The sequence below is a fragment of the Thalassotalea castellviae genome (assembly GCF_031846185.1).
GTDB classification, from domain to species: Bacteria; Pseudomonadota; Gammaproteobacteria; order Enterobacterales; family Alteromonadaceae; genus Thalassotalea_H; species Thalassotalea_H castellviae.
In genome coordinates, this window is sequence record NZ_JAVRIF010000009.1 from 1 (window position 1) to 57,671 (window position 57,671).

Genomic DNA, 57,671 nt, shown 5'->3' on the forward strand with positions numbered 1-57,671 from the left:
AGACGATAGGGACACAAATTAGTTAATCAACGTTTTTCAACAGAGACAACTAATAAAACTATCTAAGAAATGTTAAAAACACCTCTTTAAAAGATGGTGGAGCTATGCGGGATCGAACCGCAGACCTCTTCGCTGCCAGCGAAGCGCTCTCCCAGCTGAGCTATAGCCCCGCTTGTCTGAAATATCGATGGCCTAGTACCTATATTTCAGAATTCGAAAAGTGTACTGCTACTCATCGAAAGCGAGGCGCATTCTAAGCAGCAGCCCTTTCACTGTCAACCCTTATTTTAGATAAAAGGCTATTTTTTTACTGACAGTTAATTAACTGATTATATAAACGACAACTTGACTATTTTTTGTATATTCAAGTGCTTAATCTCAATAATCTCTTTAAAAAAATAATGATGTCTTGTTCATTCAAGCAAAATTACACTTTTCTTCTGAGATAATGATAGTTTAAAAATAAATTTTATAAAACAAAACTCCCGTTCAACCTTAGCTAAATAAGCCTTTTACTTTATTTTTTTAATAAAAAGCGGTAAAGTTAATGTTATCTCTCTGTTATAAAAATAATATATGCAATTAAAAAATATCAAAGTTGTTGCCATAGGCGGAGGTCACGGTTTAGGACGTGTGTTATCTACCCTTTCCTTTTTGGAAAAACAACTGACTGGTATTGTTACGACAACAGACAACGGCGGCTCCACGGGTCGATTAAGAAAACGTAGTAGTACTATTGCATGGGGAGATTTACGAAACTGTTTAACTCAGTTAGTTGATAAAGACTCTATCGGCAGCCAACTATTTGATTTTCGTTTTGACGGTGAAGATGAACTTGGCGGTCATAACTTAGGTAACTTAATCCTTTTTGCTTTAGGGCAAATTCAATCTCGCCCTCTTGACTCTATTAAATTGGTACGTCGTCTACTTAGAGTCAAAACTCCGGTATTACCTATGTCAGAAACGCCAACTGATTTAATGGCTTTTTATCCTGAAGGCCGCTGTCGAGTTGGTGAATTATCCGTCGATGAAATGCCAGTCATGCCAAAAAATTTAATGTTAGCTCCCTTGGTGAAAACCTTGTCCCATTGTAACGAAGCGTTAGCTAATGCCGACCTCATTATTTTAGGCCCTGGCAGTTTTCTCACCAGTGTGGTTCCTCCTCTTTTAGTGAGAGATATTGTCAATGGCATTAAAAACAGTAAAGCACACTGCGTGTTTATTGAAAATATTGTTCCTGAGAAAAGCCCTTCCTCGCAACTTACCTTAGATGAAAAGCTACTGTGGATTAAAGAAAATATTGGATGTTTACCAATTGATAGCGTCATTGCTCATGGAAACGAGGTTAAGTCTGATATTTTACCGGTATTAAATTGCGATCTCGCGAATCATAATATCGAACACTATCACGATAGAGCAAAATTAATAAAAGCGTTAGAGCAATGTGTTGCAAATATTGAAGAACAACCCATAACACTTGATCATAAATCGGTTAACGACTTTTCAAACATCGTTAATTCGTAAAATACTTAATATAAACAGTTATTGAAAGCGCTTATAAAAAACGCCTGTGATTTTGACGTTTTGATAATAATACAACCGAGAATTCATAGTAAAACTTTATTTATTTTGAGCGTTCATCTTCGCTGATCCTGCTGGCAACGGCCCCCATCTGCCCTTTATATTTGGCATCTAATCTTTTGTTATAAGGTCGTTGTGCACTGCCAGACATCGTTTCAAAATTTAACGCTGCAATTTTCATTTTTGGTCTAAGTGCGAGTGGAAGTTTACCACTATTATAAAATTCCAAGACGATCTGCCCTGACCAACCTGGATCAATTCGATGTGCCGTTACGTGTACCATCAAGCCAAGGCGCGCTAATGAAGAACGGCCATCTAACCATCCTACGATATCGTCCGGTAAAGTAACAGACTCATACGTTACCGCTAATGCTAACTCTCCTGGGTGTAAGAAAAAAGCTTCACCATCGGGGATCACTATTTCATCACTCATTACCGAGTTCATTGCTTTTTGCATTTCTTCTTTTGGCCCACTTAAATCGATATAAGGCGCGGTATGATCTTGAAAAACCCGAAACTCGTGGCCAAGTCGAATATCAACACTTACACCTGAAATCATGGTTTCATCAGGTTTTGGCGAGATGACAATACGCTCTTGTTCAATTAATTTTTCTATGTCGCTATCACAAAGTCTCATGGGTATATTTTCACTTATTATTCAATAAAATGACGAATCGATTAACGTTAATCAATTTGTGTAAAAAGTATTTCGCTCGTTTGAGGGCTACGCACATCATACTGATAAAATAAATCAGCGGCTATTTTGGCGGCTATTCTACGGTATTGTATAGCAATATCACCAGAGCTATTTTCAAGCAATGCCGATTTACCGCTATCAGCATGCTGACAAATTGTAATATCTAACGGCAATTGACCTAATAACTTAGTCTTAAATTCTTCACTTAATCGTTCACCGCCACCACTGCCGAATAAATGCGATTTTTCACCACAATGATCACACAGGTGATAACTCATATTTTCGATCACTCCTAAAACAGGAACATCAACCTTATTAAACATTGCAATGCCTTTAGCAGCATCGTCTAAAGCAATATCTTGTGGCGTTGTAATAATCACGGCTGCAGAAACGGGTACTTGCTGTGCCAAAGTTAACTGAATATCCCCTGTACCAGGTGGCATATCAATCAGTAAATAATCGATATCTTGCCACGCACATTCATTTAAAAGCTGACCAAAGGCTCTACTGGCCATTGGTCCTCGCCAAATCGTGGCGTCTTCTTTGTCAACCAAAAAGCCAATGGATATAGCCGATAAGTCATTTACTTCAATGGGGGTCATTAATTTGCCATCATTGGAGGTGACTTTTTCATTTTCTATCCCAAGCATTTTGGGTATTGAGGGTCCGTAAATATCTGCATCTAAAATACCAACACGAGCTCCTTGCGCTTGAAGAGCATAAGCCAGGTTTACCGTAGTCGTTGATTTACCAACTCCCCCTTTCCCTGATGAAATGGCAATGATATTTTTAATACCAGGGATTTGATGCTTTTTAATTTTGATGACATCAAGTTGACCATCAACAATAATTGATATTTGATGGGTTTCAAGTAAAGATTCTGCAAAATGTTTTAATTCATCTTCACAGGCAAATGGTACTTTTAAAGTTAATGTAATATGGCCATCAATCATCACGATTTGCTCTAATTGGCAAATTGTGGCGATACCATTTGGAAAAAAGTCGCTTGTATATTCTTGATAAAATTTTTCAATCACAATTTGCTGTTCTTTAGGTACTGATTTTGATGAAAATAATTTAGAAAACATACGATAAATACTTATTTTAGAAAAATATAAGAATATATATCGATATTTACGATTAAATGCCGATATTTCTTAATGAAAAATGTTGATAAATTCTGTACCATTCCCCCCATAATTACCACCTTAAATCGTAAACATTTTTTGTTTGGCAAAAGAACTGAAGACACCTATGCAATCAAACTCGCAATCTAGTACAACAACAACGGCTAACAAACGTAAAATACTTGTTACTTGTGCCCTCCCATACGCGAATGGCTCCATTCATTTAGGTCATTTACTTGAACACATTCAAACGGATATTTGGGTTCGGTTTCAACGAATGCGTGGTAATGAAACTTATTTTGTTTGTGCTGACGACGCACATGGCACGCCTATTATGCTTAAAGCGCAAGAGTTAGGTGTAACACCTGAAGCTATGATTGCTGGCATTCGTGATGAACATATGCGCGATTTTAATGATTTTCATATCAGTTTCGATAATTATCATTCAACGCACAGTGATGAAAACAAAGCGTTTGCCGAAGAGATATATAACAAGCTACATGCTAACGGTCATATTAAAACACGTACGATTTCACAATTATATGATCCAGAAAAAGGCATGTTTTTACCTGATCGTTTTGTTAAAGGCACATGTCCTAAATGTAAAAGTGAAGATGAAAATGGTGATAGTTGTGATAACTGCGGTGCCACCTATTCGCCAACAGAGGTGATTAACCCTCGTTCTGTTGTATCAGGTGCAACACCAGTTCTAAAAGATTCTGAACACTATTTCTTCGACTTACCGGCTTTTGAACAAATGTTGAAAGACTGGACAACGGGTGGTTCATTACAAGAAGAAATGGCTAATAAACTTAGCGAATGGTTTGAATCAGGTTTAAAACAATGGGATATCAGTCGTGATGCACCTTACTTTGGTTTTGAAATTCCTAATGCACCGGGTAAATTTTTCTATGTGTGGTTAGACGCGCCAATTGGTTATATGGGCAGTTTTAAAAACCTGTGTGCTAAGGAAAACATTGATTTTGACAGTTTCTGGCTAGAAAACTCCGACGCTGAGCTTTACCATTTCATCGGTAAAGATATTATTTATTTCCACAGTTTATTTTGGCCTGCCATGCTAGAAGGTGCAGGTTACCGCAAACCAACTTCAGTGTATGCCCATGGTTTTGTGACCGTGAATGGCGCAAAAATGTCTAAATCTAAAGGGACTTTTATTAAAGGTCGAACTTACTTAGAGCATTTAAATCCAGAATATTTACGATATTACTATGCGGCAAAATTAACGAACCGCATTGATGATTTAGATTTAAACCTTGAAGACTTTGCACAACGTGTAAACTCTGATTTAGTCGGTAAAGTCGTTAATATTGCCTCTCGTTGTGCAAGCTTCATTACCAAACGTTTCGACGGCATGTTATCAACTCATATCGATGATCAAGCGCTTGCCGATGAAGTAACTTCCGCCGGAGATCGTTTAGCTGAACTTTATGAAAATCGTGAATTTGGTAAAGCGATGCGCGAAATTATGGCGCTTGCCGATAAAGTTAATGAATATATTGCCGTAAAAGAACCTTGGCAATTAATCAAAGATGAAACTAAACAACAAGAAGTACAAGATATTTGTTCGCTTGGTATTAATTTATTTAGAACCTTAATGATTTATTTAAAGCCAGTGTTGCCGGTGTTAGCAGAAAGCACAGAAAGCTTTTTAAATGATGAATTACTTTGGGAAGGTCATAAAACTATTTTGACCGATCATAAAATTAATAAATTTAAAGCACTTTTACAGCGCGTAGACATGGATAAAATTAATGCCATGACAGATGCCTCTAAAGAAAGTTTAGGCGGAGAGTCTGTTAAAGAAGAAAAACCAAAGAAGAAAAAGGCTAAAAAGGAAAAAGTTATCGATAATTCAGCCGCCCTTGCCGACCCTTTGGGTGCCGATCCTATCGCCCCTGAGATTCAGTTCGACGATTTTGCCAAAATTGATTTACGTATTGCGAAAATAATCAAAGCAGAGCATGTTGAAGGTGCTGATAAATTACTTCGTTTAGAGCTTGCATTAGACTCCAATGACAACGGTGAAACACGTCAAGTATTTGCAGGGATTAAGTCGGCTTATCAACCAGAAGACTTACAAGGCAAGTTAACGGTTATGGTAGCGAACCTTGCACCTCGTAAAATGCGTTTTGGCATGTCTGAAGGTATGGTATTAGCGGCAGGTCCAGGTGGTAAAGACTTATGGATAATGAATCCTGAAGGTGGTGCTAAACCAGGCATGAAAGTAAAATAATGTGTAGTTGATTTCTCAACTACATGAGATTGAATTACTCAAATGATTCAACCAATGAAGACCGAAAAACCTAGGCTTTTCGGTCTTGTTATTTATCAATCTCTTTCCTTTCAACTTTTTCCTAGTTCGCTAACATCCACGTTAACTATTTATTAAATAAAAGGCATTTTCAAATAAAATTAATAAAGTCATTGTCTCGCCTGTGCATGCATTTTGTGTATAACTCGATGAATTATCGGTGCTAATAAAGTTGCGGTTGCTAACAAGAAAATAGTCTCAATGAAAAGGCCATATACTGCTGTAAAGACTTTACCAACGTGGGAGTTCAGTGGATATGGTGAATCTAAACCACCTAATAAAGATAATGCATTGATACACGCTTCAATTAATCGTAAATCTTCAATGAAAAGAAAACCAATAACCCCAGGAATTAAACCTAATAAGAGAAATACACTAGCGAATATAAAAAAACGAAACAATCGAAAAATAAATTGCTTTAAAGAGATAACATCTTGTTTTAATGATTCAAACATAATTTTAGTTTCGCCTTTATAGAGAAATAGCGCTAAAAGCTGACATTGATCTTTATTGCTACCGACAAAAGATCAGAGCGACGAGCGAACACTTACAAAATAGTGTATTTAAAGTTGAGCTAGATAGAAGACTATCAACATATCGCTACTCACAATAATATTTTTCATTTACTTTCAAGTAAGTATAACAAAGATAATATCTTATATTTTACTAGAAATTTAAACTTACACTAATCCTAATATTGTGGTTAAAACGACTATAAAGTTGTAAAACCAACTCCTTACGACTTGTTAATTTAGAGTAATTCCCATTCAATATCAAAGAGTTAAGCATTGGCTTATACTTTGCTTCAGTGGCCAAGGAAACTTACTCTATTAGAACTCATGAGGGAAATTATGAAAGTAGAAGTATCAAAATTACGAATAAATATACTAAGAACGGTTTACCTTCTTATTGTGGTTGTATTTGGTTATAGGATATGGCCGACAATCATCAACCCGAATGAAGTATGGGATCCTTTGCAAGGGGTGGCATTTAGCTTTTGGGGAGCATTTACTTTATTGTCTATTTTAGGAGTTTGGCAGCCTCTGAAAATGCTACCTTTGCTTTTTATGCAATTGACTTATAAAGTAATTTGGATGTTGGCAGTTGGTTTGCAACTTTGGTCTGCAGGACAAATTGATCCGGTGGCGGCTGGGCTAATAAGATCTAACTCAATCGGGATTATTATCGATCTGCTAGTTATCCCGTGGCCATACGTTTGGTCAACTTATATATTAAAAACAAATCCCAATAACCATCACTCTTATAGTGACAAATAAAATGACAGGTTAACAAAGTCAGTCAGTAGGACCGCTTATATGCAACTTCGCATTGTTTTAGCGGTTCCTGTTTGCGTTACCATTGTCTGCTGCTGGCACCAAGAAGTTATAAAACTAATGAGTGAAATGTCCGTTTTCGAATTTTTGCTGAGCTAATCAACTGAAGGGTTAAGTCAAAGTCAAAACCAAAATTAAATCAGATATGAACTACTACAGTTCACCCCTTACTTTCCTTCATAACTTACTTTATATTTCGGACTAACTTTGACTAGTTGATATAAATAAATAGTAAGCGCTCTAAGATTATTCACTAATTTTTACACAATTGCGGCCATTATTCTTCGCTTCGTAAAGGGCTTTATCTGCTTTAATTATTTCATCTGTTAAATTAGTTGTTTTGTCGGCAGTAGCTACACTCACCCCAATGCTTACAGTAACAGACAACTCAGTGTTATCTTCGAGCGTTATCATCGACTGGGCCATTTTATCTTTTAATCGTTCACAGATATCTAACGCTTTATTTTGGTCTGAAATTAAAATACAAAAGGCAAACTCTTCACCGCCATACCGGCCATAAACATCTTCTTGACGAAAAAAGGACGATAACGATGTTGCGACACTGACTAGCACTTGATCACCAATGGCATGACCATAGGTATCATTAAATCGTTTAAATAAATCAATATCTATTAACCCTGATAATATGACTGAATTTTCGCGTTTAGCCCGACTAAATTGCTTAACAGCTTGTTCGGTAAAACTTCGTCGATTAGGTATATCGGTTAAATCATCATAATAAGCATGTCGATATAATTTTTTATTGGCATCATGCAGTTTTTGAGTCTTTTCACGGATGATGCTTTCAAGGTTCGCCTTGATCTCTTTTAATCCTTTATTCTTACTTTCTAATTGTTCAGCATAATATTTGTCACTAGTAACATCTCTTTCTAAGGCGGCAAAATGGGTTACATCTCCGTATTTATTCGTTAAAGGAAATATATCCATATTAAGCCAATATGGGTGGCCTGATTTAGAGTAATTAAGAATGGTGCTCTTGATAGACTTTTTTTCTGTTAGAGCATGTCTAATTTTTGCTAACTCGGCTTTATCGGTATCTTTTCCTTGTAAAATCCGTGGTGTTTCACCAATCACTTCATCTTTTGTATAACCGGTAAGCGCTTCAAACGCTTTATTCACATATACAATTCGTGGGCTTAACGGAGCTTCAATACTCTCTGCTTCGGTAACTATGATGACATCTTTAGCATTATCGACGATTGCACTATAAGAAAATAAATTTTTCTGTTCTGAAATATCATTAAACGTCACCACAAGAAAGCTTTCTGTTATCGTGTTTGAAAGCTCTGGATACGCATTAACCATAAACCAAGAAGGTTGCTCATTTTTACTATCAACCACACCTAAAACTTCATTATTTAATGGTGTTTTGAATCTTTTAACAAGAGAAACGGGGTAATTTTCAGGCTGAATTGGACGATAACCTTCATCAATAAATCGCCATTGAGGATCTTTTGCATCTTTGCCGATCATTTGCTCATGAGTTAACCTCAAAAGCTTTAGAGCAACAGGGTTTGCATATACTACCTTAGTGTCCCAGTTATGAATGACAACACCAATATTGGCTTTTTCAAGCAAGCTTTGTAGTGTGACGCCCGTTAAACTCTTCATGAACTACCTTCAAAATATAAAGCCTAAATACTCATTAACTTCTTCAATGAAGGAATTATCCAATCCCTGTTTATTATTTAAGCGTAGCACAAGTAATGTTAACTAAAAGTAAACAAATGTTTTTTATTTAAATATTTAACACGATGTTGATAAAAAAACAATAGGTATCACTTTTAGCTATTTATATAAATTTCAGATAGTTAAACACAAAAATGATTCTATAGCCGATAATAAAATCATTTTAGTAATTTAATTGTTCTTTACAATCACCAGCTAACATTTAAATCCACTTTAATACATAATTCACAAACCATGCCCAAGAACCGTTTATAGACTAAGCATTCTATGCCTAAAGACTAGTAGTTCAAGACACTGATTTCGCGCTATAAAGACGATATGCACAAGCAATTGATATACAAATTAATGTCGGTAGAAACAATGATTGAAAATTAAATTGATAATAAAAATATGCACCAGAGCTGCCACCAAGAATAAAGCCTGAAATTATCAATAAAAATAATAAAAACTTTCTTTTATCAAAGGCTTCTCCGCGAAATTTTGCTCCAATTAATATGCCTAAGTCTGTGAATATTCCTGTTAAGTGGGTTGTTCTGATGATCGCTCCACTATATGAAGTAGCTAACGCGTTTTGCAAACCACATGCCGTTGATATGACATAATGACCTATCAGATAGCCCCTTGATAAAAGCGGAATTGAAATAAGTATTAAAATTGCTTCTAAAAATAACGCCGTATCGTAATGGCGACCTAATTTGAGAGCACTACTGCGGATTAAAAAACCTGATAAAGTAGCGCCCACTAAAAAACTGACTAATATCAGTAAAATATGAAAAAATGACCCTGTGGTTGCATTGATAATATTAATACCAAGTAAGGTAGCTGTGCCTGATAAATGTGACACAGCTTTATGTTCAAAACCTAATAACCCAATCGAATTTATATAACCCGCGACAAATGATAGTATAAAAGCACCATACTCTACCCATTTGGGCAATTTAGAAATCACAGTTACTCCTTTTCAGACAAATATATTGTTAACAGTTAATGATAATTGAAACGAAAATAAGTCTTTCAATACGGTATTTTGCGCTATAAATAAATCGTTTAAAAGAAGAAGTTCTATACGTTTATTGTGCCCGTTAAGTACTTTACTGCTTTGCCTAATATAGCAACCTTCTTGTCAATCACATGACAGATAACTTCACCACCACGCTTTGATGCTTGGTATGCAACGAGCTTAGATTTAGCTAGTTTTTCAGACCAATAAGGCGCTAAACCAGTATGAATTGAACCTGTCACTGGATCTTCTTCACCGCCATTAGCAGGCCAAAAATATCGGGAAACAAAATCATATTCGGTTGATTGAGCGGTAACCACAACATCATAAGGAGCAAGCTGTTTCAGTAAGTCATTATCAGTAACGACGGCATTTACCTCATTTTCATTTTCATATACAACAAAATAAGCTTGCTCGTTTAACAACACTTCTTCAGGTTGAATCGACACCCCTGTTAATAACGCAGAAGGAATATCATGCAACACTTTCGGTGCCCTACTCGGAAAAATCATTTCAATATAGCCATTTTCCGCTTTATTAATCGATAAATGACCAACAGCTTTCGCATAAAAACGTAGAGTTTGAATACTCAAATCTTTTTCGAATATAACAAATGAAGCTGCCAGAGTTGCATGTCCGCAGAAATCTATTTCAGTGATCGGTGAAAACCATCTTATTTCATATTCTTGTCGTGATAGCTGTTTAACAAAAGCCGTTTCCGATAAATTGTTTTCCGTTGCAATTGACTGCATAAGACTGTCAGGCAACCACTCTTCTGTGATAATGACTGCGGCTGAATTGCCTTTAAATGCAACATCGGTAAAGGCATCAATGATATTGATTTCTAATTCCATGGGTCAGTTTAATTCCAAGACGCGGCTTTCTCGTTCAAATAATACATGGTTCATTGTTGCTATAAAACTATTTCCAGAGCGATTACTGCTAAACTGTTGAATATTCACTTAAACACCATTGTCGCATAGCGACTTTTTAACTGGTTAAGCTTAATGCTTAAAATAAACTTATACCTTGATAAAGCACAAAAGCACTAATTCATTAGTCTCAAAAAAGGAAATGTAGACTTGCCTAATAATGGCTATGAATGTTTATTAGTTTTGCTCGACGTAAATTAAGTTACGGATATCAAAACCAAGATCTTTTGAAGTTTTTTCGAACTTTGTCTTGATTTCTTGACTTACTGAAGGACTTCTCGCTAATAACCAAAGGTAATCATGATTTGGTCCAGAAACAAACGCATAATCATAGTTATCTCTCTCTAACTCAAAAACCACGTATGACCCATAAAAGGGACCGAAAAAAGAGACCTTTAAATAGCCTTGTGTTTCATCGTTGACAAAATAAGCTTTACCTTCTGCTTCTTGCCACGTTTGTGTTTCAGTAGAGAAGCCACGATTAATCACCGACACCCCACCGTCTTCGAGTAAAGAGTATTCTGCCGAAACCTTACTAAGACCTTGTTCAAATGAGTGTTCTAAACGGGCAATTTCATACCATTTCCCCAAATATTTATTGAGCTCAAAATGATTAACGGGTTGCACTAATTGTGGCATACCTAAGCAGCCCGTCATTAACATAAGAATTAAGCTTAACAGTAGTTTTTTCATAAATTCCTTGCTGCAAAAGTTTCTTAATGCACAGTGTTTAGTGAGTTATTTTTCGTTAAGTGTTAACCAACTTAGTGCATCGTTAACATCGTCAAAATATTTCACTTCACCCGACATAAACCATGCACCTATTTTCGCAGTAATTTCCTGCCAATGCTTATTACCGTAAATCGCTATTTTACGAAACTCGTTGTTATGTTTCAGACCAAGTTTTAAATCATCCCAGGCAGCCCTTAATTCCCAACCTTGTAATTCAGTACCATCAATTAACACATCTACTTTCGGGTCTTTTACTTGCGAGAGTGCTGAGTCAATCATGGGGGTAATTATTTCATAGTCTTCATGTGTTAATTTACCAACGGCTTTTAATGACAGGAAAAAATCCTTATCAAACCTTTCTATGCCAATGGATAATCCATGTTTGTGAAATTCCATGACAAATCCTCCAATTTATATCAAGTTTAATACAATGCTTATAATGATAAATTCATGTTTATTTAAAACCTACTTGAAGCTTCAAATAAATGTCAAAAGTCATTCTTTAGACGAAACAAAGATTGCGATCAGAGTTATCATACCTGCATATCGAAAAGCAGACTGAAGTACGGGCCCTAACATCGTTTGAGAGCGCCATAATTCAAACCAACTTTCAGCAATGACAATAAAACCACCAAACAACATGAAAATTGCAATCGCACATCCAGTTAAAGCCAGCTCTTTTGCTTGCTTATAAGCTTTTATATCGCTTTGTTGTGCTTGCCACATCTTAAACCCGCCAATCGCGCATAAACTTGCGCTTACCAGCTTAGATGCAACAATAAAGAAAGCACCAGCTAAAATGACAATTGTGCTATCAGTGGCTTGCCAACTTTCTTTGCCTCCTTGAATGGTAGACATTGATGTCACCGCGCCTACGGCACCAATAGTACCGTTCCAATCGATAACATTCTGAACCGCACCAATGAGCCCCCACAGCGAAACTGTAATAATTAATATGGCTTTGGCTTTATGTATCATAAATCCTCCCAGTTCGCTTTTACTTAATAAACACATGATAGTTAGTTAACTACACTGTCAGAGTCCGTTAATTTTTTTTAACGTTTACCCATAAAAACAACTATCAAAATAATAACGTTACCTGACAAATGAGTTTTTATTTTTGACGAGTACATCTGACAAATTCAATTTTCATTAAAATAACACCGAGAAAAACAGCAAGTGATGCTATCGCTAATATAGGGTCTATAATTTCAAATGGCACAAACTGGCCATAGAGTAAAAACAAGCCTATTAAGGTTATACACGAGCCTATTTGATGAACATAAAATTGAACATTTGCTAACCGCGAGGTTGAGTTATTTAGCCATAGTTTGTGGCATAAACCATAGACAAAAGATAATAAAAAACCAATTAACATAAAGTGAGCATGTGTTACGTGCTGAATATTATTTTTTGAAGCAGCCATATAAATGCCTAAACCCAAGCCGAGAATTGCATAACCAAATGCAGTGAGAATAAACTTTCGATCCATAAACACCTCCCATTACGATAATTTGACAGATAAAACCAAACTACTCGCAAAAACCTGTCACCCTGATTAAAACTAACGCATATCGTATAAAAAACCAACAATCATTTGTTTTAAATTGATAAAGTCAAGAAGAGTATTAAAGGTTAACGCACCGAAAGATTTTAAAGATAACCATTTGGGTGACAAACTATCTTAACAGTTAATTATGATGAAAGTGATGTCACTGATCCGTTTGATCTCAATGTTTTAAGAGGAAACATGACTAAGTCAGCTCAGTCGCAACAAAAGCGACGTCGTAAAAATCATCACCTACTATGACCGTTTAGACCAAAAAAGCAGTACATGATGGGGAGAAATGTCCTTTGAACTTTTAACAATTTAACCGTGGCTTAATGCTTGTCCATTGTTTTTAAAGCTAATGCATGACAAACACCGAAGGTGATACAAATAAAAGAACTCCAAAACCAAAATTCTGAACTGCGCCCTATCGGCATAAAGATAAAGATAAAGCCAATAAATCCTCGTATAAAATAAATGGATGTAATAAGCACGAGAACGAACTTAGTGAATGGGAGTTTTTTGATTAATCCAGCCGCAGAGAAACAATACAGAGCCCAAATAAACAATACAGAAAAAATAGCGAAGGTAATGATCGTAGGATAATTGCTACCTTGTTCGGCCATTAATGCCATTTCTTCACCTGCCCCGAATAGTCGATACCAGGAGGCACCAAAATAAATACAACCTAAATGCAAAATGGCTGCAATTGTATTTAATAGTCCAGATAAAACTAAATATCGATTAACTTGTCTAGAAACATCCATATTTACAAATACTCCTCGTATGAAAATGTCTGAATTTACTCAATTAATTGAGCTACATTTGCTGTTAGCCTAGTTTGTGATCCCACTAGCACATTTATTTAAGAACTGACCATCAAGCCGAACATACCAAAAACAAAACCTAAAACAGCCCCCATAGGTGGTGTCCAATGTTTTTCCAGTTTCACTTGTGGTGCGATATCTTGAAAAATAGAATAAAGAATTCCACCAGAAGCAAAAAGCATAATAATGGAAATAGCGACTGGAGATTCAGATAACCAAAAGTATCCCATTATCCCAGCAATAGGACCTAAAGTTGCCATTAAACAAAACAGTAAAATGACTTTTTTAGGCTTAAAAGCAGCACCGGTATTAAGCTCACGAAAGGCACTAAAGCCTTCTGGTAAATTTTGTAAGGCAATTAACGTTGCAAGTAACATGGCGTTACTATGTCCTGTTGCAAATGCGGCTCCTAAAGCAATAGATTCAGGTATAAAATCAGCAAGCATTGCCGCTAATTGACTAGCAGGAGTATTGATTTTTATCAGATAAATATCAAGCATCATAAAACTAACGCCACCAAGTATAAACCAGAATGAAGCCGATAAAGGGGATAAGTTTGCAATCCCCTCAGGCACTAATACCAAGGCGACGGCAGACAATAATGCTCCCCCGCCAAATGCCATCACGCCATGCCTTATATCTTCTTCTACCCATTGGTTATCAATTTTTTCAAAATAAGCTAATGTCGCACCTAGCGCCATCGCTAAACCAGCGAGTAGGGTTGTTATTATGACTACCAGTAATACATTCATCGATATACCAACAAGAGAAAATAATTAAAACAAATAAATTATCATTAAAATAAACAAAATAGGATAAAAACCCATCGGCTTTTATCCTATAACGTTAAAATCATTCAAGTAAGATTTATATAATTTAGAGCTACAATTATATTTTAATTAGGGACACATCACATTTTGCATAGTTTGCTACAGCATTAGCCGTTGAACCAATCAGCGCATTCAAGCCTTTTTTTGAATGAGTGCCAAGAATAATTAAGTCTGCATGTTTTTTTTCTGCTAATAAGCAAACTTGTTCGTAAACTTTGCCAACTTTAATCGTAATGTGATTTTTATCAATATCGAAAGAAGAAGTGATTGATTCAATTTCAGGTAATGCATTTTCTTCCAATTCTTTTTGATAATCTTTTGGCAATATTGAATAGGGGATCACATGAGTAACGAATAACTTAGCATTATGCAGTTGCGCAAGTTTGTATGCTTTTTCGAGTATTTCTTTGCCTTCTTCACTTGCTTCTATTGCGCAAATAATAGTTTGATACATAAATATGCCCTTAAATCGTTATTTTTATTAGGCCATAAGCACTAAATAGCACGAACGGCGATAAATTTCACAAGTATAAACTTTATACTCTTACTAAAATTTTAGCAGGTTTATTGACGACATCAACTCAATACACTTTTATTAAGCCTTTAACTTTATTAGGGTTATCATTAGTTTTTTAGAGGTGTAACAAAATAACGTCTACCTAAGATGACCATAAAAATCCCACCGAGAATTAAACCAGACGCTTCAATTAACTGTAGCGTTAATACTTCACGGGTAAATATAACACCACCCAAAGTGGCAATAACAGGGACAAATAGCTGGACAACTGCCGCTTGTGTAACTGTTAACTCCCTAAGCGCAACATACCACACGGCGTAACCTAGCCCGGAAGCAAGAGCACCCGATAAAACCGCGAATAACACACCATTGGATGTGACAGAAAAATCATCGAAAGTAAAAAAAATGAGCACTATTAGCAATGGAACAGTTCTTAAAAAATTAAAAGCCGTATCAAAAAGCGGGTGTTTGGATCCCCGACCTACTAATGTATACACTCCCCAAGCAGCACCTGAAATCGTCATTAAGATAAACCCCATTACCGACGGGGTTGTTATGCTAGGAAGCATTAAGTATACAAAACCGCTAAAGGCTACGCCTAACCCTAGCCATTCACTTAAATGTAGTCGATTGCCCTTAAAAACACTGATTATAATCATCGTTATTTGAACAGCACCGAATAGAATTAATGCACCAGTGCCTGTATCTAAAGTGTTGTAACCATAAGAGAATGCTAAGGCATAAATAAATAACAAAACGGCTGCAGACCAATTCCCATAACAAAGAGGTAGGCAGGTTTTTGAGGTGTGTTTTTTTCTCACAATGAAGATAACAAGTAATAAGGTAATGATGCCCGACAACAAACGTATTATGGTAAAACTGGCGGCATCAATGGTATCTTCCCCTAAAGCAAGCCGACAGAGTACTGAATTTCCCGCAAATGCTACTAAAGCAAAAATGGTACAGACAATCGTGTTAATAGAATATTGACTCATAACATCGTCAACTGAGTGGATGTTATGCGCAAAAACGAATCAGCTAACCGTAAGTACTCTTGCTTCATTTCTTGGCTAACTTTATATTTATTTTTACTTTTCGCTTTTTGAAATACCAAATCATAATAGGTATTTCAATAATGGCGTAACTAATAAAAGTGAACCAAAACCAATTCGTTTTAGTCACCAGCAAACTAAATTGATAAGAACTTTCCCAATAGTTAAAACCGACCAATACCAATGAAAACCCTGAGGCAAAAATATCGTAAAATGAAATTTTATTAAAACTATTGCCTGCTAATTTAGGGTAAATAGAAATATATGCCACTAAAATTATAAATAGATTTAATACAATAATTGATAATTCAGGGGTTACCATTTACTTATAAACTCCTAATTGCTCGAAAAGTATGAATAGTACTTAATCATTGGTTAAAACGAATCAAATCAATTACCTAACACAGTAAAAAATCAATTGCCGCTCATCTGAGTTGCTAAAATCCTATCCTTGAGCATGGCTACCTATTATCAATAGCACATGTTCACATAAAATGAAGAGAAAGTTATAAGTTACAATAAACTCACGTTCAGCTTGTCGTTATATCAGACCTAAGTGATATGGCTTATGTTACTCATTTTATGACAATACTTTAAATGTATTTATCTTTATTTGTTAACTATTTTGCTAAAAAGCACAGTTCAAAAGTTAAATGAAATAAAAAAACGTTACTATAGTGCAATGAATTAACACACCATTATCAATCATGAAAATAACCAAAGCAGAAAAGTCTGATAAAAAAGCGCTATTGCACTTTTATAAAGCACAACATTATTCTGCCAGTTTCTTAGGACACGACCAGTGTTATTTCGTAAAAAAAAACAACACGATCATTGCCGCAGTCATGGTATCTAAAATTGCTGAACAATTTCGTCATTATTTTCTACATGCTTTAGTGGTTGATGAAAAATTTCAACATCAAGGTATCGCTTCTTTATTGCTTAACCATGCGAATAAACGTCATCAACCTTTAATTTGTTTTGCTAATAACTCGCTAGAGACTTTGTATACACATAACGACTTTGAAAAACTCTCGGTTTTAGAGTACGAAACTGTCATACCACAACACTTATTATTACGATTTATCGGTTATAAAAATAAGCAATCTCAACTGCAAGTATTTATCTCTACGTTCGATAATGTTAAAACGGAGTAACGACTCAAAAGAATAATAACCCCGTATGGACTATCAAACTACCGTATTAATAACTCTGATTATTTACAAAATAGTACTTATTTCCATTGGTATTTGGAGTAATAAACGCACGACAAACACGGATGAATATTTTATCGGTGGCAGAGAATTAGGCCCTTGGGTCGCGGCAATTAGTGCAGCAGCAAGTGCTTCTTCAGCGTGGTCATTGTTAGGAATGAGCGGCGCAGCTTATTTACTCGGTTTATCAGCTATTTGGATAGTCCCATCAGTCGTTTTAGGTTATAGCTTTAACTGGTTATGGCTCGCGCCTCGTATGCAAAAAAAAGCCAAACAACAAAAGTCGGTCACCTTAAGTGACTTTATTGCTCAAGGACGTTCGCATAGTAAAGCCATCTTATGGCTATGTTCCTTATGTATCGTGTTTTCGTTTGCTTTCTATATCGCGGCACAATTTCAAGCAGCTGGAAATATGTTTAGCGACACTTTTGCGATGAGTGCTAACAACAGTATCATGCTTGGCACGGTTATCATCTTAATTTATACCTTATTAGGCGGCTTTTGGGCGGTTAGCATCACAGATACGTTACAAGGTTTATTAATGGTAGCAACAGCGATTATGCTCCCAACTGCCGCTATCTATGCAATTGGTGGTCCCATCGAATTATGGCAACAAATGCAATTGGTTTTTAATGAAACGCAATTAACTTGGTTTGGTGAACATCAAGGTATTTATGCGTTATTTTTTGTTTTAGGCACTTTTGGCATTGGATTGGGTAACCCCGGCCAACCCCATGTTGTTAATCGTTTAATGGCTCTAAAAGATGAAAAAGCGGTTAAACAAGGCAAATATATTGGTATTGGTTGGTCTGTTATTATCTTTATTAGCATGCTTTTAGTGGGGTGGAGTGCAAAAGTTCTATTGGCAACTCCCGTGACTGGTGAGCAAGCACTTGTCACGTTGTCGCAACAAGTCTTTCATCCGGTACTTGCAGGCATAGTTGTTGCTGCCACTTTGTCTGCCATCATGTCTACAGCAGACAGCCAGCTCTTAGTTGCCGCTAGTGCTATTTCATATGATGTCAGTTCACAGAAATCACGACAAAATTTAGTGTTATCACGCGTCACGGTAATCGTAATGTGTGGCGTTGCCATGTGTTTAGCTATTTTTGCTCCAGAAGATATTTTTACCCGAGTGTTATTTGCTTGGAATGCTCTTGGTGCCGCATTTGGGCCATTAGTGATCATTATATTAATGGGCAGAATAATTTCTGGAAAGTTCACCTTTTTAGCAATATTGATTGGTTTTTTCACCACCGTTATTTTTAGCTTTTTCCCTCCACCACCAGGCGATGTCTTGGAACGTGTTTTACCTTTTGTATTAGCTTTTATTATTGCTTGGCTTGGTTCAACAAAAGAAGTAAATCCGTTAGTTACTAAGAGATAGCTTTAAACCTTTAACACGATACCTTAAATAACACTCTCTACAAATTATTTTAGGAATGTTAATCATATTAAAGATAAAAAATGGAATCTTTTCTATAATCAAATAAACCAAATTTATAAGTGATCACCTTTGCGAAGAAAAAGCATTCCATTTTCTATCATGATACTGCTGTTAATCATGAGCGTTATTTTCTTAGTTGTTAATTTAACTAAGTTTTGGCAAGTAGAAAAATACCCCGTTAGTATTGCCGTTTCAAAAACACCTCTATCAGCGCCATTTTATGTGGCAACGGCGATCAAGGCTTTTGATTCAACATGTGTAGAAGTAGAGATTAAAGACGTCATAGGCGGTGGTGTAGCCTTTAATAAAGTGATTAAAGGAGAAGTCGATTTTGCCACTAGCTCAGATTCCGTAATTGCGTTTCAAAGTTTAAACCGACTCCCCTTTGTAACACACGCAATGTTTGCTCAATCTGATAATGATGTCAAACTCATCACCCGTTCTGATGATAACCTAGCGGGGATTTCATCCTTACAAGGAAAAATCATTGGCGTAACAAAAAAAACCGCCAGTGAATACTTTTTAAGTACTTTACTAGCCATTGATGGTGTAAACGCACAAGATGTGTCATTAGTTCATTATGAACCCGCGAAATTGGTTGATGGTTTAATGAATAATGAAGTAGATGCTATAGTTCCTTGGGAGCCATTCGCATTTCAAAGCAAACAAATATTTGATAAAAAAGTAACTATTCATGACACAAAAAACTTAAATACACTGAGTTTTAACTTAGTATCATTAGTCCCAGATAGAGATCGCATCGAAAAAGCAACATGTGTTTTGCAGGGGTTAAATACCGCGATTAACTATATCGCTTCTCACCCTGACAAAGCGAAAGAGATAATAAGCAGTAAACTTGATTTATCGACAGAATTTATTAATTGGATATGGCCAGATTATCTTTTTAAACTAGAATTAAACCAATCATTATTGCTTAATTTAAATTCTCAAACCGCTTGGCTTGCTGAAACACATTCAAATATATTTAAACAAGTGCCTAACATGAATCAGTTTGTTGACAGCAGAGCGATACTGCAAGTTAACCCAAGTGCGGTGAATATTAGCCGATAAACGGACTGTTTAACGTCATTTTATAAGGATATAAAAATGAAAATGAGCCTCACCCAGCGCATATACTTTTTCACCGCAAGTTGTTGCATGATATTTATTTTCTTAGTGGCTAGTATTATTCGTTCATCAGAAGTCATTGAACAGGCAATCGAACAAGAAAACTACGCACAAAACCTTGTTACTCATACCAACATATTAAAACAATTGATCATTAATAACGATATTTATAAGGATAATTATAACGCCTCTACATGGCATGATTCTCAACGAAAACTGGCCATGATCCTGAAAGATTCCCCGACACTCACTCCGCAAGAACAAACATTAAAAAACAGTATCAATAGCCAAAACCTTAGTGTGATACGCTTATTTCAAAAAATTAACGAAAATAAGTTACATAATGCCAGTGAAGCGATTAAAGCCCACTTAAAAAATCGATTAATTATTCAACTTGAAACCATTCGAGGTGATTCTGAACAATTATCCACTATCGCCCAAAAAAATATTCATCATGTGTTAAAACAGGAAGTTGCAATTATTGTGATTATATTAGCGGTGTGTATTTTCCTACTTACCTTTGGCGCTCATCATTTAACGAAGGTATTTAAAACTTCTATGAATGAAATTAAAGATGCTTTTCAAGCTAATCACAGTGGCCACTTTGAAGAAATAAAATTATCAAATCATTCTCAAGAATTTGAAAATATTGCGAATGCTTTTAATGCCATGAATGAAAAGTTGAGTAAAACAACGGTTTCTTTACAGGTAATGAAACAAGTTGTTGAAGAAAGAACTCATGTGCTAGAAGAGCTTTCAAATACAGACCCATTAACCAAAGTAGCAAATCGCAGAGCTTTATTCGACCGCGGTCATATCGAAATTTCACGGGTACAACGTTCACAGAATAATTTAACGATTATTCTACTCGACTGTGATCTTTTTAAAGAATTTAATGATAAATATGGTCACTTAGTCGGTGATGAAGTATTAATGCATATCTGTGAAATTTGTACTAAAGAGATCCGTGAAATTGACTTTTTAGGTCGATATGGCGGTGAAGAATTTGTCATAATACTGCCAGATTGCGATATTGCTGGAGGATTAGAAACAGCACGGCGTATTCAAGACTCTTTAGCGCGTCATTGTATGTCCGTTGACAATAAAGAAATTAATATGACCCTTAGTATTGGTATTGCTACCTTTAATGAAAAGCATCAATCCTTTGAAGAACTCATTAACGATGCGGATCGCGCCATGTATCTTGCTAAAGAAAACGGTCGAAATAGAATAGAAGTATATAAAAGCCAAAATTTACATTAAATCAAAGCTTTACCCTATATACTGTTCGACTTTACTTTACGCTACGCTGTATGAGCGAATGTCTCGTACAAGGTTTCATTAATTAAAATGCAATGAACCTTGTACCTAGCATAACAAGCAAAGTCTATTGCCCAAAATACCAAGACTATTTAGCCGTTAAAAGCTTATAAATGGGTTGATGCGGTAACCGCTAATGCCTGATCTTTTCTGACTTTTTGGCCATCACTTAATCGCTCTCCGCCTCTGACAACCACTTGCTCGCCTTCACCTAAAGCACCGATAACAGAAACCCAACGTCCAACGCCCTGCCCGACAAGTACATTAACTTTTTTCGCCTGATTTTCTTCATTTACCGTTAACACGAAAGTTTCATTTTCTCTAAGTACCAGCGCGTCTCTTGGAACCATAGTCGCTTGCTTACTATTTTGCTTAGGCAACGAAACAGTTACAGCCGAACCAGCAATTAAGTTTAAGTCATCTGCTGCTAATCTTACTTCAAAAGTACGTGATATTTGATCTCCAGCTTTACTCCAAGTTCTAACCGGTAATTCAATTAATTTATCTTGCCATTTCACTAATACTTGCGCATCTGCTTGTAAAAATTTTGCTATCGCCAATGGAGCGGAAACCTTTATATCTAAATGTTTGGTATCAACAAGTTGTATTAACGGTCGTCCTAATGTGATTAATTCTCCAAGATGAGCGAAACGTTGGCTTATATTCCCTGAAAATGGCGCTTTTATCGCAGACTTTTCAATATCAAGCTCCGTTTGTTTTACCTGCATTTCAAGCGCAATCACTTCGTTTTTAGCTATGGCTAAATCTTTGATTATCCGTTCAAGTTCACTGAGGGAAGTGTTATTTTTTTGATTTAAAGTAGAAAGTCGTTTTTGTTGTTTAGTTAAGTAGCTAACATTCGCTTGGTGTTGTTTAACTTGCGCTTGCTGTCTTGCTAATTGTAATTTCAAATGCCTATTGTCGATGTTAGCAATTAAATCTCCTTTTTTTACTTGCTTGCCAACATCCTCAATCCATAATAGTTGTCCCGTTTGCTCTGCAGAAATAGGTGAATTCTTTCGACTAACGACATTACCCGGCAACCACATAGTAGGATTCACTAGCTCTGTTTTAGCCAATTCAACACTCACTAAATGACCTTTGTCTTGCCCTTCTTGATAATATAAAGCTTGGACTGAAAAACTGGCTAAGCTTATCGTGAACAATGAAAACGTCACTATTTGATTGAATAATGACTGGCGGATTTTATTTTTCACCTGAAGATATTTCATAATAAACTCCTAATAATTAAATGATTTGATTGTTAGAAACTTGGCCAATTAACGTGTGATTTGTAGCTTTTTCTCTGAGGGCATTTGGCATAAAATCTTGTTTGCTCAAACGCAATAAACAAGGCAATAGCACAATAGTAAATAAGGTACTCATCGCCAGCCCTCCCACAATGACTGCAGCTAATCCTCGATAAATAACACTACCTGCACCCGGTATTAACAATAACGGCAACATGCCAAAAAAGCTGGTTAAGGTACTCATAAAGATAGGACGTAATCGTAACCTTAATGCCTGCTCAACGGCCGCCACTCTTTTCAAGCCTTGTGCTTGACCTAAGCGTGTTTGATGTACCAATAAAATAGCGTTATTAACGACTAAGCCCAATAAAATCACAAAGCCAATCATGGTCAATAAATCTAGCGGTTGAAAAACAAATACATTTAACCCCTGCAAAGCTAGTACGCCACCAACCGTTGCTAATGGAATGGTGATCACAACTAATAAACTATCTTTAATCGACTTAAATAATGCCGCCATTAACAAGAATAAAATGACTAAAGCAAAGGCAAAATTTTCCGCCATTAAACCAATTGCTTTTTCTAACTGATCAGCGCTACCGCCATAAATAATATTGCCATCGCTGGGTAAAGCAGCTTTTAGTTTAGGCTCTACTTCTTTTTTCAAGACGGCTATGGTTTGCTCTAATGACCAACCTTGCGGGGGATTGATATTCAAACTAATAGTACGATTTCCATCAATTCGAGTTAAACGTGAAGGCCCTACCGTGCGAGTAATATCGACAAGCTCAGACAATTGGGTAATCGAACCACTTCCGGTTACCACAGGTACATCAGCTAAGTTGTCAGGATCATCCCATCCTTCTGAACGTAAAATCATATTTAAACGTTTACTACCATTAAAGTACTCGCCGACATAAAGTCCATCACCTAAAGTCCTTACAACCTGACCTAAACGACGACGATCCCAACCTTGTTCTAATATATTTCTATCATTAGGCGTTAACCGCAATTCAGGCTCAGCATCTTCAGTACTTGGATTTGCTTGAACACGCGCTTGTGGAATTGCAGCTTTAACCCACTCAACGCCTTGGCGGGCAGCACTTTGTAATGCTTTAGTATCTGTGGACTGTAAATTCATTCTCACTTGTCGACCACCGCCAAAGCCCCCAAATAAGTTCCCCTGATAAGCAAAAGCTTGAGTATCAGGTAAATCCACTAACACTTCATTTCTGACAATGTCTAATAATTCATTTACTTTAGATTGATCTTTTGCTCTTACCCCTATATTGCCGCCAAATGGACCACTGAAAAGATAATAATTTTTGAGTGCTGGTTCTTTAGTGCCATCCATATAAGGCTTTAATCGATCAACAATAGGTTGAACAACTTCACGTTCTATGGTGTTAATATTCGCGCCAGGAGGAAACTGTAAATTGCCATCGACAGCATCACGTTTAACCGGTGGTAAATAATCTAACGTTGGAATTGCAAGATAAGTGATCACCAAAGGAAGCATTAATAAACCAGATGCCACACTGAGACGTTTTTTACGAGTATGAGTTAACGACATTACTTTAGCGGTTAACCTTGCCCAAAGCTTAGCGTTAGGATCTTCAATCGTTTGTTGGTTTAATAAATATTTAGCCAAAACCGGCAGCAACACGACCGCGACAATTAATGATACCGAAACCGCAATTGCGATAGTTAAGGCTAAATCACCAAATAGCTGCCCTTCGATATCTTTTAAGAAAAATACCGGCAGAAATATTGCCACCGTTGTTGCAGTAGATGCTAGTAATGCCCCCCATACTTGTTGTGCCCCTTGCTCTGAACTTTGATGATTATCAAGTCCTTTATCACGCATTCGAAGAATATTTTCTAACACGACAATTGCCGCATCTAATACCATACCAACGGCAAAGGCTAAACCCGCTAAAGAAATGACGTTTAACGATCTACCGGTAATTTCTAAAACAATAAAGGTGCTCAATAAACTGATGGGAATTGCCGTAGCAATAATAAGAGTGGCGCGCATTCTACGGATAAAAAACCACAAAATTGATAACGATAAAATAACACCGGCGAAAAGATTACTGGTGACTAAATTTATTGCTCGATAAATAAATACCGAGGCATCAAATGATTGCACCATCACCAGTTGTTTATCAGCAAGTACCTCATTGTTAAGGGAGGCTACTTCTGCCTTCACTCGATTCAATGTTTCTAAAACATTCGCGCCATTAGCTCGATCAATTCTTAATGAAAAAGCAGGATTACCATTTTGCACGGCAATATTTTGTTTGTCCGGTCGAGCTAATTCAACTTTCGCGATATCAGCAAGACGAATATTACTGCCATTGCGTGATTCTAAAATAAGGTTTTCAAGTTCATCTACTTTATATTTACCATTAAACCTTAAGGTATATTGCCGACGTCCTACGTCAACAAATCCACCAGAAATATCATTCGTTGCAGAAACGAGCGAAATCAATTGTGGGATTTGAATGCCATATTCTGCGGCTTTTATCGGATCAAATCTTATTTGTAATTCTTCTCTATTTTGTTGAGTAAAAGTTTGTACACTGGCGACCCCTTCTACGGCTTCAATACGAGGTCGAATAGTGTCATTGGTAAAATCTATATATTCATCTATTGATTTGTTATTACCGGGCAGTGCTTGTAAAAAGAAAAACGTTAAAGCGGGGTTTGCTCCCCCAAAGCCACCTAACATGATCCGAGGCGGCAATGCATCACGAGGTAAACTCGGAACCCTTGTCATGCGGCTGATCACTTCAATCAAGGTTTGCTCCATGTTTGTGCCGACATTAAATTCTAAGTTGATATAAGAGCTGCCACGATTAGCAAAGGCATTTATTGCAGTTAATCCTGGAATACCGCGTAATACTTGCTCCTGAGGTTCTATCAACTCTGACTCAACCTCTTGTGGAGAAGCTGCTCGCCAAAACGTTTGCACGGCAATACGGGGACGTTCAATATCAGGAAATAATTGCACTGGTAGTTTGAATAAACTGATAAATCCTACTAACAAAATTAAAGCAACACCCACAGCTACCGCTGCGGGGCTTGTTAATGCACTTGACGTTAATTTCATAAATGACTCCGCCGCTTTTTATATAGTTTTAGCGATAAGTTATTGCTCATTAATTCATCATTAGTGAGCAATGACAGAAGATAAAGTGAGCTTACGTTCAACGGAAAGTAAAATAGGATAGAAAGCAGGTTAGAAATTCTTTGTTAAACTCAGACACATATTGCAATACATTACTTTGTCACATTTAAAGAACAAATTAACCACGAAGATTGTTCATATAAATCTACATTATCAGCAATTGTAAAAGTGAAGTTTTACGCTTAATCATGCTAATAACAAATTGACTATGTTAGTATTTAAAAACACAAAGCTCGGCTTGGTATTCTGTTTTTGTTCGAGCATTTAACCGCTAAGTTTATTTATGATCAGGACTTGCTAAGCATTTAAATGATAGCCCTTTAAAAAAGTAATCCGTAATATCGCAAATAAAAACTCAGCACTTAACAATAGAATCAAAAATGCCAGAACTTTTGAGTCATAAAACGAATAAAATTACCTATGCTCATGGGCAAAGGCAGGTAAGCCATGATCAAGTGATTGCCGAACAACCTTTGCAGATCAGGCTAAGCTTTTATGAACAGCCAGCAATCAGCGACCCCAAAATGTTGACTCAATCTTCCTCACGTATATTTTCTATCACCATGAGAACCCCTGGTGACGATGAACAATTAATTCTCGGCTTATTATTATCTGAAGGGATCATCAGTCATATCGATGACATTGAATCAATCGCCATTGAACAACTTGATTCAAGTCAACAATCATCAATAGTAAATAAAGAAAATAGTTGGGAAGTTAAATTAACAAAAAAAGTGAAAGTTAATTTATCAAGTCTTGAACGCTACCAATTGACCTATAGTAGTTGTGGTTTATGTGGCACAACATCGTTGAAGGCACTTGAACTAAAATCGCCACCGCAATCTCCTGCTGCAGCACATTGGCTAAATGCAACTAGCTTAGGCCATTGGCCAAACATGATGAGAGACCAGCAACAATTATTTGAAACGACCGGTGGTTGTCATGCGGCGGCCCTTTTTAATGAACAAGGGAAGTTGTTATTGATTAAGGAAGATATAGGCCGTCATAATGCCGTAGATAAGCTTTTAGGGGCTTGCCTTCAAAAGCAATTAATTCAACGTGCAGATACACAATTAGCCATGGTTATCAGTAGCCGTGTTAGTTTTGAAATTGTTCAAAAAACGGTGATGGCAGGTATTGGTGTGTTAATCGCTGTTGGTGCGGTGTCTAACTTAGCTATATTAGCAGCAAAACGTTTTGATTTAACCTTAATTGGCTTTACTACTTGTGAGTCTTTCAATCTTTATCATGGTGAGTGGCGAATGTTGCCGTCTTCAAAGGATTAATTATGTCAGAAAATAATCATCAAAATGATCCGATATCAAGCATGCATAAAAAACCAAAAAAAGCGGGGGGAATTTCGTCATTAACCTCAACGTTGAAGCATATTATGCAAAGTCAACAACCACAAACGAATGTAAAAAGTCTGTTAAAGGCCAACAAAAACAAAGGTTTTGATTGTCCGGGTTGTGCGTGGGGAGATGAAAAAGAAGGCTTGCTACAATTTTGTGAAAACGGCGCAAAAGCAATCGCTTGGGAATCAACCAGTAAAGTTGTTGATCAGGCTTTTTTTGAACAATATTCTGTCAGTGAATTAATGAGGCAAAGCGATTATTGGTTAGAGTACCAAGGAAGACTCACTCAACCCTTGCGCTACAACCAAGAAACTGATCACTATCAAGCTATTAGTTGGCAAGATAGTTTTGCATTAATTGCCAAACATTTACATCAATTAGACTCACCTGATCAAGCAGAGTTTTATACCTCGGGTCGTGCCAGTAATGAAGCGTCATTTTTATATCAATTATTTGGCCGCATGTTTGGTACGAATAACTTTCCCGACTGTTCCAACATGTGTCATGAAGCCAGTGGCGTTGCATTAAATGAAGCAATTGGCGTAGGCAAAGGCACCGTGGTTTTAGAAGATTTTGACCATGCTGATGCTATTTTTGTGTTTGGACAAAACCCTGGTACTAATCACCCACGCATGATGAATGCGTTACGAAAATCCGCCAGAAATGGCGGTAAAATTGTCAGCTTTAATAATTTAAAAGAAGTGGCGTTAGAGCGTTTTGCAAGTCCGCAAGATCCGCTTGAATTATTGACTCCAAAAGCAACCACTATAAGTCATGCGTATTTTACCCCGAAGCTTGGCGGTGATATGGCGGCAATTAGAGGCATGGTAAAAGTTATTCTAGCGAAAAACAGCGAAGCGATAGAACAAGGCAAAGCTCCCTTAATAGACGAAAGCTTTATTGCTGAACACTGCAAAAACTTTAACGAATATTGCCAAGTCGTTAATGCAACCTCATGGCAAAAAATTGTTGAACAATCAGGACTATCTAAGGCAGAAATTACGCAAGCAGCGGAGATTTATTTACAATCAACTAAGGTAATTTGTACTTGGGCTATGGGGATAACGCAACATTTGCACTCGGTTAACACCATTCAAGAAATTGTTAATTTACAATTACTTCGCGGTAATATTGGTAAAAAAGGCGCAGGACTTTGCCCTGTTCGCGGCCATTCAAATGTGCAAGGTAATCGAACCATGGGTATTAACGAAAAACCCACTAAAGCATTTATTGATGCAATGTCTGAGTTAGTGAATCAACCACTACCTTATGAAAAAGGTCATAATGTTTATCATGCAATTAATGCCTTACTTGAAAAACGCAGTAAAGTGCTGATCTGTTTAGGTGGAAATATTGCTGCTGCCGCGCCCGATACCCATCAAACTCATGCAGCGCTAAAAAATACCACGTTGAATGTACAAATTAGTACTAAGTTAAACCGTAGCCATTTATTAATCGGTCAGGACGCATTGATTCTACCTTGCCTTGGCCGCACTGAAATTGACATGCAACAATCTGGCGAACAACAAATAACAGTAGAAGATACTTTTAGTATGGTGCATGCTTCTCAGGGCAATGTTGCGCCAATTTCAACGAACTTGAAATCTGAAACCAGTATTGTCGCTCATATTGCTGATAGCACATTAAATAGCCGAAACTTTCACAATAGCCTCCTCGATAACAAAACGACACCCAAGTTTATAGAAAGCTCAAAGAATACCGCAATAAATTGGTTAGCTTTAGCCGATGATTACACGAAAATACGAGAGTTAATCAGTCAATCGATCACTGAATTTTCAGATTTCAACCAACAAATAACCCAACCAGGTGGCTTTTATTTAGGCAACCCAGCAGCTGAATTAACATGGCGCACCCCTGAAAATAAGGCGTTGTTTTCATATCAAGCCTTGCCTGAGAATATTCACGCAATTTCTACTCAGCAAGAGCCCGTTAAAAATCAAAAAATATTTACTTTGCAATCACTGCGTTCTCATGATCAATACAATACCACTATTTATGGATTGAATGACCGATATCGAGGGATTGCAAATGAAAGAAACGTGTTATTTATCCATGAAAAAGATGCCAGAAAACTTAAATTTGAAGAAAACGACTTAGTAGATATCACCTCGATTTGGCATGATGATCAAAGCCGTTGCGTGAAAGGATTCAAACTTTGCTTTTATGATATTCCACAAGGCAACTTAGCCGCATATTATCCAGAAACAAACCCGCTTGTCCCATTAGACAGTGTTGGCGACCGATCTTTTACCCCTACGTCTAAATCAATCGCGGTATATCTTGAAAAATCGACAGAACAACGGATTGTTTGATTTACATTATCCTTATTGTCTCTAAGTTAAGCAATAATATTATCACGTGAAGAAGAAGTGACTTTATATGAACATAAAAACAATTAAGAAACGCATTGTCCTTACCGGTGGCCCTGGCGGGGGCAAAACAACCGCTCTAGATTTGATCAGACGCGAGTTTGAAGGACAAATAGCCACGGTTCCCGAAGCAGCTACCATGATTTTTAGTGGCGGAATTGCACGTTCAACGGTAAACAGTGTATTAAAAACACAGCAAACGGCTATTTATCATTTACAAAAACACTTAGAAGATATTCAACGAGCAACTTTTCCAAATTCCATTGTTTTATGTGATAGAGGAAGTTTAGATGGTTTAGCTTATTGGCCAGGCTCTAATGATGATTACTTTCAAACCATGAAAACCAGTTTAGAAGAAGAGTTTGCGCGTTATGATGCAGTGATTTTTTTTGAAACAGCGGCTAAATCAGGTGAAAGTATAAAAAGTAACAATCCCATAAGAAATGAATCTGAACAAGCGGCTGTAGCACTAGACGATAAACTTCAGCAAATTTGGTCGCAACATCCAAATTTCAATTTAGTCAATAGTGCGGAATCTTTTATCAAAAAAGTTATGTTCGGTATAAACACCGTAGAAGACGTGATAGCTTCCTATAAATAACTGCGGTTTGATTTTACGAGATTGAAATAGAGACGATCAAAAAAGGCGAGTAGTTTACGACTCGCCTTTTACAAATGTGGTTTTGCTTAGCTGCTAACACGTTGCTCGGCTATTACTGCTAATTCACTAGAAGCAATAGTTGCTAAGTTACTTGAAACAACTTTCTTTGATAATTTACCAATGATCATTGAACCCGTTGCCGTCGAATTTTTTTCTGCGGCAAATTCTAATAAGTTTTTACCATTACAAGAAACACTATCAAAAACGTTACGAATTTTTAATTTATTACTTTTTAAGAAAGAACGTAACTTAGACTTATTATCAACATTAACATAATCACAAAGGTTTTGAGCAATGCTTGATGCTTCAACTTGTGTTGTGTAAGTAAGAGATAATGTTGCGAATGCGATCACGGCGATAATAGATTTCATGGTATAACCTTAATAATATTAAACAATTCAAATTAGAAACGTTAATACCGGTTTTCATGTTACCTAAACAAAGAGGTCTGCCTTGGTAACTCCGCTGTCGTAGACTATTGCCCTTAGACCGGTAGTTTTGCGTAATACTCTTTCAAGTACCTTGCCGTTTCTAGCTGCGGCGCATTTTACAGAAATAATTAAACTGCGCAACTGATAATTTACAAAGTTTTGTAACCAATTTGTTTCTGCATGTAACTTACTCTGATTTCATCAAAAATATCATTGATAACAAATGAGTAGCCAATGGCCACATACCTATTACACAACGTTTATTGCTCATCTTTTAAAGCAAATTCAATGGCTTTTTGGCCATGAATGGTGGTGGTATCTAATAAGGTTACCCGAGTATCAGCTTGCTCAACTAACATACCGATTTCAGTACAACCCAGTATTACTGCTTGTGCACCTTGATCAGCCATAGTCTGAATAATGCGTAAATATTCGTTTTTCGAAGTTAAATTTACTTTTCCTAAGCAAAGCTCTTGGTAGATAACATCATGAACAATCATTCTATCTTGCTCATTAGGTGTGATAACTTTAATGCCAAATTTTTCCGTTAACCTATTCTTATAAAACCCCTGTTCCATGGTAAAAGCAGTGCCTAATAAACCAACGGTAGTAAGGCTCTTTTTGATGATAACTTCAGCTGTTGCATCAGCAATATGAAGCAACGGGATATCAATAGCGTTTTCAATTTCAGCGGCCACTTTATGCATAGTATTAGTACATATTAACAAAAAGTCAGCGCCCGCCGCTTGTACTTGTTTGGCTGATGTTATCAACAATTCAGCCGTTTTTTGCCACTCACCGCTGTGTTGTAATTGTTCAATCGGTTGAAAATCAACACTAACCATAGCTATTTTAGCCGAATGTAAACCACCTAAAGCGGTATTAACACCTTGATTAATAACTCGATAATAACTAAGTGAACTTTCCCAACTCATACCCGCGAGTAAACCAATTGTTTTCATATGCCCTCATGCTTAAATGTTTTCAATCATAGTAACTCAAAGTTATTTACATTGCTTACGATGTAATACATGGTTAACACCGCTGCCTTTTTGAAATAACAACTTACGAGGTTTCTTTTACGAAGTCTCTCACAATGTAACTTGATATCCCACCATAGACGTCTAATACAATATGCAAAATAATCGGGATAATAATGGTCTCACAGCCTAAATATATTAAGCAAAAGACAATTCCTATGATGAAAGTTCTGAATACATGAAAGACTCCTTGGTAAAAATGACAAAGCCCAAAAAGTGCACTGGATAAAATCACGGATAAAATAACACCAAGGTGTTGCGACAGTGCATTTAAAATATAACCTCGAAAAATAAGCTCTTCACATATTCCTGCAGAGACAGACAAGCCTAAGGTAAAAATAAGCATTTGTGGCTTTGTTTTCGGCATAAACCAAGCGAACGACGCCATTTGTTCTGCAAGTTTTTGTTGCTTGTCTTGATCATTCACGAGTAATTTTAAGTCATAGATAAAGTAAACAATTAGCAGTGAAAGCAAGCCAAGTCCTGTCATTATCTGCCAGTGATAGTTCCAACTGATGCCAATTGATTCAAGGGGCGTAGCCGTAAAGTAAAGGTGTATCACTAAAAATACCACTGGGAACCAAAGTAAAGCGATCGTTTCATAATAAACCCGTGCAAGAGAGGTTTTATCTGTTCTTACATTCTCTTTACTTTTATCTAATAGGTTTAACACTACTAATAACGCGATTGCACCGATTAATAAGACTTCAGTCATTTGCATAACTTTCTCCAAAACTTAATTTGTAGAACAGATTAGCGCTCACTTCTTTATAAGTATATAGTATATGTATTTACAACCTATAAACTTTAGGTTTAAGTTTGAGATAGTTTTAACATGTTTAAAATTGAGCAATTAAAAATTTTCATATCACTGACTGAATTAGGAACAATGACTGCCGTAGCTAATCATTATCAGCTATCTGTTATGGCGGTTAGTAAAAAAATAGCCTTACTAGAAAAGGAAATTGGCCAACCATTATTCTGTCGAACTCGAAGAAGCTTAACGCTAACAGAGTTTGGCGTTGGTTTTAAAGATAAAGCACGGCAAGTGATTGCGCAGTGTGACAATTTGTCCAGTTGGGTTGAAGAAGAAAACGGCACGATAAATGGTACGGTGAAAGTATTATGCCAAGCTCCTGAAATGCTACATGAAACTATTATTCCTTGGCTAGCCGACTTTCTTAAACTCTATCCTAACATCAAGGTTGATCTTGATGTTAAAGAAGCCATTATTGATTTAAATACTGATCATTACGATGTGTTTTGGGGAGTATCTGATTATTTAGGTGAACACTTTAGCAATTTAAAACGTCGAACCTTATGGACCTGTGATTATGGTTTATTTGCCTCCCCTGCATACTTAGAAAACAACCCAAGTATTAATACCATTGATGATTTAAATCATCACACCGTCATAGGTTATCTACATAATCAGCCCAATAACATCATCATTTATCAGTCTGCATCAGGAGAGCCAACCCATAAAATATTAAACAATCGTATCAATACCGTCACAGGTTTAGTTGAGTTAGCTATCAGTGGATTAGGAATTATTAATGCTGCAAGTGATGATTTAAAAGTTAAGCGTGCTTTAAAAAATGAAAGTCTTAAACCGATTTTAACTAAGCACTGGTGTACAAATATTTCAACCTACGTTTATTATCATCAAGTAAGAGGTGAACAAGCTAAAGTCAGAGCTTTTATTGATTACTTCCTTGCACAAAAAATGAATTGGTGATCAACTGTTTCGCCCAATAACATGTACACTTTCCATTATTCCGCTTAAAATAGCGATCTCAACTACTTTAAAGAAATTACATTGGAAGATACTTTGCAAGAAATTACCCCCATAGATGTTTCATATCAGCCGATTGAATTATGTAAGTTGCTTAAAATTGCCAATATGGTTGGTGGTGGTGGAGAAGCAAAAATTGTCATCAGCGAAGGTTATGTATACGTAAATGGTGAAGTTGAGTTTCAAAAACGAAAAAAAATATTTCATCAAGATATAGTTGAATTTAATGGTGAAGTAATTTCTGTACAGTGTTCAGCGCCAGTACAAGATGCTAAAGCCCAAAAAGCCGCTAAGGCTAAAAAACTAAGTCAGTCAGTAAACAACAATCAGCAAAACGATAAATCAATGAAAAAAACGAAGAAAAAACAGTCAGTTGAAACAGGTAGTGATGAGGTGATAGAAACAACAGTCGCTTCTGGTAAAAGAAAACGAATTTCGTTTTAATTCCTTTTATTTATACTTTCTTTTGCAATCATCGCGATAAAGAACAAATATTTTCGCGAATTGAAAATAATAGACTGATCGCTGTTATTTTCTCTTTTTCAACGCGTACTGCCCTGTTAGAATACTCCCCCTAATTTTATAAACCCCTTTTACGGAATAGCTTTTAATGCGTACTAGCCAATACCTACTTTCTACACAGAAAGAAACGCCTGCTCATGCAGAAGTGATCAGCCATCAATTAATGTTACGAGCAGGTCTAGTTCGTAATGTGGCTTCGGGTTTATACACGTGGTTACCCACTGGGTTAAAAGTACTACGAAAAGTTGAAACAATTGTTCGTGAAGAAATGCAAAGAGCTGGAGTTATCGAAACTCTGATGCCAATGGTGCAACCGGCTGACCTTTGGGAAGAGTCTGGTCGCTGGGAAGATTATGGACCTGAGTTACTGCGTTTAAATGATCGCCATAACCGTCCTTTCGTACTAGGGCCAACCCATGAAGAGGTGATCACCAAACTTATTAGCACCGAAATTAGTAGCTATAAACAATTACCCATTAGTTTGTTCCAAATACAAACCAAGTTCCGTGATGAAATTCGCCCACGATTTGGCGTAATGCGTGGTCGCGAATTCTTAATGAAAGATGCTTATTCATTTCATCTTAGCGACGATTGCTTAAAACAAACTTATCAAATTATGTTTGATGCATATTGCCGTATTTTTGAGCGTCTTGGTTTAGATTTTCGCCCGGTAATTGCTGATAACGGCTCAATTGGCGGAGAAGGTTCGCACGAATTTCATGTCCTTGCAGAATCAGGCGAAGACGATATAGCTTTTAGTGATAGCAGTGATTTCGCCGCCAATATTGAAAAAGCGGAAGCGTTAGCACCACAAGGTGAGCGAGCTGAACCAACTCAAGAAATTAAAATAGAAGAGTTAAAACTTGAACGTTTAATTAAAACATCAAATTTAGATTTAAAAAACACCGTAAAAACGATATTAGTGCTTGGCGCTAGTGCCGAAGGCGAAGCAGAAAAGATTGTCGCATTGGTACTACGTGGTGACCATGAACTAAATGATGTTAAAGCAGAAAATCTACCAAGCGTTGCTTCACCATTAACCTTAGCAACCGATGAACAAGTTTCAGCAGTCGCGAATTGTCATATCACCTCTGTCGGTCCGAAAGGCTTAAATATTGAAGTGATTGTTGATCGAAGCGCTGCGCACTTAAGTGATTTTGCTTGTGGCGCTAATGTTAATAATCAATCATATACTGGCGTTAACTGGCAAAGAGATTGTGGCGAAATAAACATTCAAGATATCCGAAACGTTGTTGAAGGTGATCCTAGTCCATGTGGCGAAGGAAAAATCGTGATCAAACGTGGTATTGAAGTGGGTCATATTTTCCAACTAGGCGATAAATACGCGCAAGCCATGAATTGTGGTGTATTAACCGAAGAAGGGAAAAACCAAACCTTAACCATGGGGTGTTATGGCATTGGCGTTTCTCGTATTGTCGCGGCAGCGATTGAACAAAACCATGATAAGTATGGTATCAAATGGCCAAAAGCAATAGCACCTTTTCAAGCGGCTATTGTACCGATGAATATGGCCAAATCTGCACGCGTTAAAGAAACGGCTGAAGCTTTATATGAAAAACTTCAACAAGCCGGTTTAGAAGTATTGTTTGATGATCGTAAAGAGCGCCCTGGGGTTATGTTTGCCGATCATGAATTAATTGGTACACCTATATTGCTCGTAGTTGGTGAGCGTAATTTAGATAGCCAACAAATTGAAGTAAAAGACAGAATTAGTGGTGAAAAGTCATTAATTGCGATTGACGATGTGATGTCACTTTTTAAGTAAATTAAACGCATAAGAAACGTTTAAACGAGTTTAATTTGTTGAATGCTGAAAGCCTTATCAAAATATGATAAGGCTTTTTTAATCGAAAATTTTTACCGTAAAAACAAAAAATATGTACAGTGATTATCACGTCTAACGATTGCTAAGCCCTTTATTCCCAGCCTAATTGATAAACAGGTAAATTTTTCAAGCGTTTATCTATTTCAGCTAAAGTTTGTTGATAATCTTTAGACAAGACATTTTTGAATTTTTTGTCAAAATTCTCTTCATTTAAACCTTCATGTAACCCTTCAATACTTGGCAGTAATTCGGCATCAGTTACCTTAGCTAATAATTGCTGTGCTCGTTGGGCATGTTGTTCTGATTTAGTGACTATCATGGCTAAACGGGTACCGGCTCTGTCGGCTTGTAAATCAGCAAAGCTGAAGCCACTGCCTCCTTTATTGGTATCTAAAAACTCTTTGAATTCACCAATGGCGTCACTCGCACCATGACTACTAAATAATTGTAATGCCATTGAATAGATAAAGTGTTTTTGTAAATCCGGCCGATTTTGTAAGCTGACATGTTTTCTAAGTCGATTACGGATCACTAGTTGTTCTTTTTCACGAATAATGACATCGCCAACCATTAATTCAAAACGATCAGCACCAAAATAAATAATCAGTGCCGTAATAGCCGCTTGGTTTTCTTTTACCGCAAGGTAGTCTTGAGAAATACCACTGCGTGTTTTGGCTAAATCAAACACGTGTCTGATAAACACCGCAATAGACGAGTTTTTATCTTGTAACCTAGCAAAGTCACTTAATGATTGATAATAAAAAGCGATAGTGTCTACGTTGCCAAACAAGGCTAAATCATCACGCATTTTTATTAAAAATGACGTGTCGTTTTTCTGCATTGCTAATAAGTTTTCATCTAACGACAAATGCGCAATCAATCTTTCTTCATTGATATCAACCGCGGTGATCATCGCTAATGCATCATCAAACAATTGTTCTTTAAGAAAGTTATCAGCCGCAAATCGTACTAACGAGATAAAAAACTCCCCACTGACTTTCAGCCCACCAAGACTTACTTCTTCAAGTAATAAACCACTTTTAGAAGGAGAAATATAAGCATTTACATTTAAATATTTAATCATGCTCGGTAAGGGCATTTCAAATGAGGCTTCAACTGCTGCGCCATATTTTGATAAACGAACATCAGCATTCACTCTTGGAAAAGCACGATGTAACAAGGCAGTTAAGCCATTCGCTTCTTGTTGATTGATACGAATACTCGTGACGGTATTTTTTTGTTTTAAAGTGCTGACAATTCGTTGCGCGAGTTGTTGGCTATGTTTAGCTGAAGCGGCGTTAATTTGATTTAATTGCACGGTAGATTGATGTGACTGTAAGGCAAGATAAACCAGTGCCATACCAGTAATGAATAATACGCAAACGACAACAGCAAACGATTTAATAAATACTTTCAAAGGAATTGCGACGACTATACAAGGATAGTGATTATGGTAATGTTTTAAATGAGAAAGTACAGCCTTCTATCTGGTTATTATTAAATATTATTGTTTGATCAAACGATTAACGTTAATCAATCAACAGTCACACAGATCCCAATAAATTTTACGATTAAACTTTTTCGCCAGACAATGATTTAACTCTTTAAAAGTAACTACTTTTTTATCTTTACCCTCGAAACACTGCCAAACAAATTGATGACAATTATTATCGAGCACATGGTATTTTCGCGCTTGAAAAATCTGAGAAATGGCCTGTTCGGCGGCACTTTCGCAAGCTAAAGGGATAGCATTTGAATCACAGGCAATAAAAATATGTTTGCCTGAACGCTCTTTGGTAAAACGTTTCACTGAAATAGGTTTGATTAAGCCTTCACCATCTAATTCAATAATCGTGTCATCATCAACCCAAATTCCCGTATGATCTAACACGCCTCCTATGCCACAACAAACAATAGCGCCGACTTTTGGTTTAACGCGCTGCTCAGTCGAGAAGTAATCGGACGGATAAATTGCAATCGGTGATTCGTGACGGTCTAAATCAATCAAGCGTTGTACTTTACCATAGCGACTACGTTTAATTTGTTGATTTTTTCTATCATCAGAGGCACTTTTTACTGCTAATGCTGAAACGGCGGCGGCGCCAATCCATAACAGTGGTAACGGCATAATAATCCCCTTAGATATTAGATTTGTTGGCTTATTTATAAACGGCTAATAACAAGATTATCGTTTATTTTTATTATTGCTATAAAAAAGTTGCAAGAAACTGTTTCAAAAGCCGTGATAATTGGCAACAATGGAACCGTATTTAATAGTTAACTCATTCACTTATCGCCGTTAAAAGTAGTAAATTATGAAAAGCGTAAAAAAATCATCCAAGCTCAATAATGTCTGTTACGAAATACGTGGACAAATTGCAGCCGAAGCCCGTCGTTTAGAAGACGAAGGTCATAAAATTTTAAAACTAAATATTGGCAACCCTGCCCCTTTTGGTTTTGAAGCCCCTGATGATATTTTAAAAGACGTAATTCATAATTTGCCAACAGCACAAGGATATTGTGAATCAAAAGGGATATATCCTGCTCGTGTTGCCGTTATGCAATATTTTCAACAAAACGGCATTCTTGATGTAAGTGTTGATGATATTTATATTGGCAATGGTGTTAGTGAATTAATTGTAATGGCAATGCAAGGCTTGCTAAATGATGGTGATGAAGTCTTAATTCCTGCGCCTGATTACCCATTATGGACAGCGTCTGTAGCTCTTTCAGGTGGTAAAGCTATTCATTATCGCTGTAATGAAGAAAACCAATGGTTTCCTGATTTAGAAGATATTGAAAGTAAAATCACAGCAAGTACTAAAGCAATCGTGTTAATTAATCCGAATAACCCAACCGGAGCGGTTTATACAGAAGCGGTTTTACAAGGCATTTTAGCGCTTGCAAGAAAGCATCAACTCATTGTTTTTAGTGACGAAATTTACGACAAAATCTTGTATGACCAAGCAAAGCATATCCCGACGGCAAGCCTAGCAAACGATGTGTTAATCATTACTATGGGCGGCTTATCAAAAAATTATCGTATTGCAGGTTTTAGAGCCGGTTGGATGGTAATTACGGGGCCTAGAATACACGCAGAAGACTTTTTAGAAGGTTTAAATATTCTTTCATCGATGCGACTTTGTGCCAACGTACCTTGCCAGCATGCTATTCAAACGGCATTGGGAGGATATCAAAGTATTAACGAATTAATACAAGACGATGGCCGTTTAATCAAACAACGTAATCTTGCGCATAAAATGTTAAATGAAATAGATGGAATATCCTGTAATCCAGCAATGGGGGCGTTATACCTTTTTGTCAAAGTAGATGCTGAAAAGTTTAATATCACTAACGATGAAAAAATGGTGTTAGATTTATTAAAACAAGAAAAAATTCTAGTAGTTCATGGCAGCGGTTTTAATATCGAAGAGAAAAACTATTTTAGGTTGGTGTTCTTACCTCATGTAGATGTACTCACGTTAGCCATTGAAAAAATTGCCAATTTCTTCAAAAATTATCGTCAAGAATAACTCACTTTCAAAAGAATTTATTCGAGCAATGTAAAAGCATTGCTCTTACATTCCAACTAACAAAACTAACTTGAGTTAAATAAACTTCAATTAAATAAAGCCAGTTATTTTAGCCAAGAAACCGCACTTGTTAATAGTTACTAGTTACTTGTTAAAAGCAATGAAGCCAACATAACAAACTAAACAAGCAGTATAATTTTTGACGGGGAAATTATAAAAATTTAAACCGTTTTTAATAATATATGACCCCGTTACCTTGCATGAATATTACAGCTTAATATGTTGCGTAAAGAGTGGTAAAAATTCATCTTCTCGGTGACTAACTAACAATAACGTACTATGTTTTTGCTGAGCGATAATCGTTAAAAAATTAAGAATTCGATGTCGGTTTAATTCATCTAAACCTTGCGTTGGTTCGTCTAAAATCAATAAATAAGGGGATTTCACTAACGCCCTAGCGATTAATGCTAATCTTTGTTCACCATAGCTAAGTGATTGAAAAACTTTATTTTGTAAAGCTAACAAGCCAACCATATCTAACCATTGTCGCGCGATATCAAGATGATATTTTTCAGGTTGTTGATATAAACCTATTGAGTCATAAAAACCAGAGAGAACTACCGTGAGTAGATCTCCATTAACGCGATATTGACGATGTAACTCTGAGCTAACAATGCCCATATGCTGCTTTAATTGCCAAATACTCTCACCGGATCCTCTTTGATAGCCTAAGACGTTAAGGTCGTTACTATAACATTGCGTACAATCCCCGGTAATAAGCTGCATTAAGGTAGATTTACCACAGCCATTTTTGCCGGTGATCAAAGTATGTTGTAATGGCTTTATCGTGACATTTAAATCGCTGAAAACGGATTTCCCTCCGTACGAGACATGGCCATTTTTCAATTGGACCAAATAAGGGCTTTGATAATCACTTAACTGATTTATTGTTTTAGGCCAGTTAATGACTTTTTGTTCTGAAACTAATAAAACATCTAACTGCCGCTTAGTTTCCTCATGCTCAAGCGAGCCAATAACGGCTAACTCACCCCGTTCAACAAAAGCAATCTTTTGACACCAGTTAGGAATATCTTGACGATTACTCAATAATAAAACTACAGTAATACCTTGTTTTGATAGTCCTTTAAGAACATTGGCAAGCGACAAGCAAGAAGCTTTGTCTAAACTATCGAACGGGTTATCACAGATCAGTAAGGTCACACCTGAAAAGATAGCTTTTAAGATGAGTAGTTTTCGCCCTTCACCGGTACTTAATTGACGATAACCACTTTCAAGCTTGTCGGCTAACCCCATTTCAGCAATAAGCGGATCCGACCATTTTTCTTGAGGTAAAAAGGCTTTAGCTTGCGTCCCTATGTCATAAGTATCGGTGTAATCACTTTTATCAATTTTCAACTCATGTTCGTAAATTGCTTGTTGTGCCTCAAACGAAACCATAGCGACTTTTTCTGGTTTGGGAACGATGAAGCTTTCGGCACTAAATTGTGATAATTGCCCAGTAAACAAATGATCAATAAATTGCTTTCCTGAGCCGTTACGACCTAAAACACACCAAGGTTCACGCTCTTGAATTTGCCAGTGTTTAATACGGAGTTTTTCGTGATGAAAGTTAGATATAGTTATCATAATTAAAATAATCGTAAAAGATATTGGCTTAAGTTTTCATTAATTGACTAAAAGAAATCAATTATCCATATCAGATAATTTATCTACCGTAGAGGTACAAGAAGCTAAGAAGATATCCATAAAATAACCAACTTCAGGTAATTTTCTTTTTATCTTAGCGAGCTTATTATCAAGGTTTTCTTTAACGTTTTTAAACTCATCATTATGAAATCTTAATTCATTATTCGTTTTAATAAGTGCCGCTAATAAATCTGCCGCTTTAACAATATCTTTGTATTCAGGATCTACCTTATCTTGTACAAGCAGTGCTTCAAATTCTCCTCGAATATCTTCAGGAATGGTTTCTAAACACTCCTTTTCAGCTATCATTTCTAACTTTTTGTATTCTTTAGTGAACTCAGGGTTGTGATACTTAACTTTTGATGAAAGATCTTGCAATTTTGTTTCTGATATTTCGTGATAAATAGCAATGGTTGCTGCTTTTTCGGGTAATAAATTGCCCTTAAATTTTTTATTTTTAATAACCGTTAAAAGATGCGCGATTACCGCCACTTGATGCGAGTGTTCGGAAACGTTTTCAGGTTGAAAGGTATGCATTAGGCCCCAGCGTTGAATTAAGGGCATTCGAGTTGTCCATGCTAAAAAAGCACTTTGTTTCATAATATTTTCTCTCGTTGTATATGAGATGGTGTAATGTGAGGGTTAAACAGCATGCTGTTAAATACTTGCTTGACCAAATTACAACGTTATAACAGTTATAAAGTAGTTACCACAAGTTTTAAGCTGTAGTCGCTAATAGCGGTGCTTTTACTATTGCGGTTTGTACAGATTTCAGCCATTCGTTGACATTAAATGTGAGACGATTTTCTTTATCTTGATTGTTTTCAGCGTGCTTTTTAAGCTGATGTTGCTGCTGGCAATATAATCGAGTATTCGATAAAACTGTGGCACTAATATGCGTTTTGTCATCTCTAAATGCTAACGGTTTGGGCATTAATGCCTGAGTTAAATGAAGTGTAGGTAATTGTTGTTGCTCAATTAAATCTGCTTGTGAAAATTCGGTAATTTGAGTCAAACTTTCCAGAGCTAAGCGTTGTTTTTTGGGTAATTCAAAGGTTTTTCTTAATGTATCTTCTGTTGTTTCAGCCGGAGTATTCTCTGTGTAGGGTAACTTAAATTGACTATGAGCTAAAACATCGTCTGTTAACATTGAAAGCATTAGCGCAAAATCAGCACGTCTCTCACTGTGTACACAATGATTTAGTTGTTCACCTAATTGTAATTCTTCAACTAATAAGTTGGAGTTAACTGACTGAGATTCCAATAGTTTAAGCTTTATAAATTAACTTACCCTTTATATCGTCTCCATGAGTTAAAACTTTAATCAAATAAACAATTAAAACAGCTTTCTTTCAATCCATAATAAAATTGAACTCAATAATAACCCAAAGAATATAATCAGTTTATTTACCTCTGTTAGCGACTCATTATCGAGTTTGCTCAATGTTTGGCTTTGCTTAACATTTTTCTCAGTCGCAAAATGTTTTAAAGCCTGTTGCCAAGCCAACCAATCTTGTTGTGAAAAGTGATAAACAAGCTGACGGTTATCTAATAACATTTGTTCGCTTAATTCACTAGTGATACGTAAAGATTGCCAGCCCGCTTCATTTGAAAAATATATACTGCAATATTTATTTTGGCCTTCAACATTTATGTATAACGGGATTTCTTTGTCTTTAATTATTTGGCTAATATTAGCTGATTGCATAACATTACTTTCAGCGAGAAAACAGGCTGTTAACGGTTGTCCTTCAAACGAAAGCTTGTTATCTGGTTGTGGTATCCAAGACAAACGGGTGCTATTTCGAGCCAATGAGCTAGTAATAAACTGCCAAAATTGGCTGTATTCATGTACTAACCCATTAGTTTTTAACTGAAAGCTACGGTTAATACTTGTCAAAGCAATTTTACCTTTACCTTTTATGTTACTGATCACTAACGGTTGTTTTTGCTGATCATAAACTAAAGTTTTTGCCTTAAAATTTTGTAAATTTATCTGTTCAGCCGTGATTGGCTGTTTGGATATATGTTCAAAACGATTATTGAGCCAATGCAAAAACACCTGCTTTTGTTTAGCTTCATTAGATTTATTTATCTTTTCTTGATTGGCCTGTGATTGAAAAATGGCTAATATCGGCAGTTTTTGTTCAACATATGCGGTTATTAATCTTTCATCGGCTGCAATAAGCACCCCTAAACCATTGTTGTTAACATTATCAAGTACCTTAAGTTGTCTACTGTCAAGAGATAACAAGGCTTTGCTATCAATCATCAGTAAATCAAAATATTGTAAAATATCAGGTGTTATCACCTCATTAAGAGAAGTTAACAAGCTGTTTTGCTGCGCTAACGTTTTAATAACGGCTGGCGTATTTTCAGGTAAATTCACACTTTCACTGATGACATGATCTTTACTGATTTGAGTAACAGTTAATAATTGCCCGTTATTTTCGGTGAGCCAATGTTTAAAATATTTGCTTTCATAATTTGGCGCTGATTGAACAATTAGCACACGAGGCACTGATGCTAAGGTAATATTTACCGGTATCACTTCATCCACTACTATTTTATTGTCTTGTCCTTTCTCAGCAGTGTTCTCGATTAAGCGCACTCGGTAACTGTGCTTACCCGAGGTTTTTGGCGTAAATACAAAAGAAAAAGCTTCTTGATGCCTTACATTTTGCTCAGCTAAAACCTCACCATTGACATCGATAAATTGTATCAAGTGAATTTCAGATTTACGTTGTTGTGACTGACTAATTTGTAACTTAGCACTGAAGGTTATGCTTTCACCTAAAACCGCTTCTTTTAACCATAGTGGAGAAATAAATCCCGACATAGGTTCACTTGGGAAATACTGATGAGTATTTAATTGTAAAAGTTGCCATTGTTGTTCGGTTAAACCATCACCGTAAACGACAAGATGATCTATATTAGGCTCAAATATCTTTAATTCGCTAAGGTGACTTATTCTGGTTAGAGAATTATCACATGACTGAGCTAGGTTTAATGCTGAATTGTCTGTTGATTTATTTAAATAATATATGTTCGAGGAATGATCACACAGTGTTTGAGCATTAAATGAAGTCTGTTCAAAACCTGAAGTGAGTAAAATCACCTGATTATTATCCATTTGCTTTATTTGAATGGGCAAAACTAACAATAAAACGGCGATAAATGACACCAAATTAGCGACGGTAACCCAAACAAATTTAACCGGTGATTGTTGAAATAATCGTTGCTTGGTTTGGTAAATCACTAACATAGTGACAAATACAAGTACCATAACCAGACATTGCTCTATCAATGAAAGTGAAGGAACAACCAGCTTGTCTAGCCAAATCATTGACTAACCTCCTTTGTTTTCATTGTATTTTCAACGTTGTTTTCTCTGTGGGTTCGCTCACCTTCTTGCATTAACAACTGATTGTATTGATTAATTAACGGAGAATTATATAGATAATTTAATTTACGAGTATTGGGTAAAGCGATTGGACTATCTAATAACTGCCAAAGCTTATTCTTAAGATTCTCTAGACAAAGTTGACAATTAGCTAACAAAAATGAATCCGCTAATAAAATTCGCTCTAATGTTGCAACCTCTTGAATTAATACAGGCCTGTCATCTAATTGATCTTGTATCGATCTTTTCACGGCTTTAATAACAACGCGTTCTTCTGGTAAAAGTCCAGCAGTTGTCTTTTTAGAGTTTTCATCAGATAAATAGTGATTAATGACTCGATATAATTGAGCCATTTGACTTTGTTCGTTCTGGCTTAGTTCAATGTTAACCTCTTTATTTTCACTATTGATATCACTTAAATCCCCTTGATAACGGCGCTCATCACTTACCGGAGGCGGCTCAAATCCTAAGCGTTTTACGTAAATTCGTTCCGCTTTTTTTGCCATTTTTAATAATGTTAACGCTTGCTCTTCAAATGGCAGTGCTTTTTTAGGTTGAGATAACATTAAATATAATTCTGCCTGCCACATATTAGCGATTGATTGCTTCATTAATGCTTTAGGATCTTGCCGGCTCATCATACCAATATCGGTATCCTCATGATTATGCGCATAAGTTTCAATTAACTGACTATAACCCGACTTATCATCACTGGAATGGGCAATTTCAGTTTGACTGGCGACACCATGATCATGTCCGCTGGCGGCTAACGCTTTTGCTTGTTGATGATTATTCGCTTGCTCGTGTTCTGATTCATCATCATGTTCGTCGCCTTCATGATGTTCATCAAAACCCGCGCCATTAGGAACAGGTCCTGCGCCACCTTCATCAAATTCATCCCCCAAATATTGACCATATTTTTGTTTTAATTCGCTTTGGGCAACGCCTAGGAGCTCAGAAGTTTCGACAAAATCTTCTTCACTTAACTGTTTTTTATCGGCTATTAACGCTTTCGTTTCTATTATGATTTGTCGTTGGCTTTTAAAATACTCGGGCATGAAATCAATTAAAATACCATCGGCCATCACTAACTGCTCTTCATCTTCTAACCAACGAATAATTTTTGTTTCAGAGCTTGTTAATTGTCTATTCGGTTGTTTGTTGTCCCAAGCTTTTACCGTGAAATATAACTCATCACCTGGTTTCATACCTAAAGCTTCAAAATTCCATGTTTTATCATAAGTGGCTAGAAACTGATTCGCCTCTGTTGGGGGGTGTTTTTGAACAGTATCAAAGGAGAATACCTGATCCCTAAATTTTACTGACTCGCCAGAGCCTTTGGCAATAGAAGCCAAAATTTCAACATGATTTACCCCATAATCATCGCTGATATTAACTTGAGTTATCAGTGATGTTTGCCCATTTTTCTCAACTTCAGTAATGGTATTTTTTGGCGTTAATATTCGAATAACCGGTTTTTTATCTAACGTTACGCGTAAGGTATAAATTTGCTGAAAGCTTTTATCTTGAGAATAAAGCTTATATAAACCAGTATGTTCTATGACAGTAGAGAGAGTAAATTGCTCATTTCCAGCGAATAGTAACGGTTTTACATTACCATCTTCAAACTCAATAAAATAAGACTGTTCACTGTTTGAAAAATGTAATTGCCAAGTAACTGTTGAGCCTGTCAATAAATCTACATTTAAATCTTGTTGTGTATTTTCTAACAGGCCAGTGTATTTGGGTGGCGTGATGTTCACTTGACTCGCTAATAACGTCACTGTTTTATTTTCAGCGACATTTGACTTCACTTTTACAGGATTAGCCGTCTTTAAACTAGGCTGCTCAACACTAAAATACTCTACAAGATGACTGGGTGAAAAAAACCACCAACTACAACACAGTACCACCGCTATAACTACAGATGGGAAACGATGAAAATGCCCGTTTAGCTTTATCTCTTTTTGTCCAAGCTTTTCATCTTGAGTAAGCAACAAGCTTAGTTCATCGACAACTTTATTTTGTTGTAATCGTTGTAAAACATTTAATTCTTGTTTATTTGATAACGCTAATTGCGCACTTTCCTCTAATGAAGGAAAATGTCGATTACAATGTATTAAAAAGTTCGTTTGATTAATATTTTTAAAGGCTTTACTACTTGTTATTCGGAAGTATTTAAGCAATAAAATAAAGATCGTGAAGACTATACTAACGACCAAACTCACTGGCATGTTTATATAGTTAACTGGGTCGTGATCAGCAAAATATTTTGATAAAAATATTGAAGCGATATAGCCAATAATTATAGCTATCGGCAGAAACTGGCTTAGTGCATTGACAATAAAATAACGACGTATCTTCGTTAATTTTGCTTCAATAAGTGTCGATAATCGTGTTTGATTTTCTTGACTCATTCGGTTAACCCACGCTTAGTTAATCGCACTTGCTTTTTCAAACCGTATTCACTTAACAAACGTTCCAAACACCAGCTAACTAACAATAATAAAATCAGCCATTGGGTCAACGGTTGCTGGTTAAAGTCTTTAAGTTTTAGGGACTTATTGATTAGTGTTTTATCATTTGAAGCCAGTTTACTTGCTATTTTAGTGTCCAAGGACTCTATTTGAGTTAAAGATAATCGCTTATTTACTATTGATTGAAATGAGTCATCCGTATTCATTAATAGGTTTAATAGCACTTGGATAAATTGAGGTTGTTCTGCAAGCTCGCTCCAACCTGGCTCTAATCGACTATAAAACTGATAAATCACTGAGTTTTTTTCAGGTAAAGTCAGTGATTTTTCTTGCTTAGCAATAATGCTACCTTGACTATCCTGTTGTGATTTAGTCATTTGCGCTACTTTAGTATTTCGTATCATAGGGTTCACTAAAGTATGCTTTTCTAAAACGATTTGTCCTTGTTCTGTAAACCATAACGCTTCTGTCTGATAATGAGCATCTATTTCCTTGTTTTTTATGTTGTTTGTTTGATTATTTAACTTGGTTTTTTGATTTAGATTAAACCATGTTTGCAACGAAGTTTGTTCATTACGCTTTACTCGTTTATGAAGTAAAACATCTTCAAAACGAACGTCATAACTCAACAGTGATGTTGTCGTTTCGTCAATATTTCCATTAGATCTGCTATCAATAAAAACATTGATGCCACGTTGAATCGCTTTTTTAACCGATAACGGTGGCTCATTTGAAGTTAAATAAAACAACCAGTCGGCATTCATCAAGGTGTTTTCAACAAAGTCTGAACCCGTTTCAAGATTAAATAACTCTTGGTTTTCCAAAATTGTGATTGATAATTCTGGTAAGAGTACTTGTTTTATGATCATAAAAGCTTGTTCAAGACGCCGCTGAGAAATCAACCTATCTTGATCTCGTACAATAACAACATTAAACCTTGAGTTGATCAGGCTTTTCTCGACGTTAGGCTTATTTTCTAAAACATGCCATTGTATCTGTTGAGCAATTTTTACAGGTTCGCCAATAAAATTTATCGCTTGATTATCAGTGTATATATGAAAGGTGGCCTGTTTCGGTAAAATAAAATGTGCCGTATTAATGGCTTGCCATAACGATTTAGTTAACGTTGAGTTTTCGCTTAACATTTCACGCTTTTGCCAAGTTAACACTTGTTGTTTGTTTAGTTCAGTAAGCTTTGAATCTAATAAAAAAGCAGGCTGATTGTCGAGATGCCTCAACAAAGCTTGTTTGTCGACTAAAGTTGATTGATCTAACCAATTCGGACTTATTAATGCAATGTTGGGCTTATCATTTTTGTTACTATCACTTAACCAAAGTTGCGACACCAGCAATATGGCACAAATTAACATTGAAAGCCGTAACATTAATAAAAGCGCGTCGACCAATTTAATTTGGGTCATTTTTACAGGTTTTACCTGTTGAAAAAACTTTAAAGTTCCAACTGAAACGGGTTTGCCTTTACTTTTGCTCAATAAATGAATGAGCACTGGAATAGCTAAAGCAACGAATGCCCATAAAAAACTAGGAAAACTGGTAAACCAAGACAGCATATTAACGACTCACCTTCTGTCTGATTTTTAAAAACTGTAACAAGGTTTCATCTAGCGGTTGATCAATATTCACTGGCCAGTGTTTAACGCGTTTCGTGGTAAACGTGTCAGTTAACTGCTGATTAAATTCACTACGCGCTTTTAGATAGGCTGATTTTGCTTGTCTTGAAGAGACTAATAATTGTTGATTGGTTTCTAAATCCTCAATTTTTAAGGCGCCCTTAAATGAAAATTCTAACTCATCATTTGATTGTAACTGAATAGCAATAACATCCGTTCTATCATTTACTAGATCAGCCACAATATTTATCACATCATTTTCATTATTATTGTCGTATTGATAGAAGTCGCTGATCACAAAAATGAGTCCAGACTTTTGCATTGAATGTAAATGAGATCGAAGACTACTTGCCGAAGGAAAATGCCCACCACTCTTGATTTGCGCTAAATTAATTAACACTTTTTGAAAGTGTCGTTGCCCAGAAAGTGCAGGTAAGAAGTATTTCTGCTGTGTAGATAAGCCTAACAAACCAACATTATCCCCTTGTTTTTGTCCTAAATACGCCATAGTAGCGGCTAAAAACTGGCTATATTGCAACTTAGTTAAGTCACTATTTTTTCCCATACCAACAGATTTTTGTGCCATAGATGCACTGCTATCAATGACGAACCAAATATTAATGTCACTTTCTCGTTCAGCTTCCCTGACAAAATAACGATCAGAGCGGGCAAATAGCTTCCAATCAACTTTAGACAGATCATCACCGGGTTCATACACCCGATATTGGCTAAACTCTATACCAACTCCGCGCTGAACACTCTGATGAATACCCTGTAAAAAGCCTTGTGCGAGTGTTTTAGCCACTAAAGGCAAATCTTTGACACGTGATAACGTTTTAGGATCGATAAAATTTTTCATTTAATACGGATAAAACCCTACACAGTTAAACCAGAGGACTAATAGGTTTTTTAACATCCGTCAGCAGCGCTTTGATAACATCATCTGTTGATATACTTTCAGCTTCTGCTTGAAAATTTAATAACATACGATGCCGTAGCACAGCGTAGGCGACAAAGTTAATATCATCTAACGTTACCGCATAACGTCCCGATAACAGCGCTTTTGCTTTCGAACAAAGCACCAAGGCTTGCCCTGCACGAGGTCCGGCACCCCATCGAATATATTCATTCACTTTTTCACAGCTACTTTTTTCCTCACTCTCTGTTCGTGTGGCTCTGACAATATCCGTAACATAACCAACAAGTGCGTCTGATATTTCTACCGAGCGGGTTAATTTTTGCAACACCAGCATTGCTTCACCAGAAAGTACTTTACTCAATGTTGCGGAAAGATTGCCCGTTGTACGCTTTAAAATTTCTATTTCATCAGATGCACTTGGATATCCCACGCGCACTAACATTAAAAACCTATCAAGTTGAGCTTCAGGTAGTGGATAGGTACCCGCTTGTTCAACAGGGTTTTGTGTCGCTAAAACAAAAAATGGTTGTGGTAATTGATAGGCTTTTCCGCCATAACTCACCGATTTTTCTTGCATCGCTTCCAGTAAAGCCGCTTGGGTTTTAGGTGGTGTACGGTTGATCTCATCCGCTAATAAAATATTTGTAAAAACAGGACCTTGTTGAAACTTAAAGAATCGATCGCCGCTATCATGATCGGTTTCTAAAATTTCGGTACCTACGATATCGCTTGGCATTAAATCAGGTGTAAATTGAACTCGATTAAAGTCTAATTCGAGGGTTTTAGCTAAAGAACTCACCATTAACGTTTTCGCAAGTCCGGGAACACCTTCAAGTAAACAATGGCCGCCGGCAAGGATGCAAATCAGTAATTCTTCAATAACGTCTTGTTGCCCCACAATGACCTTACCTACTTCATTAATAACATGCTGCAATTTACTTAATGCTTCTTCAACTTGTTGCTCGTTTAATGCTTCTTCTTTCATAGCTTGCCTATTTTGGTGACTACTTTAATGAGGTTAAGTGTGAATTAGCTGGTCATGGAGTAGATGACAATGTTTACCGCAAAACGGGTATTATCCACTTTTAACCAGCGTTTATTTCTAAAGTCATAATCCCATTCACAACCGAGATCTTTATTACTGTATAACACTGCAATACGGCCATTAATTTCAATGGCTTTTAAATAATTATGCACGAGATCATCACCCCAACCATTCAGTTCAATGGAGGTTCTTGGCGGCCCATCAAATGTAAAAAATGAGGAGTAAATAGCATGATCATTCGGGATTTTTTTTAATGCGTGTTCGCCAAACATTTCTGCCATTTGTTTTTCAAACGTTCGAGCAAACATACCATCAATATCATGATTACAGTCGTCAACAAAAACAAAACCTCCGTTTTCAACATAGGTTTTAAAGTTTTGTTTTTCTTCATGATTAAATTGTACAAGCCGATGACCCGCCATATAACAAAATGGCGAATTCAGCATTTGTGGATCCGACAACGGGATGATCCGTTCTTTTATATCAACACGTAAACTGGTGTATTCAATCAATGAATTTAATACGTTGGCGGGCATCCTTTCATCCACTTCCCAATCACCTGATTCATAACTTAACCGAGTGAAATAAAAATCATACGCAGAACCTTGTTCTGCATGAACGACATTTGGGAGGATATTTGCTGCTGCCAGAGCCGAGAGTGACTTTATAAATTGTCTTTTATTCATAATTAGATAAAGAAATTTGAGCGCTAAGTTTTTAGGTTAGCGCTCAATACTTCTATCTATACTGCATCAGAGAGACTACTGAAGGTAAAGTCTCTAATTTTCATCGGTGGTACCATGTTGCCATCAATACGTTCAGGCTTACCGAGTGCTTCAATATTATTAAGCATTACAATGGGACTTTCATTGAAACGGAAGTTTTTGATCGGATACTTAATCTTGCCATTTTCAATATAGAAGGTGCCATCACGGGTTAAACCTGTTTGTAAAAGCGTTTGTGGATCGAGTGCGCGAATATACCAAAGACGTGTCACCAAAATACCGCGACGGGTATTTTTGATCATATCTTCAAGCGATTCATCACCACCAGCCATAATAAAACTACCGCCACGAGGCACATATTTCGTACCAGTATGTTTCGCCCAATACGGTGTATTAGGTATGTTTTGAATCACTCCATCCTTGATCCAATCAACTTTGTTTCTCGGATAACCATTCCCAGCAAAAGGAGCAGAAGGTGCAATAGGATGATTCGGATCAGAATAAAGATGAACACGTTCATCAAACATTTTTTGACCTAATTTATTTTTAGGCCCTTCTTTGCCCTCTTCAACTTGGTTACTTAAGAAGCTACGACCTTCATCGGCTTGTCTTTGATCAAATGCACCAGCTAAACGGCCTAACAAGCCAACACTTGCTGCCGGCTCTAAGATAACCGTATATTTACCCGGTTCCATTTCTTTCGCATCAACAGAGCCTTTAGATTTTGCAATGGCAATTTCAGACGCTTCTTTGGTATCAAGTAAATTTACATCACTGTAATTACGTGATGCCCAACCAGAGCCTTTACCGTCTTTCGTTCGAATCGTCACTGAAAAATCAACATTGGTCGCGGTATTATAAGCAAATAAGCCACTACTGTTCATAATGGCTGTACACGTGACCTCTTCTTCTAGGAAACCTGATGAAACTAAATCATTCGCTTTTGAAGGTTTTATACTATTTTCAGCCGCTTGTGCTCTATTTTCAGGGGTAACCTTAGCTGTGTTAGCAAAATAAGTAGAGGACTTGGTATAGGTTTGCTTACCAAAATTTGGCATATGCTCAGGATTTTCAGGCGCTAGTTTCGCTAATTCCTCAGAGCGACGTACCACTTTTTCTAATGATGCATCATCAAACTCATTAATGGTGGCAACCCCAACTCTTTTACCAAAGGTTGACTGAACCGCTAAGGTTAAATCGCTTGATTCACCCGCCGTAGACACTGTGTTTCGCGCATAACGAATATTACCGCCAATGCGACCATCTAAATTACATTCTATTTCATCCGCTTTTGAGTAAGCTATTACTTTTGTTAACAGCTCTTTAGCATGTTGTTCTGTTACAATTGTCATGATTATTTTCTTCCTTATATTTTATTCTTTTCGTAAAGATCACACTTTGCGTGCTGTGTTAATAACATTAATGTCATTAAAACGCGTGGTTGGACAACCATGTGAAACAGCACTTACTTGAGAAGGCTGACCTTTACCATCGAAGAAAGAACCGCCTAAGCGATAATCGGATTTCCCTGCCATTTGAGTACAACTATTCCAAAATTGCTGGGTATTAGATTGATATGCCACGTCTTCAATTTGTTCAGTAATTTTACCGTTTTTGATTTCGTAAAATAACTGTCCACCAAATTGAAAATTATAACGCTGTTGATCAATTGAAAATGAACCACGACCTGCGATATAAATCCCGTTTTCAACGTCTTTAATGACATCTTCTGCAGAAAGATCTTTTTCATTTGGTTTTAATGAAACATTAGGCATACGTTGAAATTGTACGTCTCGCCAGCTTTGTGAATAACAACAGCCATGAGATTCTTTTTGATCGATCATATGTACTTGATCACGTGTTGCTTGATAATTAACTAACACGCCATCTTTGACTAGATCCCATTCTTTAGTTTTCACCCCTTCATCATCATAGCCAACATTACCCAAAGAATAATCTTGAGTTTTATCAGCAAATAAATTAACAATATCAGAGCCATACTGGAATTTTTTACTTTTCCATTTATCTAATGTGGCGAAACTTGTACCAGCAAAGTTTGCTTCATAACCTAACACTCTATCCAATTCTAATGGATGGCCTACAGATTCATGAATGGTTAACATTAAGTGAGCAGGATCAAGTACTAAGTCATATTTTCCTGGTTCGACAGATTTTGCTTTCAATTTAGCTTTAAGTTGTTTACCGGCTGCAGCTGCATCTTCAATCATATCGTAAGAGTTTTTATAGCCTACATTAGCACCGGAAATACGAATTTTATCTTCTTCTTTGCCATCAAGGTACTCAAAGCCCATACCAACAGGGTTACCAAGACCAGTACGTTGTTTAAAGCCTTCTTTACCGACCGCTGTAGCGAAAAAAGGTGCCCATAAACGATGGACATCTTGATCAATATAAGAACCATCAGTAGACGCGAAATACTTTTGTTCATTTACTAAAAACAAAATTGAAGTAATGTAATTGGCACCATTTTTAAGCGCTGCATCGTTTGCTGAAAGTAACAGATCCACTTTGTCTTTAATCGGAACTTCTAAGGCGTTCTTTTTGATGGGGGTTTGCCAGCTAACATCACCCACGCCTTTAACCGGAGCTAATTGAACAGGAACAGTTTGAAATTTAGAGTTTGCTTTCGCAACAGCAACCGCTTGTTCTGCCGCTTTCGCAACACTGTCTGGTGTCATATTCGACGTTGAGGCAAATCCCCAAGTACCATTGGCAATAACGCGTACACCAATTCCTGCTGATTCAGTATTAACAATATTATCTACACGTGTTTCACGCGTGGTAACAAATTGATTCAAATAACGGCCTATTCGAGCATCAGCATATGTTGCCCCTTTTGCTTTTGCCGCATTAAGTGCAATGTCTGCTAATTTTTTCTTATAAATAACATCCATTGGTTTATCGAGCAATTGTTCAGCAGATACCGCCATACCCGATATAGGTAATGCAATAGCTCCCGCTCCTACGCCAGATAACTTTATAAAGTCACGTCTTTCCATCTGAGATCCCTTTTGTTGTAATAATTTATTTTTGTTTAATACTTATAAGCAATCGAATACCAACATATTGAATATAAGATATTCTCTTAGTCTATAACAGGTTGTTGAACTCTAACAATAGACAGTTCATCGAAATATTAACAACATGTTTCAGAAACAAAAATAACAGTGAGAAGAATGGATTATCCAACAATTCGGCCGAATTGCTGGATAATTAAAGAAAAAGATTGTCGAAATGTAACAAGGTAAATGTGCAATAAAGTTAAATGATTTTATGTATAACGGCTTGTTTTTCAGGCATTGACTCACTGACTGTTACTGCTTGATTATATTGCTGCTGCGCTGATTTAGCACTTTCTGCATCACTGCCATGTACTCGTGCAATAATATCACCACGATTGACCAAGGTGCCGATTGGTAAAATACGATCAAAGCCTACTCGATGATCAATTTGTTGGCCATTTGCTGAACGTCCACCTTTCATACCCACCACGGCTAAACCAATATCACGGGTTTGCATGGTATCTATATATCCACTGTGAGGTGCTAATACATCAATAACAACGTCAGCGCGACTCATAGCCCCCCACGGATTATCAATAAAGTCTTTCGGTCCGCCTAAGCTTGCAATCATTTGATTAAATAATTCAGCCGCTTCACCCGAGGCTAAAACCCGTTCAATTTTTTCTATTGCACTGTCATGATTTTCTGCAAGCTTGGTATTCACTAACATAGCACTGGCTAATTGACACGTGACTTGATGCAACCTTGGCTCGCGTTGTTTCCCCGTAAGGTAATCAACGGTTTCTTTCATTTCTAACGCATTACCCGCTGATGAACCTAATACTTGATTCATATCGGTAATAATTGCTTGAGTATTCACACCCGCGCCCTTTGCTACATTAACAATAGATTGAGCTAATGCCGTTGCCCCTTCTATATTGTGCATCATTGCGCCATTACCTACTTTTACATCCATTACCAGAGCATCAAGACCTGCCGCTAGTTTTTTAGATAATATTGATGCTGTGATCAACGGAATAGATTCAACCGTTGCGGTAATATCTCTGATCCCATATAAACGCTTATCCGCAGGTGCTAGATTATCCGTTTGAGAGATAATGGCCACGCCCAACTCTTGGGTAATACGTTTAAAATCAGCAATGCTAGGTTGAACATTAAAGCCTTTAATACTTTCTAATTTATCAACCGTTCCACCTGTGTGGCCCAAACCACGACCCGCAATCATAGGTACGTAAGCACCACAACTTGCAACGATAGCCGCAAGCATAAAGCTGACTTTATCACCGACACCACCGGTTGAATGTTTATCTACAACAGGTTTATCAAGTTCAGGCCAGGTAATGACATCACCAGAATGCATCATAGCATGGGTAAGTTGAACAATTTCGTCGGTATTCATCCCTTGTTGAAATATAGCCATTGCCATAGAACCAACTTGGGCATCATTAAAGTGACCGGTAACTAAACCATCAACAAAATCACTGATGTTTTGCTGAGAAAGATTAAGTCCATCACGTTTTTTACGAATTATTTCTTGAGGAAGATACATACAATACCTTTTATAAAAGATCTTTAGGAGTGAAAGCAGAAGGTAAAAGTTCGTCCACTGTCCATGTTTTTGATTGTGCTAAATGGTTAACCGCCATAATGATGGCCTGAGGTTCAAAAAATTCAGCAATCACTTGTCGGCAAGCACCGCAAGGTGGCGTTAATTTTTCTTGTTCGGTATAAATGACCAAGGTTTTAAAGTTTTGCTCACCGTTGATAACCGCTTGAGCAATACAGTTTCGTTCTGCACACACCGTTAAACCATAAGAGGCATTTTCAACATTACAACCACTAACGATATTTTGATCTTTAGTTAATGCTGCAGCACCCACATGAAACTTACTGTAAGGCGCATAAGCACGCTGATAAGCTGTTTTAGCTTGTCGAATTAATGCTGTTTTTTGTTCATTTGTTACTGTCATATATGCTACACAATAAAAACCTACCAATTGGTCAACTATAGTGTATTCATTTTAAGAAGTATACGATTTTTGATATAAAAAAAGCCGAGTATTAACTCGGCTTTTTCAAACCAACTTTCCTGATTAGAAAGTGTAGCGAACACCAAAACGAATTTCCCATAATGATGCATCATTATAGATTTCTTGCTCTTCGTTTCCTTCGTTAAACTCTTCGTAAACGTATTGACCAGCATCATTCATGCTCATTTCAACCATACGGTTTCCGACGAATTGACCTTGCTTCATGATACCCCAATCGTCATTTAGGAAGTTACCTACGTTTTTAACAACGAAGAACGCACTACCTTTTTGACCTTCATATAAACCTGGGATTTCTTGACTCACTTTTAAGTCAAATTTAACAAACCAATCAGCATTTTGTGAGTTTCGACCAACCGTAGCACCACGTGCTAAACCTTCTGCTTCAACAAATGCATCAAATGCAGCTTTATCAAATCCAGCGTCGTATACAACATTCGCATCATTGGCAGCTGGTACATATAACATTTGGCGAGAGCCATTCCAGTTAGAGTCACCCCATGCACCATCTGAACTATCAAAGGTATAAGTGTACGGTTGACCTTCACTTGCCGAACCAAATAAGCTAAAGCGTGTATCTAAGTTATCAATTAATTGAGTAACGTAGCTTAAGTTTAAGGTAAAGCGATGAGGTACTTCATAGTTTGACGTTTCCATTGGTGGTTGATCTGGAACCGTTGTCGCGATATTACCGTAGTTTGAACCAGCAACAGAGCTTGTCATCGGGTTCGTATCTTGTGATTTTGTGTAAGCGTATGACAAGGTAGCATTTAAGCCCCAATCAAAATCTTTACTAACCGCAAATGATAAGATAGTTGATTTACCATCTTGGTCACTATTTGTTAAAACAAAATCACCAGTTCTCCAACCTTCTTTATTTTCATAAAGAGGACGGCCGTCAAACGTTTGCTCGCCAGTACGCTGAATTGCATAATCTTTAATAGTAGCCGTATCTTTCTTTTGATTGTGTAAAAGATCTACAGCAACGATTACATCATTATCAAACGTATAAGTACCACCTAAAGCATATTTCCATTCAGAAGGTAATTCAAAATTAGGGTCGATAGCATTAACCGCACCATCTCCGCCACCTACTGGGTAGTTTTGAATTTCATCAAACATAGATTGTGGAACACCAAATCCAGGGCCGTCACCGTTAGTCATAGTAGTATTGAATAAATCTACACCATTTTCACGAAGACCAATTTGTACAATACCATCATTTGAGTAAGCATTTGAAACCCATACATTAGGATTACCACCAGAATATAGACCAAAACCACCACGAATTTCTAAGTTATCCATTGCAGCCCAGTTAAAGCCAACA

At 36.7% G+C, this 57,671-nt stretch carries 50 protein-coding genes, 1 tRNA gene and 1 riboswitch (1 of these 52 running past the window's edge); of the genes, 14 read left to right on the forward strand and 37 right to left on the reverse strand.

Annotated features, from left to right (window positions below; all coding sequences use genetic code 11):
* Nucleotides 1-94 precede the first annotated feature (94 nt).
* A tRNA-Ala gene (locus RM573_RS14260) sits at nucleotides 95-170 on the reverse strand.
* Between the two features lie 406 nt (nucleotides 171-576).
* Here RM573_RS14260 and RM573_RS14265 point away from each other — a divergent pair.
* On the forward strand, nucleotides 577-1,524 hold the full coding sequence (locus RM573_RS14265) for a gluconeogenesis factor YvcK family protein (RefSeq protein WP_311583479.1): 948 nt from the start codon (nucleotides 577-579) through the stop codon (nucleotides 1,522-1,524).
* A gap of 100 nt (nucleotides 1,525-1,624) precedes the next feature.
* Here RM573_RS14265 and dcd read toward each other — a convergent pair whose 3' ends face one another.
* A complete protein-coding gene (gene dcd / locus RM573_RS14270) occupies nucleotides 1,625-2,218 on the reverse strand; it encodes a dCTP deaminase (RefSeq protein WP_311583481.1) in 594 nt (197 codons plus the stop codon).
* Between the two features lie 47 nt (nucleotides 2,219-2,265).
* Nucleotides 2,266-3,366: an iron-sulfur cluster carrier protein ApbC gene (gene apbC / locus RM573_RS14275; RefSeq protein ID WP_311583484.1), complete on the reverse strand. Its 1,101-nt coding sequence runs from the start codon at nucleotides 3,364-3,366 to the stop codon at nucleotides 2,266-2,268.
* Between the two features lie 166 nt (nucleotides 3,367-3,532).
* Here apbC and metG point away from each other — a divergent pair, with 166 nt between their 5' ends.
* Nucleotides 3,533-5,659 (forward strand): methionine--tRNA ligase, encoded by a 2,127-nt coding sequence (gene metG / locus RM573_RS14280; RefSeq protein ID WP_311583488.1) that lies wholly within the window; start codon nucleotides 3,533-3,535, stop codon nucleotides 5,657-5,659.
* Nucleotides 5,660-5,847: 188 nt separating this feature from the next.
* On the opposite strand, the gene RM573_RS14285 is transcribed toward metG, so the two are convergent.
* Nucleotides 5,848-6,192 (reverse strand): hypothetical protein, encoded by a 345-nt coding sequence (locus RM573_RS14285; RefSeq protein ID WP_311583491.1) that lies wholly within the window; start codon nucleotides 6,190-6,192, stop codon nucleotides 5,848-5,850.
* Nucleotides 6,193-6,588: 396 nt separating this feature from the next.
* Between RM573_RS14285 and RM573_RS14290 the strand changes: the two genes are divergently transcribed.
* Nucleotides 6,589-7,014, forward strand: a complete 426-nt coding sequence (locus RM573_RS14290) for a hypothetical protein (RefSeq protein WP_311583493.1) — start codon at nucleotides 6,589-6,591, stop codon at nucleotides 7,012-7,014.
* Between the two features lie 303 nt (nucleotides 7,015-7,317).
* Here the strand turns inward: RM573_RS14290 and RM573_RS14295 are convergent, their stop codons facing one another.
* From RM573_RS14295 to RM573_RS14350, 12 genes are all read right to left on the reverse strand, one after another.
* Nucleotides 7,318-8,703: a diguanylate cyclase gene (locus tag RM573_RS14295; protein ID WP_311583495.1), complete on the reverse strand. Its 1,386-nt coding sequence runs from the start codon at nucleotides 8,701-8,703 to the stop codon at nucleotides 7,318-7,320.
* Nucleotides 8,704-9,067: 364 nt separating this feature from the next.
* Nucleotides 9,068-9,730: a YoaK family protein gene (locus tag RM573_RS14300; protein ID WP_311583498.1), complete on the reverse strand. Its 663-nt coding sequence runs from the start codon at nucleotides 9,728-9,730 to the stop codon at nucleotides 9,068-9,070.
* A 113-nt stretch (nucleotides 9,731-9,843) separates the two neighbouring features.
* A complete protein-coding gene (locus RM573_RS14305) occupies nucleotides 9,844-10,635 on the reverse strand; it encodes a PhzF family phenazine biosynthesis protein (RefSeq protein WP_311583501.1) in 792 nt (263 codons plus the stop codon).
* A gap of 255 nt (nucleotides 10,636-10,890) precedes the next feature.
* On the reverse strand, nucleotides 10,891-11,406 hold the full coding sequence (locus RM573_RS14310; RefSeq protein ID WP_311583503.1) for a lipocalin family protein: 516 nt from the start codon (nucleotides 11,404-11,406) through the stop codon (nucleotides 10,891-10,893).
* A gap of 45 nt (nucleotides 11,407-11,451) precedes the next feature.
* Nucleotides 11,452-11,841, reverse strand: coding sequence for a SpoIIAA family protein (locus RM573_RS14315; protein ID WP_311583507.1), 390 nt, complete (start codon nucleotides 11,839-11,841; stop codon nucleotides 11,452-11,454).
* A gap of 99 nt (nucleotides 11,842-11,940) precedes the next feature.
* Nucleotides 11,941-12,423, reverse strand: a complete 483-nt coding sequence (locus RM573_RS14320) for a DUF2165 family protein (protein WP_311583509.1) — start codon at nucleotides 12,421-12,423, stop codon at nucleotides 11,941-11,943.
* Between the two features lie 136 nt (nucleotides 12,424-12,559).
* Nucleotides 12,560-12,937, reverse strand: coding sequence for a TonB-dependent receptor (locus RM573_RS14325; protein ID WP_311583512.1), 378 nt, complete (start codon nucleotides 12,935-12,937; stop codon nucleotides 12,560-12,562).
* A 389-nt stretch (nucleotides 12,938-13,326) separates the two neighbouring features.
* Nucleotides 13,327-13,761, reverse strand: coding sequence for a hypothetical protein (locus RM573_RS14330; protein WP_311583515.1), 435 nt, complete (start codon nucleotides 13,759-13,761; stop codon nucleotides 13,327-13,329).
* 98 nt (nucleotides 13,762-13,859) lie between these two features.
* Nucleotides 13,860-14,573, reverse strand: a complete 714-nt coding sequence (locus tag RM573_RS14335) for a ZIP family metal transporter (protein ID WP_311583518.1) — start codon at nucleotides 14,571-14,573, stop codon at nucleotides 13,860-13,862.
* A 136-nt stretch (nucleotides 14,574-14,709) separates the two neighbouring features.
* Entirely contained in the window at nucleotides 14,710-15,105 is a 396-nt protein-coding gene (locus RM573_RS14340; protein ID WP_311583521.1) for a universal stress protein, read from the reverse strand.
* Nucleotides 15,106-15,275: 170 nt separating this feature from the next.
* Nucleotides 15,276-16,163 carry a DMT family transporter gene (locus tag RM573_RS14345; protein ID WP_311583525.1) on the reverse strand — a complete coding sequence of 296 codons (888 nt, stop codon included), beginning with the start codon at nucleotides 16,161-16,163 and terminating at the stop codon, nucleotides 15,276-15,278.
* Between the two features lie 64 nt (nucleotides 16,164-16,227).
* Entirely contained in the window at nucleotides 16,228-16,542 is a 315-nt protein-coding gene (locus RM573_RS14350; protein WP_311583528.1) for a hypothetical protein, read from the reverse strand.
* A gap of 385 nt (nucleotides 16,543-16,927) precedes the next feature.
* On the opposite strand from RM573_RS14350, the gene RM573_RS14355 reads away from it, so the two are divergent.
* From RM573_RS14355 to RM573_RS14370, 4 genes are all read left to right on the forward strand, one after another.
* The gene (locus RM573_RS14355; protein ID WP_311583530.1) at nucleotides 16,928-17,377 is read left to right on the forward strand and encodes a GNAT family N-acetyltransferase; all 450 of its coding nucleotides are present in this window, start codon (nucleotides 16,928-16,930) and stop codon (nucleotides 17,375-17,377) included.
* Nucleotides 17,378-17,402: 25 nt separating this feature from the next.
* The gene (locus tag RM573_RS14360; protein WP_311583533.1) at nucleotides 17,403-18,821 is read left to right on the forward strand and encodes a sodium/proline symporter; all 1,419 of its coding nucleotides are present in this window, start codon (nucleotides 17,403-17,405) and stop codon (nucleotides 18,819-18,821) included.
* 177 nt (nucleotides 18,822-18,998) lie between these two features.
* Nucleotides 18,999-19,952 carry an ABC transporter substrate-binding protein gene (locus tag RM573_RS14365; RefSeq protein WP_311583536.1) on the forward strand — a complete coding sequence of 318 codons (954 nt, stop codon included), beginning with the start codon at nucleotides 18,999-19,001 and terminating at the stop codon, nucleotides 19,950-19,952.
* 87 nt (nucleotides 19,953-20,039) lie between these two features.
* Entirely contained in the window at nucleotides 20,040-21,272 is a 1,233-nt protein-coding gene (locus RM573_RS14370; protein WP_311583538.1) for a diguanylate cyclase, read from the forward strand.
* A 164-nt stretch (nucleotides 21,273-21,436) separates the two neighbouring features.
* On the opposite strand, the gene RM573_RS14375 is transcribed toward RM573_RS14370, so the two are convergent.
* Together RM573_RS14375 and RM573_RS14380 are read right to left on the reverse strand one after the other, a co-directional pair.
* Nucleotides 21,437-22,561: an efflux RND transporter periplasmic adaptor subunit gene (locus tag RM573_RS14375; protein ID WP_311583541.1), complete on the reverse strand. Its 1,125-nt coding sequence runs from the start codon at nucleotides 22,559-22,561 to the stop codon at nucleotides 21,437-21,439.
* A 16-nt stretch (nucleotides 22,562-22,577) separates the two neighbouring features.
* Nucleotides 22,578-25,694 (reverse strand): efflux RND transporter permease subunit, encoded by a 3,117-nt coding sequence (locus tag RM573_RS14380; protein ID WP_311583544.1) that lies wholly within the window; start codon nucleotides 25,692-25,694, stop codon nucleotides 22,578-22,580.
* Nucleotides 25,695-26,152: 458 nt separating this feature from the next.
* Here RM573_RS14380 and fdhD point away from each other — a divergent pair, with 458 nt between their 5' ends.
* The 3 genes from fdhD to RM573_RS14395 all read left to right on the forward strand — a co-directional run bounded on the left by fdhD (nucleotide 26,153) and on the right by RM573_RS14395 (nucleotide 30,118).
* Nucleotides 26,153-27,058 (forward strand): formate dehydrogenase accessory sulfurtransferase FdhD, encoded by a 906-nt coding sequence (gene fdhD, locus RM573_RS14385; protein ID WP_311583546.1) that lies wholly within the window; start codon nucleotides 26,153-26,155, stop codon nucleotides 27,056-27,058.
* A 2-nt stretch (nucleotides 27,059-27,060) separates the two neighbouring features.
* Nucleotides 27,061-29,460 carry an FdhF/YdeP family oxidoreductase gene (locus tag RM573_RS14390; protein ID WP_311583549.1) on the forward strand — a complete coding sequence of 800 codons (2,400 nt, stop codon included), beginning with the start codon at nucleotides 27,061-27,063 and terminating at the stop codon, nucleotides 29,458-29,460.
* 67 nt (nucleotides 29,461-29,527) lie between these two features.
* On the forward strand, nucleotides 29,528-30,118 hold the full coding sequence (locus tag RM573_RS14395; protein ID WP_311583552.1) for an AAA family ATPase: 591 nt from the start codon (nucleotides 29,528-29,530) through the stop codon (nucleotides 30,116-30,118).
* A gap of 86 nt (nucleotides 30,119-30,204) precedes the next feature.
* Here the strand turns inward: RM573_RS14395 and RM573_RS14400 are convergent, their stop codons facing one another.
* The 3 genes from RM573_RS14400 to RM573_RS14410 form a co-directional block, all read right to left on the reverse strand.
* Nucleotides 30,205-30,549, reverse strand: a complete 345-nt coding sequence (locus tag RM573_RS14400) for a DUF3718 domain-containing protein (RefSeq protein ID WP_311583554.1) — start codon at nucleotides 30,547-30,549, stop codon at nucleotides 30,205-30,207.
* Between the two features lie 81 nt (nucleotides 30,550-30,630).
* Nucleotides 30,631-30,715: riboswitch (cyclic di-GMP riboswitch) on the reverse strand.
* 154 nt (nucleotides 30,716-30,869) lie between these two features.
* Nucleotides 30,870-31,571, reverse strand: a complete 702-nt coding sequence (locus RM573_RS14405; protein WP_311583557.1) for an aspartate/glutamate racemase family protein — start codon at nucleotides 31,569-31,571, stop codon at nucleotides 30,870-30,872.
* Between the two features lie 103 nt (nucleotides 31,572-31,674).
* Complete coding sequence (locus tag RM573_RS14410) at nucleotides 31,675-32,370, reverse strand: CPBP family intramembrane glutamic endopeptidase (protein WP_311583560.1); 696 nt, start codon at nucleotides 32,368-32,370, stop codon at nucleotides 31,675-31,677.
* Nucleotides 32,371-32,484: 114 nt separating this feature from the next.
* On the opposite strand from RM573_RS14410, the gene RM573_RS14415 reads away from it, so the two are divergent.
* The 3 genes from RM573_RS14415 to RM573_RS14425 all read left to right on the forward strand — a co-directional run bounded on the left by RM573_RS14415 (nucleotide 32,485) and on the right by RM573_RS14425 (nucleotide 35,752).
* A complete protein-coding gene (locus RM573_RS14415) occupies nucleotides 32,485-33,387 on the forward strand; it encodes a LysR family transcriptional regulator (protein ID WP_311583563.1) in 903 nt (300 codons plus the stop codon).
* 81 nt (nucleotides 33,388-33,468) lie between these two features.
* Nucleotides 33,469-33,888, forward strand: coding sequence for an RNA-binding S4 domain-containing protein (locus tag RM573_RS14420; protein ID WP_311583566.1), 420 nt, complete (start codon nucleotides 33,469-33,471; stop codon nucleotides 33,886-33,888).
* 166 nt (nucleotides 33,889-34,054) lie between these two features.
* Nucleotides 34,055-35,752 (forward strand): proline--tRNA ligase, encoded by a 1,698-nt coding sequence (locus RM573_RS14425; protein WP_311583569.1) that lies wholly within the window; start codon nucleotides 34,055-34,057, stop codon nucleotides 35,750-35,752.
* Between the two features lie 151 nt (nucleotides 35,753-35,903).
* Here the strand turns inward: RM573_RS14425 and RM573_RS14430 are convergent, their stop codons facing one another.
* Together RM573_RS14430 and RM573_RS14435 are read right to left on the reverse strand one after the other, a co-directional pair.
* Entirely contained in the window at nucleotides 35,904-37,229 is a 1,326-nt protein-coding gene (locus RM573_RS14430) for a hypothetical protein (RefSeq protein WP_311583572.1), read from the reverse strand.
* Between the two features lie 120 nt (nucleotides 37,230-37,349).
* Complete coding sequence (locus RM573_RS14435; RefSeq protein WP_311583574.1) at nucleotides 37,350-37,940, reverse strand: hypothetical protein; 591 nt, start codon at nucleotides 37,938-37,940, stop codon at nucleotides 37,350-37,352.
* A gap of 187 nt (nucleotides 37,941-38,127) precedes the next feature.
* Between RM573_RS14435 and RM573_RS14440 the strand changes: the two genes are divergently transcribed.
* Nucleotides 38,128-39,345 (forward strand): pyridoxal phosphate-dependent aminotransferase, encoded by a 1,218-nt coding sequence (locus tag RM573_RS14440; protein ID WP_311583577.1) that lies wholly within the window; start codon nucleotides 38,128-38,130, stop codon nucleotides 39,343-39,345.
* Nucleotides 39,346-39,612: 267 nt separating this feature from the next.
* Here RM573_RS14440 and RM573_RS14445 read toward each other — a convergent pair whose 3' ends face one another.
* The 14 genes from RM573_RS14445 to RM573_RS14510 form a co-directional block, all read right to left on the reverse strand.
* Nucleotides 39,613-40,992 carry an ATP-binding cassette domain-containing protein gene (locus RM573_RS14445; RefSeq protein WP_311583580.1) on the reverse strand — a complete coding sequence of 460 codons (1,380 nt, stop codon included), beginning with the start codon at nucleotides 40,990-40,992 and terminating at the stop codon, nucleotides 39,613-39,615.
* 57 nt (nucleotides 40,993-41,049) lie between these two features.
* Nucleotides 41,050-41,652, reverse strand: coding sequence for a 5'-deoxynucleotidase (gene yfbR / locus RM573_RS14450; RefSeq protein WP_311583583.1), 603 nt, complete (start codon nucleotides 41,650-41,652; stop codon nucleotides 41,050-41,052).
* 118 nt (nucleotides 41,653-41,770) lie between these two features.
* Nucleotides 41,771-42,316: a VC2046/SO_2500 family protein gene (locus tag RM573_RS14455; RefSeq protein ID WP_311583586.1), complete on the reverse strand. Its 546-nt coding sequence runs from the start codon at nucleotides 42,314-42,316 to the stop codon at nucleotides 41,771-41,773.
* 72 nt (nucleotides 42,317-42,388) lie between these two features.
* On the reverse strand, nucleotides 42,389-44,398 hold the full coding sequence (locus RM573_RS14460) for a hypothetical protein (RefSeq protein WP_311583589.1): 2,010 nt from the start codon (nucleotides 44,396-44,398) through the stop codon (nucleotides 42,389-42,391).
* Nucleotides 44,395-46,872 carry an ABC transporter permease gene (locus RM573_RS14465; protein ID WP_311583592.1) on the reverse strand — a complete coding sequence of 826 codons (2,478 nt, stop codon included), beginning with the start codon at nucleotides 46,870-46,872 and terminating at the stop codon, nucleotides 44,395-44,397. Before RM573_RS14465 ends, RM573_RS14460 begins: the two co-directional genes overlap by 4 nt.
* Nucleotides 46,869-48,503: a BatA domain-containing protein gene (locus RM573_RS14470; RefSeq protein WP_311583595.1), complete on the reverse strand. Its 1,635-nt coding sequence runs from the start codon at nucleotides 48,501-48,503 to the stop codon at nucleotides 46,869-46,871. The genes RM573_RS14465 and RM573_RS14470 overlap by 4 nt, the downstream gene beginning before the upstream one ends.
* Before the next feature lies 1 nt (nucleotide 48,504).
* Nucleotides 48,505-49,422, reverse strand: a complete 918-nt coding sequence (locus RM573_RS14475; RefSeq protein ID WP_311583598.1) for a DUF58 domain-containing protein — start codon at nucleotides 49,420-49,422, stop codon at nucleotides 48,505-48,507.
* Nucleotides 49,423-49,447: 25 nt separating this feature from the next.
* Nucleotides 49,448-50,467, reverse strand: coding sequence for an AAA family ATPase (locus RM573_RS14480; RefSeq protein ID WP_311583601.1), 1,020 nt, complete (start codon nucleotides 50,465-50,467; stop codon nucleotides 49,448-49,450).
* A gap of 44 nt (nucleotides 50,468-50,511) precedes the next feature.
* A complete protein-coding gene (locus RM573_RS14485) occupies nucleotides 50,512-51,213 on the reverse strand; it encodes a DUF4159 domain-containing protein (protein ID WP_311583604.1) in 702 nt (233 codons plus the stop codon).
* A 56-nt stretch (nucleotides 51,214-51,269) separates the two neighbouring features.
* Nucleotides 51,270-52,604, reverse strand: coding sequence for a TldD/PmbA family protein (locus tag RM573_RS14490; protein ID WP_311583607.1), 1,335 nt, complete (start codon nucleotides 52,602-52,604; stop codon nucleotides 51,270-51,272).
* Between the two features lie 39 nt (nucleotides 52,605-52,643).
* Nucleotides 52,644-54,272: a TldD/PmbA family protein gene (locus RM573_RS14495; protein ID WP_311583610.1), complete on the reverse strand. Its 1,629-nt coding sequence runs from the start codon at nucleotides 54,270-54,272 to the stop codon at nucleotides 52,644-52,646.
* Nucleotides 54,273-54,534: 262 nt separating this feature from the next.
* Entirely contained in the window at nucleotides 54,535-55,845 is a 1,311-nt protein-coding gene (gene deoA, locus RM573_RS14500; protein ID WP_311583613.1) for a thymidine phosphorylase, read from the reverse strand.
* Between the two features lie 10 nt (nucleotides 55,846-55,855).
* A complete protein-coding gene (locus RM573_RS14505; RefSeq protein WP_311583616.1) occupies nucleotides 55,856-56,266 on the reverse strand; it encodes a cytidine deaminase in 411 nt (136 codons plus the stop codon).
* Nucleotides 56,267-56,389: 123 nt separating this feature from the next.
* Nucleotides 56,390-57,671 carry the final stretch of a TonB-dependent receptor gene (locus RM573_RS14510; protein WP_311583618.1) on the reverse strand. Its footprint extends 1,820 nt past the window's final position, so only the last 1,282 of its 3,102 coding nucleotides appear in the window; its start codon lies off the right edge, out of view — the gene reads right to left on this strand; its stop codon occupies nucleotides 56,390-56,392.

What these genes read in the sequence shown, in the direction of transcription:
- RM573_RS14265 (WP_311583479.1), top strand. Translation starts at nt 577, where the DNA reads ATGCAATTAAAAAATATCAAAGTTGTTGCCATAGGCGGAGGTCACGGT.
- dcd (WP_311583481.1), bottom strand. Translation starts at nt 2,218, where the DNA reads ATGAGACTTTGTGATAGCGACATAGAAAAATTAATTGAACAAGAGCGT.
- apbC (WP_311583484.1), bottom strand. Translation starts at nt 3,366, where the DNA reads ATGTTTTCTAAATTATTTTCATCAAAATCAGTACCTAAAGAACAGCAA.
- metG (WP_311583488.1), top strand. Translation starts at nt 3,533, where the DNA reads ATGCAATCAAACTCGCAATCTAGTACAACAACAACGGCTAACAAACGT.
- RM573_RS14285 (WP_311583491.1), bottom strand. Translation starts at nt 6,192, where the DNA reads ATGTTTGAATCATTAAAACAAGATGTTATCTCTTTAAAGCAATTTATT.
- RM573_RS14290 (WP_311583493.1), top strand. Translation starts at nt 6,589, where the DNA reads ATGAAAGTAGAAGTATCAAAATTACGAATAAATATACTAAGAACGGTT.
- RM573_RS14295 (WP_311583495.1), bottom strand. Translation starts at nt 8,703, where the DNA reads ATGAAGAGTTTAACGGGCGTCACACTACAAAGCTTGCTTGAAAAAGCC.
- RM573_RS14305 (WP_311583501.1), bottom strand. Translation starts at nt 10,635, where the DNA reads ATGGAATTAGAAATCAATATCATTGATGCCTTTACCGATGTTGCATTT.
- RM573_RS14310 (WP_311583503.1), bottom strand. Translation starts at nt 11,406, where the DNA reads ATGAAAAAACTACTGTTAAGCTTAATTCTTATGTTAATGACGGGCTGC.
- RM573_RS14315 (WP_311583507.1), bottom strand. Translation starts at nt 11,841, where the DNA reads ATGGAATTTCACAAACATGGATTATCCATTGGCATAGAAAGGTTTGAT.
- RM573_RS14320 (WP_311583509.1), bottom strand. Translation starts at nt 12,423, where the DNA reads ATGATACATAAAGCCAAAGCCATATTAATTATTACAGTTTCGCTGTGG.
- RM573_RS14325 (WP_311583512.1), bottom strand. Translation starts at nt 12,937, where the DNA reads ATGGATCGAAAGTTTATTCTCACTGCATTTGGTTATGCAATTCTCGGC.
- RM573_RS14330 (WP_311583515.1), bottom strand. Translation starts at nt 13,761, where the DNA reads ATGGATGTTTCTAGACAAGTTAATCGATATTTAGTTTTATCTGGACTA.
- RM573_RS14335 (WP_311583518.1), bottom strand. Translation starts at nt 14,573, where the DNA reads ATGAATGTATTACTGGTAGTCATAATAACAACCCTACTCGCTGGTTTA.
- RM573_RS14340 (WP_311583521.1), bottom strand. Translation starts at nt 15,105, where the DNA reads ATGTATCAAACTATTATTTGCGCAATAGAAGCAAGTGAAGAAGGCAAA.
- RM573_RS14345 (WP_311583525.1), bottom strand. Translation starts at nt 16,163, where the DNA reads ATGAGTCAATATTCTATTAACACGATTGTCTGTACCATTTTTGCTTTA.
- RM573_RS14350 (WP_311583528.1), bottom strand. Translation starts at nt 16,542, where the DNA reads ATGGTAACCCCTGAATTATCAATTATTGTATTAAATCTATTTATAATT.
- RM573_RS14355 (WP_311583530.1), top strand. Translation starts at nt 16,928, where the DNA reads ATGAAAATAACCAAAGCAGAAAAGTCTGATAAAAAAGCGCTATTGCAC.
- RM573_RS14360 (WP_311583533.1), top strand. Translation starts at nt 17,403, where the DNA reads ATGGACTATCAAACTACCGTATTAATAACTCTGATTATTTACAAAATA.
- RM573_RS14365 (WP_311583536.1), top strand. Translation starts at nt 18,999, where the DNA reads ATGAGCGTTATTTTCTTAGTTGTTAATTTAACTAAGTTTTGGCAAGTA.
- RM573_RS14370 (WP_311583538.1), top strand. Translation starts at nt 20,040, where the DNA reads ATGATATTTATTTTCTTAGTGGCTAGTATTATTCGTTCATCAGAAGTC.
- RM573_RS14375 (WP_311583541.1), bottom strand. Translation starts at nt 22,561, where the DNA reads ATGAAATATCTTCAGGTGAAAAATAAAATCCGCCAGTCATTATTCAAT.
- RM573_RS14380 (WP_311583544.1), bottom strand. Translation starts at nt 25,694, where the DNA reads ATGAAATTAACGTCAAGTGCATTAACAAGCCCCGCAGCGGTAGCTGTG.
- fdhD (WP_311583546.1), top strand. Translation starts at nt 26,153, where the DNA reads ATGCCAGAACTTTTGAGTCATAAAACGAATAAAATTACCTATGCTCAT.
- RM573_RS14390 (WP_311583549.1), top strand. Translation starts at nt 27,061, where the DNA reads ATGTCAGAAAATAATCATCAAAATGATCCGATATCAAGCATGCATAAA.
- RM573_RS14395 (WP_311583552.1), top strand. Translation starts at nt 29,528, where the DNA reads ATGAACATAAAAACAATTAAGAAACGCATTGTCCTTACCGGTGGCCCT.
- RM573_RS14400 (WP_311583554.1), bottom strand. Translation starts at nt 30,549, where the DNA reads ATGAAATCTATTATCGCCGTGATCGCATTCGCAACATTATCTCTTACT.
- RM573_RS14405 (WP_311583557.1), bottom strand. Translation starts at nt 31,571, where the DNA reads ATGAAAACAATTGGTTTACTCGCGGGTATGAGTTGGGAAAGTTCACTT.
- RM573_RS14410 (WP_311583560.1), bottom strand. Translation starts at nt 32,370, where the DNA reads ATGCAAATGACTGAAGTCTTATTAATCGGTGCAATCGCGTTATTAGTA.
- RM573_RS14415 (WP_311583563.1), top strand. Translation starts at nt 32,485, where the DNA reads ATGTTTAAAATTGAGCAATTAAAAATTTTCATATCACTGACTGAATTA.
- RM573_RS14425 (WP_311583569.1), top strand. Translation starts at nt 34,055, where the DNA reads ATGCGTACTAGCCAATACCTACTTTCTACACAGAAAGAAACGCCTGCT.
- RM573_RS14435 (WP_311583574.1), bottom strand. Translation starts at nt 37,940, where the DNA reads ATGCCGTTACCACTGTTATGGATTGGCGCCGCCGCCGTTTCAGCATTA.
- RM573_RS14440 (WP_311583577.1), top strand. Translation starts at nt 38,128, where the DNA reads ATGAAAAGCGTAAAAAAATCATCCAAGCTCAATAATGTCTGTTACGAA.
- RM573_RS14445 (WP_311583580.1), bottom strand. Translation starts at nt 40,992, where the DNA reads ATGATAACTATATCTAACTTTCATCACGAAAAACTCCGTATTAAACAC.
- yfbR (WP_311583583.1), bottom strand. Translation starts at nt 41,652, where the DNA reads ATGAAACAAAGTGCTTTTTTAGCATGGACAACTCGAATGCCCTTAATT.
- RM573_RS14460 (WP_311583589.1), bottom strand. Translation starts at nt 44,398, where the DNA reads ATGATTTGGCTAGACAAGCTGGTTGTTCCTTCACTTTCATTGATAGAG.
- RM573_RS14465 (WP_311583592.1), bottom strand. Translation starts at nt 46,872, where the DNA reads ATGAGTCAAGAAAATCAAACACGATTATCGACACTTATTGAAGCAAAA.
- RM573_RS14470 (WP_311583595.1), bottom strand. Translation starts at nt 48,503, where the DNA reads ATGCTGTCTTGGTTTACCAGTTTTCCTAGTTTTTTATGGGCATTCGTT.
- RM573_RS14475 (WP_311583598.1), bottom strand. Translation starts at nt 49,422, where the DNA reads ATGAAAAATTTTATCGATCCTAAAACGTTATCACGTGTCAAAGATTTG.
- RM573_RS14480 (WP_311583601.1), bottom strand. Translation starts at nt 50,467, where the DNA reads ATGAAAGAAGAAGCATTAAACGAGCAACAAGTTGAAGAAGCATTAAGT.
- RM573_RS14485 (WP_311583604.1), bottom strand. Translation starts at nt 51,213, where the DNA reads ATGAATAAAAGACAATTTATAAAGTCACTCTCGGCTCTGGCAGCAGCA.
- RM573_RS14490 (WP_311583607.1), bottom strand. Translation starts at nt 52,604, where the DNA reads ATGACAATTGTAACAGAACAACATGCTAAAGAGCTGTTAACAAAAGTA.
- RM573_RS14495 (WP_311583610.1), bottom strand. Translation starts at nt 54,272, where the DNA reads ATGGAAAGACGTGACTTTATAAAGTTATCTGGCGTAGGAGCGGGAGCT.
- deoA (WP_311583613.1), bottom strand. Translation starts at nt 55,845, where the DNA reads ATGTATCTTCCTCAAGAAATAATTCGTAAAAAACGTGATGGACTTAAT.
- RM573_RS14505 (WP_311583616.1), bottom strand. Translation starts at nt 56,266, where the DNA reads ATGACAGTAACAAATGAACAAAAAACAGCATTAATTCGACAAGCTAAA.